The organism is Pseudonocardia sp., assembly GCF_029263155.1.
Classification (GTDB): Bacteria; Actinomycetota; Actinomycetes; order Mycobacteriales; family Pseudonocardiaceae; genus Pseudonocardia.
Map to the genome: position 1 here is coordinate 1 of NZ_JAJCYB010000063.1, position 57,671 is coordinate 57,671.

A 57,671-nucleotide genomic window follows, 5' to 3' on the forward strand; every position below is an offset into this window, starting at 1 on the left:
ACGACGCCGCGATGTTCGACGCCATCGCCACCCTGATCGACGCAGGCGCCAGGCCGCGCACCGCCGACGACGACCGCACCCCCGCCACCCGCCAGGCCGAAGCCCTCGCCGACGCCTGCGGGTTCGTGCTCGACCACGGCAGCGCCGAGCACCTGCCCTCCGGCGGCGGCCGCCGCCCCCACCTCAACATCATCGTCACCCTCGACGACCTGCAGCGCCGCGCCCGCGCCGCCGTCCTCGATTTCGGCGGCACCCTCTCGCCCGAGGCACTGCGGATGCTGTGTTGCGACGCCGCGGTCATCCCCGTCGTCATGGGCAGTGCCGGGCAGCCCCTCGACATCGGCCGCCGCACCCGCGTCATCCCCGAGGGCGTACGCCGCGCCGTGACCGTCCGCGACCGCGGCTGCGCCCGCTGCGGCCGCCCCCCGAGCTGGACCGAGATCCACCACATCGTTCCGTGGGAACACGGCGGCCCCACCCGCGTCGACAACTGCGTGATGATCTGCCGGGCGTGTCACCGCCTGGTCCACCACGCCGGCTGGGACGTCGCGCTCGTCGGCGGGCGCCCCGAGTTCTACCCGCCGCCGTGGATCGACCCGAGGCGCCGGCCCCGCATGCCAGCGGCACCGCCGATGGTCGCGTAGCCACCCGCGTCGTGCATCGGTCCTCCCGGATCGCGGTCGGCGCGCAGGGGACTGCGCCGGACCAGGTAGAGCGACCGCATCAGCCCGCGCACCGTGCGGTTCCAGACGTACCCGCGCGGGAACTCCGGCAGCAGCATCGTCCTCCGTCGACCTGGACCAGGATCGCCATGTCTTCCCCGACATGCTCGTGCTCCCCGATCGTCGGGCCGTCCGGTTCGGACGTCATGAGAGCCCTCAGGAGGCCAGTGTCGTGGGCTCCGTCCGCAGCAACCGGTCGCCCGCCCGCTCCGCCGCGCGCCGCACCTCCTCGTCGAACACCTGCAGGCACGCCGCCGCGCGGTCCGGCCCGTCGCGATCGTCGAGGCCCTGATGGCGCATGTGCACCATGCCGCAGGCCTGCACGGCCCGCACGAGGCGCTCCAGCAGGCACGGGGCCGGCCGGGCGGGGTCGAGGAGCGTGAACTGCGGGTCGTCGGTGGGATCGTCCCTGCGTCCCAGGATCATGCCGCGCGCGGTGAGCGCCGCCGCCTGAACGAGGCACCGGGCGGCGGGCAGCGGTGGGTTCCCCTCGTCGAGCAGATCGACGATCACGGCCGCGGTCTCGACGTCGATCCCCCCGATGTCGGGATCGCTCAGCAGCAGGTCCCGGACGGTGCCCGCACCGGTACGGACCTGCGTGACCTCGACGGCCGCCGCGAGCCAGTGCGCCGCCGCGACCGCGGCCGCGATCGGCTCCACCTCGGTGAACAGCCGCTCGCTGCCCATCGGCACCTCGTGCAGGAGCCGATCGGCCGCGACCACCTGGACCGGGGAGGCGTCGAGCCGGGTCAGTGCGACGGCCTGCCGGGCGCGGCCGGACAGATCCCCGCACCGCGCGCGCTCGACGGCGTCGAGATCGGCGGTCACGTCCTCGACGACGGCCCTGCTCACCCCGGCGCTGCCAACCGCGACGAGCTCGCGCCCGACGTCGTGCGCACCGTCGAGCAACGGGTCGCCCTCCCGGTAGAGCAGCCCCGCGCGAGGCAGGTGCGGCCTGCGCAGCGCGCGCAGGGCCGGCGCGGGCCGGATCTCGACCGCGGCGGGATCGGTGTAGGCCAGCCACGCCGTGTCCGACAGCGCGGTGAGCGCCTTGGCCAGGTGCAGGCCACTCCGCTCGGTCGTACGGGTGTTCAGTCGGGCGACGGTGCGGGCGGTCGCGCCCGCGCCGGTCGGCCAGGTGGCCAGCAGGTGGGAGGTGGTCGGGTCGAAGGCGTAGGTCGTCATGGCGGGAGGATGGCGGGTGCGGGTGGACTCGCGGGGCCGAACGCGAGAACTCGCCGGGCGTCGCGGCAGGGCCTGCCCGGAACTGTCGGTGCCGCCCCCTACTCTCGCCCCCACCGACCGAGGAGGCCCGGATGCCCACGCACAGCGCGTTCACCTACCTCACCGTGGGCAAGTCCGAGCTCTACCGGCAGGTGATGCTCGCGTTCGTCGCCGCCAAGCGCCGCTTCACCGTGCACCTGCGCCCCGAGGACGTGCGCGACGCGCTGGGCCCGGGGGTCGACGTCGATGCCGTGGCCGCGGCGCTGGTGGCGCTGGAGGGCTGGGGCAACGTGGCGTCGGACCCCGACACCAGCCGCGTCACCACCGTGGAGGACTTCCACCGCGCCCGCTACCTCTACCAGCTCACCCGCGAGGGAGAGGCGGCCGAGGAGGCGCTGGCCGTCTACGACGAGGCGCTGGGCCGACGCGGGGCGCTGCAGGCCGTCGCGCTCACCGACATCGCCACCCAGCTCCGCGTCCTGCACGAGCTGGCGCTGTCCGCCGAACCCGATCCGGCGAAGGTGCACCTGTCCCTGCGGGCCCTGGTCGACCGGTTCACCGACCTGGCCGCCAACGCGCAGGCGTTCATGGGATCGCTGCAACGCTCGATCGACCTGCACGACGCCGACGCCGAGGCGTTCCGCGCCTACAAGGAGCGGCTGATCGACTACCTGCAGCGGTTCATCACCGACCTGGTCGCCACCGGCTCGGAGATCGCGGCGCTGGTGGCGCGGATCGAGGAGCTCGGGGTCGATCCGCTGCTCGACGCGGCGGCATGGCGGGAGGCCGCCGACGCCGCTCCCGGTGCCGTGGGCGACGGCGACGATCCGCGCGCGGTGGAGTTCGCCCGGCGCGCGGCGCTGTGGCGGGAGCGGTGGGCGGGGTTCCGCGCCTGGTTCGTCAGCGCCCCGCAGCACCCGAGCCAGGCCAAGCTGCTGCGCTCGCAGGCGCGCGCGGCGATCCCGCAGCTGCTGCACGTCGTGGCCGCGCTCAACGACCGGCGCACCGGGCGCTCCGACCGCTCGGCCGATTTCCGCACGCTCGCCCTGTGGTTCGCCCAGGCCCCCGACGAGGCGTCGATGCACCGGCTGTGGCGCAGCGCGTTCGGCCTGTCCCCATCGCGGCACCTCACGATCGACGCCGACACGCTCGCCGCCCGCGCCGACGACCCGGTGCCCGCGAGCACGCCGTGGGCCGACGCGCCGCCGCTGGAGATCAGCCCGCGGCTGCGCAGGACCGGGAGCTACGAGCGGCGGGGCAAGCCGTCGCGGGTCGCCGACCGGTCCGCGCAGCGGCGCCACCTCGCCGAGGTGGCCGCGCAGGAGGCCGCGGAACTGGCGGCGGCGCGGGCGGCGCTGGCCACCGAGCACCCGGTGCGGCTGTCCGACGTCGGCACGCTCGACGTCGACGCGTTCCGGCTGTTCCTCGGCCTGCTCGGCGACGCCCTCACCGCACTCACGCCGGGCCGCCACGAGGTCACCACGAGCACCTCGGACGGCACGATGGCCGTGCGGCTCACCGTCCTCCCCGGCGCCGCGCCGGTACGGATCCACACGCCCGACGGCGAGTTCCGCGGGCCCGACCATCTCGTGCACATCGTCGACCTCACGGCGCCGGCGCGGGAGCTGACGGCATGACCTCCGCACTGTCGGACGCGCTGGGGCAGACGCGGCGCAGCGAGCTCACCCGGGCGGCGCGGGCCCTGCTGCGCCGCCCGGTGCTGCGGGCACACGGGCCCGACGCCGAGCACGTCGTGCTGGTGCGGCGGCACGCGGGCGCGCTGCGGGAGTGGTTCGACCGCAACACCGGCTGGCGCCTCGTCGTCGACAGCGAGGTGGCGCGGCTGGTCAAGACCGTGCCCGACACCGCCGACCCCACCCATCCCGCCCGCGATCCGCGCAGCCGGGCGCCATTCACCCGGCGCCGCTACGTGCTCACCTGCCTCGCCCTGGCGGTGCTGGAACGGGCCGACGCCCAGGTCACGCTGGGTCGGCTCGCCGAGCAGATCGTGCTCGGGGCCGCCGATCCCGAGTTGGGGATGGCGTTCACCCTGGAACGCCGCGAGGAGCGCACCGACCTGGTGTCGGTGGTGCGGCTGCTGCTCGACCTCGGGGTGCTGGCCCGGGTCGCGGGTGACGAGGACGCCTTCGTGCGCCAGGACGGCGACGCCCTCTACGACGTGGAGCGCCGGGTGCTCGCGGCGCTGCTCGCCACGCCCCGCGGGCCGTCCACCGTCGCCGGGGCGGGTTTCGAGGAGCGCCTCTCGGGCATCACCGAGGAGCTGCCCGCCACCACCGACGACCTGCGCAACCAGCGGATCCGCCACCGGCTCACCCGCCGCCTGCTCGACGAGCCGGTGCTCTACCACGCCGATCTCGACGACGCCGAGCTCGCGTACCTCACGAGCCAGCGCCACGCGATCACCAGCCGGATCACCGAGCTGACCGGGCTGGTGGCGGAGGTGCGGGCCGAGGGCGTCGCGATGGTCGACCCGCTCGACGACCTCACCGACGTCCGCATGCCCGAGAGCGGCACCGAGGGCCACGCCACGCTGCTGCTCGCCGAGCACCTCGCCGCGGCGGCGCAACCCCTCCCGCTCGCCGCGCTGCACGACCACCTGCGCAGCCAGGCGGCCGAGCACGCGTCGTACTGGCGCAAGGACGCCACGGCGCCCGGGGCGGAGGTGGAGCTCACCGAGCTGGCGCTGCGCCGGTTGCAGGCGCTGCGGCTCGTCCACCGCGAGGGCGACGTCGTGCGCCCGCTGCCCGCGCTGGCCCGCTACGCCGTCGGCGCCCCCACGATCCAGGAGCCCAGGAGACGGGAGCCGGACCGATGACGCTCCCCCAGCCCGCCCGTGCCCGCTGGCAGCCGCTGCGCGCCGGGCTCGTCGACCTCTTCTACTACGACGTCGAGGAGTTCTGGTTCCACGACGGGCGGCTGCTGCTGCGCGGCAACAACGGCACCGGGAAGTCGAAGGTGCTGGCGCTGCTGCTGCCGTTCCTGCTCGACGGCGACCTGTCCTCGCACCGGGTCGAGCCCGACGCCGACCACAAGAAGCGCATGGAGTGGAACCTGCTGCTCGGCGGCGAGCACCCGCATCCCGAACGGCTCGGCTACACGTGGTGCGAGTTCGGGCGGCTCACCGAGGACGGCACGGCGCAGTTCCGCACGATCGGGTGCGGGCTCAAGGCGGTCGCCGGGCGGGGCATCGCGCGGCACTGGTTCTTCGTCACCGACCAGCGCGTCGGGGCCGACCTGCAGCTGGTCGACGCCACGCGCACCGCGCTGACCCGCGAACGGCTCACCGACGCACTCGCCGGGCACGGCGTCGTGCACGACCGCGCCCGCGACTACCGCCGGGCCGTCGACGAGGCGCTGTTCGGCCTCGGCGAGCAGCGCTACGGCGCGCTGGTCGACCTGCTCGTGCAGCTGCGCCAACCGCAGCTGTCCAAGCGACCGAGCGAGAGGGCGCTCTCCGACGCGCTCACCGAGGCACTGCCGCCGCTGGACCAGGCCGTCGTCGCCGACGTCGCCGAGGCGTTCCGCAGCCTGGAGGAGGATCGCGACGAGCTGGCCGCCATGACCGAGGCGCACGACAGCGCGCGGGCGTTCCTCGGGCACTACCGGCGCTACGCCTCGGTGGCCGCGCGGCGCCGCGCCGCGCTGCCCCGGCACGCCGAGCAGCGCTACCGGTCCGCTCGGGAGGCGCTCGCCGCCGCGCAGGAGGCGCACCGCGTCGCGGAGGAGGCCGCGGAGGAGGCCGCCGACCGGCTCGCGACGCTGGAGGCCGACGCCGAGCGGCTCCGGGTCCGGGACCGCACCCTGCGCCAGAGCCCCGAGATGCGTAGCGCCGAGCAGCTCGAACGCGCCGCCGACGAGGCCCGCAGGCGCCGCCGCGACGCCGACGACGCGGCCCGGCGACGCACCGACGCCGCCGCCGACCTCGACCGGCGCCGCGCCCGCCACGACGACGCCGGGCGCCGCACCACCGCGCTCGCCGCCGAGCTGGCCGCGGCGCGCGAGTCGGCCACCGATGCCGCCCGGACCGCACTGGTCGCCGATCCGCACGCCACCGAGATCGACGCACGGCTGACCGGGACCGACGCCCCGCCCGACGGGTTCGGGTCCCCGCCCGACGGGATCGGCTCCCGGCCCGACGGGATCGACGCCCCGGCCGACCGCCGGCTGGAGCGGCTGCGCCGCGCGGCGACGGAGATCACCGAACGCCAGGAGCGCGCGATCCGCCACGTCGACACGTTGCTCACGGCGGAGTCCGCCGCGGCCCGGGCCCTCGCCGACGCCCGCGCCACCGTCGACCGGCTGGCCGGCACCGCGGCCGAGCTCGCCGAGCGTCGGGCGGCCGCCGCCGAGGCCGTCGAGGAGCGGGCGACCGAGCTCGTCGCGGCCACCCGGGATCACCTCGACGCCGCGGTCGAGCTGGCCGTACCCGAGCCCGACGCCGTGGCCGCGGCGCTGGAACTGTGGGCCGGCACCCTCGACGGGCCCAACCCGGCCCGCGTCACCGCCGACACGGCAGGGCGCGACGCCACCACCGCGCTGGCCACCGCCGGCGCTGCCCTGGAGCAGCGGTCGGACGCGGCGGCGGCCCACGCGGCCGAACTGGCCGCGGAGATCACCCGGCTGGAGGCGGGCGAGCACGGCGCACCGCCGGCCCCGCACACCCGCGCTCCCGACGCCCGCACCGGCCGGTCCGGGGCCCCGCTGTGGCAGCTCGTCGACTTCGCCGAGGAGGTCGACGACGTCACGTCCGGCGGCACGGCCCGGGCCGGGTTGGAGGCCGCGCTGGAGGCCTCCGGCGTGCTCGACGCCTGGCTCACACCCGACGGTGCGCTCACGGCACCGGGCGGCGACGTCCTGATCGCACCGGAGTCCGGCTCGGTGCCCGGCACTGCGGTGGCCACGGTCCTGCGACCCGCGATCGACCCCGCCGACCCCCGGGCCGCCGCCGTGCCGGAGGAGGCGGTGGAGTCGGTGCTCGCCGCCATCGGGCTGGGGGCCGGTCCGGCATCCACCTGGGTCGGCACCGACGGCCGGTTCCGGATCGGGGTCCTCACCGGGGCGTGGAGCAAGCCCGCGGCGCAGTACATCGGGCGCGGCGCCCGGGAGGCCGCCCGGCGGGCCCGGCTGGTCGTGGTGCGGGCCGAGGCCGACGACGTGGCCGCGGAGCAGGCCGCCATCGCCACCGAGCGGAAGCTCCTCGCCGACCGCCGCGACACCCTCGCCCGCGAGCTCGCCGGGCTGCCCGACGACACACCGCTGCGGGAAGCACACGCCGCGACCGTCGCCCTGAGCGGCGAGCACGCCCGGCTGGAGCGCGAACGCCGGGAGGCGGACGCCCACGTGGACCTCGCCACCGACCGGGCCACCACGGCCACCGAGGAGCTGCACACCGGCGCCACCGACGTCGGGCTGCCCACCGACCGGCCCGCCCTCGACGCCGTCCGCGACGCGCTGGCGGGCTACCGCGTCACGCTCGCCGGGCTGTGGCCCGCCGCGCGCGGCCTCGCCGACGCCCGGAACGCCGAACGCGACACCGCCGCCGAGCTCGCCGCCGCCCGGGACGCGCACGCCGCGGCCGAGGACCACGCCGCCGAGGCCGACCGCGACGCACGCGCGGCGGCCGAGGCGCACGGGACGCTGCGCGACACCGTCGGGGCGGCCGTGGAGGAGCTGCAGCGGCTGCTGGCCGAGGTCACCGAGCTGTCGCTGGCCAACTCGCGCGACCACAGGGACGCCACCGGCGCCCGCGAGCGGGCGGTCGCCGCGAGCGGCCGGGCCGACGGGCTGCGCCAGGGTGCCACCGCCGATCTGGCGACGGCCACCGACGAGCGCACCGCGGCCGCCGACTCCCTGCGCCGCTTCGCCGGCACCGGCCTGCTCACCGTCGCCCTGCCCGAGCTGGCCGTGCCGGACACCTGGGCACCCGATCCGACGGTGCGCCTGGCCCGGCAGATCGACCAGGAGCTGGAGTCGGTCGGCGCCGACGACCCCGCGTGGGACCGCGTGCAGCGCCGCGTCACCGACGAGCTCAAGACGCTCTCCGACACCCTCGCCCGCCAGGGCAGCACCGCCTCGGCGCAGCTGCTCGAGGACGGCATCGTCGTCGAGGTCGTGTTCCGCGGGCGGCCGGCCACGGTCCCGGAGCTCACGGCCGCGCTGGACACCGAGGTCACCGACCGCAGCCGCCTGCTCGACGAGCGCGAGCGGGAGATCCTGGAGAACCACCTGGTCAACGAGGTGGCGAGCACGCTGCAGGAGCTGATCGCGCAGGCCGAGCAGCAGGTCGGGGTGATGAACGCCGAACTGGACGGTCGGCCCACCAGCACCGGGATGCGGCTGCGGCTGGAGTGGCGCCCCCGCGAGGACGGCCCGGCCGGGCTCGTCGAGGCCCGCCGCCGGCTGCTGCGCCAGACCTCGGACGCGTGGTCCGAGGACGACCGGGCCGCCGTCGGCGGGTTCCTGCAGGCCCGCATCGCCGAGGTCCGCGCCCGCGACGAGACCGGCACCTGGTTGGAGCACCTCGACACGGCCCTGGACTACCGCGGCTGGCACCGGTTCGTCATCGAGCGCCACCAGAACGGGCAGTGGCGCCCGGCCACCGGCCCGGCGTCGGGTGGCGAGCGAGTGCTGGCCGCGAGCGTGCCGCTGTTCGCGGCGGCGTCGGCGCACTACGCCTCGGCGGGCAACCCGCACGCCCCGCGGCTGGTCACCCTCGACGAGGCGTTCGCCGGCGTCGACGACCACGCCCGCGCCAAGTACCTCGGCCTGCTCGCCGCGTTCGACCTCGACGTCGTGATGACCAGCGAGCGGGAGTGGGGCTGCTACCCGGAGGTCCCCGGCCTCGCGATCGCGCAGCTGGCCCGCACCGACGGGATCGCGGCCGTGCTCGTCACCAACTGGCGGTGGGACGGGCGGCAGCGCCGCCCGGTGCCACGCCCGGTCGGCGCCGCGGCGGCGCCGGAGCCGGTCGCGGCCACCGGCAGCCTGTTCGATGAGCTCTGACGGGCACGACCGGCTGCGCAGGCTGCTCGGATCCCCGGACCTGGCGTGGCTGCTCGACCGGATGCGCAGGCGGCTGGAGCGCGGCGAGCCCGTCACCGGCACGGTCACGCTGACCGACGCCACCCCCGGACAGCGGGCCGCGGTGGCCCGGCTGCTCGGCCGTCGACCGCGGGCGGGCACCGCGCTGAGCGTGCGGCTCGACGACGTCGCCGACACGGTGGCGCGCTCGGGAGCACACCCCGGCGGGCTGGCGGCGGCGGTGGTCGCGCTCACCGGTCCGGTCACCCCGCGCGCGACGCTGCTCGCCGAGCGCGAGACGGCGTGGGCGGTCGCCTTCGCCCGCCTCGACCCGGCGCTCGACCGCCACCCGGCGCTGCAGCCCTGGATCGACTCGCTGCGCGCCACCGGCACCGTGCGGCGCCTGACCGCCGACCCCGACCGGGCCACGGCGCTGCTCGCCGACGTCGCCGCCGTGCTCACCGCGCTGCCCGCCGAGCCCGAACCGGTGGGCCGCTTCGCCGAGCGCGTGCTGGGTTCGGCACACGCCCTCGACGAGGGGCGCCCCGTCACCGGCCTGGTCTTCGCCGCCGCCCGCGTGCTGGGCGGGGTCGGCGACGGCGACGGCGCCGGGTGGCGCCGCGAGGTGTGGGCGGCGGTCGGCCTGCTGCGCGACGAGCTGTCCAGCACGGTGCTGGCGCTGGGCCTGCCCGGTGACGCCCACGATCCCGAACCGGTGGTGCTCACCCTGCGCAGGCTGTCCCGCCGCCCGCCGCGCCTCGACCTCGCCGGACGGACGCTGTCGGTGTGCGAGAACCCCGTGGTGGTGGCCGAGGCCGCCGACCGGCTCGGCCCGGCCGCCGCGCCGCTGGTCTGCGTCAGCGGGCAGCCGGGAGCGGCGGCGATCACGCTGCTGCGCCTGGCCGTCGACGCCGGGGCCACCCTGCGCTTCCACGGCGACTTCGACTGGGGCGGCGTGCGCATCGGCAACGTGCTGTGCGCCCGCCTGCCGGTCGGCCCGTGGCGGTTCGACGCGGCGTCCTACCGGGCCGCGCTCGAGCGCGGCCCCGGCGGCCCGCTGCGGGGCACCCCCGCCGAGGCGTCCTGGGACCCGCTGCTCGCCGACGCCATGCGCCGCGCCGGGTCCGCGGTGGAGGAGGAGCGGGTGCTCGACGACCTGGTCGGCGACCTCGCGCGGTGACGCTCCCGGGTACACGGTCACGGGGTCTCGCGTGGGGCCGATCGGGAATCCCGTCCCCCCTTCGTGCGAGCGGCTAACGGACCCCCACCACCGTCCCGATGAACCGTGCAGGGCGCCCGACCGGGCACCGGACGGAGGTCGGCGTGATCGGGATCGGGCTGTTCGCGAAGATCGTCGGGGGGATCGTCGCCGCCGGAGCGGTGGGGACGGCGGTCGTCGTCGGTGTGAGCGCCGGCGGGTCCGCAGGCGACGCGGTCGTCACCCGCGTCGTCGACGGCGACACCGTCGACGTCCGCGTCGGCGGGCGCGACGAGCGCGTCCGCCTGCTCAACATCGACACCCCGGAGTCGGTGGACCCGGACCGGCCGGTGCAGTGCCTCGGGCCGGAGGCGACGGCGTTCCTGGAGGCGCTGCTGCCGGCCGGCACCCCGGTGACGCTGGAGTACGACGACGTGCGCACCGACCGCTACGGCCGCACCCTGGCCGGCGTGTTCACCGCCGACGGGACGCTCGTCAACACCGAGATCGCCCGGGCCGGGCTGGCCGCGGTGGTCGTGTTCGACGACAACGTCCGCTTCCTGCCTCCGGTGGAGCGGGCCCGGGCGCAGGCGCAGCAGGCGCAGGCCGGGCTGTACTCGCCCGGCACGGCGTGCACGGTGCCGGCACTGGTCGCTCAGCTCGACGAGACGGTGGCCGCCCATCCGGTGCGCACCCCGCCGGACGGGGCGCCGGCGGCGGAGTTCGAGGCCGCGGCGGCGGCGCCGGACGTCGTCGTGGCCGCCGCGGCGGCCCTCGCCGACCTGCTGACCGGCCAGGCCGACCAGCCACCGGTCGCCGCGATCCCGGAGGCCGAGCGGGCCGTACTCGTCGACGCGGTGCAGGAGATCGGCCGCACTGCGCGGACCCAGGGCACCGACCTGCGGTCGAGCGCCGACGAGATCGTGCGGGCCGAGGCCGCCCGGCGGGCCGAGCAGGAGCGGCTGGCCGAGCAGGAGCGTGTCGCCGAGCAGGAGCGGGTGGCCGAGCGGGAGCGGGCACGCCGGACCGAGCAGGAGCGGGCCGAACGGGAGCGGGAGACCGCGCCCGCACCGGAACGCCGCGCCGATCCCGCACCGTCCGGCGACCCGTACCCGGGCTACACCGGGCCGCGGTGCTACGAGCCGGGCGGGCGCGTCTGGCACCCCTGCCCGTCCTGAGCGCCGCCCGTCACCCGCTCACCCGACCGGGGCGACGAACTCGATCCCGCCGAGCCGGAACTCGCGCTCGTCGTCGCGCAGGTGACACCACGCGGACAGCCAGCGGTCGTAGACGTGGTGCGGGCGGATGTCGCGGGTGGAGTGGTTGCCGGCGGCGTTGCGGTAGCGGATGCGCACGTCGCGGCCGTGGTCCACGGCGTCGGCCAGCAGGGCGAGCTCGCCGTCGTCGAGGTGGGTGGCGACGCGGGCGAGCTCGTGGTGGGTGGCCGACAGCGCCTGTTCCGGCGGGTCGCCGGAGAGCAGGCGCGCGGCGAGGTCGGCGGGCGCGATCCGGCGGCGCGGTGCACGAGGTGCCGGCTCGGGGGCGGGGCCGGCCGCCCGCGGCGCCAGCACCACCGCGCCGTCGGCGTCCTCGGGCATCGGGGAGAACCCGGCGGCACGCAGCTTCGCGACCACGTCGTCGGGCTCGTTCGGGCTGGTCAGCACGGTGGGGGCGAGCTGGGCCAGGCGCAGCGGGCGCAACGCCCGGGTGTGCCGGAGTTCGGCGATCTCGGACTCCGACCCGGTGACGCAGCACCGCACGCCGCGGACCCGCACGGAGCCGTGCCGGCGGGCGACGTCGGAGATCAGGTAGTCCAGCGGCTGCGGCAGCTCCTGCCCGGTGACGGCGGCGAGGTCGGTGCGCAGCTCGTCGGCGCTCCACCCGGCGTCCATCGCCGACCGCACCGACGCCGGGGTGAACCGCCAGATCGCGGCGGCGCCCCGGCTCTCGGCGACGGCACAGGCGGCGAGCAGCCGGGCGGCGGCCGCGGTGGGCTGCCCGGACACCACGGCGGTGAGATCGGACTGCAGCACCAGCAGCCCGCGCGACTCCGGCAGCAGCCCGGCGGCCCGGCGGGCGAGCTCGGCGGCGTCGGTCCCGGCGGTCGCGACGAGCAGCTCACCGAGCGCGGTCAGCCGGTCCCCCGTGACGACGCCGAGCGCGGTGGCCTCGCGCACCGCCGCCACCGCCTCGCGGCCGGCGTACCGGACGTCGACGTGCAGCGGGCAGAACCAGCCCAGGTGCTCCGCCGCCGAGCGCAGCGAGCCGCCACCGGCCGCGGCCCGCAGCAGGGACCGGCGCAGGATCCCGGCGCCGGAGTGCATCGGCAGCGGCGGAGCGACCTCGCCGTCGTCGATCTCGCGGCTGGTCGGGGCCAGATCCAGGGCGTGCCAGGCCTGTACGACGCCCGCCCAGCGCGCCACCGGCTCCTCGTCGCGCCACCGGTCGTAGGCCGCGGTCGGTGCGTAGCCGCCGGGGCCCGCGGCGAGCAGGCCCGCGGCGTGCGCGACGTCGATCCACAGCGCCGGCTCCTCGACCTTCAGCGACTTCGCCAGCCGGGCCCGCTCGCGCGCTCCGACACCGCCCTTCTTCAGCGCGGCGATCGGGCGGGTGCGGGCGTCGTCGAGCAGGGTGACCAGCGCGAGCAGCGCCGCCTCCGCGCCGGCCCGCCCGTCGTCGACCGGCCCGGTCGCCGCATCGACGGCCGGGCGGCCGGTCACCGCGCCGTCGACGAGGAGCATCGCGGCGATCTCGCGGGGCAGCTCCGGCAGGTGACCCACGGCCACCAGCAACCCGGCGTCCACGAGCTCGACGGCCGTCGGGCCCACCCGTCCGGGCAGGGAGAAGCCGCGCGCGTCGAGCAGCAGCCGCAGGTGCCGGTCCGCGGCCGGGGAGAGCCGCTCGGTCGCCGCGACCACGACCGCCGGATCGGTGACGAGCCGCTCCAGCTCCTGCACCAGCGCCGGTTTCGTCCCGCCTGCGGGACCGCCGCCCAGGGCCGCGACGGCGTCGCGCACCTGCTCCACCCGCGCCTGCCCGGCGATCCTGCGGACCGACCGGAAGTCCCCCAGCTCACCCGCGAAGTGCGCCGCGAGCCGCAGCGGCAGCTCGACCCGGCCGCCCTCGCGCCAGGCCAGGCCACGGGCGCACAGCCGATCCACGGCCTCGCCGGCCAGCTCCTCGGAGGCCTGGACCCACCGGGCGAGCGCGGCCCGGTCGGGCGGCTCCAGCAGCGCGACGGCGCGCGCCACGACCGTCTCGTCCCGGTCCATCGACGGCAGCGCGCGGCTCAGCGAGTCGGCCCCGCCCAGGCGCAGCGCCAGCTGGTCCAGGGAGCGGGGCACCGGCTCGACGAGCACGTCGCGGCGCTGCTCCAGCAGGGCGGCGAGCGCCGCGACGTCGAGGCGGGCGAGGTGGTCGGCGAACGTCACGGCACCGATCCCACCATCCCGGTCGCCGGGCCGGGAGGCCACCCGGATTCCGTCGGGGACATCGGGCAGCATGGGTGCCGTGATGTCGCAGCCGAGCTCCGTACCCGACCACGCCGACGCCCCCGAGTGGTGGCGCTCGGCGGTGATCTACCAGGTCTACCCGCGCTCGTTCGCCGACTCCGACGGCGACGGCATCGGCGATCTCCCCGGCATCACCGCCCGGCTGCAGCACCTGGCCGACCTCGGCGTCGACGCGCTGTGGCTGTCCCCCTTCTACGTGTCCCCGATGGCCGACGCCGGATACGACGTGGCCGACTACCGCGACGTCGACCCGATCTTCGGCACGCTCGCCGACGCCGAGAAGATGATCGCCGAGGCGAAGGAGCTCGGCCTGCGGGTGATCGTCGACCTGGTGCCCAACCACACCTCCGACGCCCACGCCTGGTTCCGGGCCGCGCTGGCCGCGGGCCCGGGCAGCCCCGAGCGGGCGCGGTACCTGTTCCGCGACGGGGTCGGCGACGGGCCTCCCAACGGGTGGCGCAGCGTGTTCGGCGGGCCGGCGTGGACCCGGGTGCCCGACGGCCAGTGGTACCTGCACCTGTTCGACTCCGGCCAGCCCGACCTGGACTGGAGCAACCCGGAGGTCCGGGAGGAGTTCCACGACATCCTGCGCACCTGGCTCGACCGGGGCGTCGACGGCTTCCGCGTGGACGTCGCCAACGCGCTGGTCAAGGCCGACGGCCTGCCGGAGTGGGAGCACGAGCACGGCACGGTCGACGCCGAGCACGCCCCGATGTGGGACCAGGACGGCGTGCACGAGATCTACCGCGGGTGGCGGGCGGTCCTCGACACCTACGACGGCGATCGGATGCTGGTCGCGGAGGCCTGGGTCGAGCCGATCGAACGGCTCGCCCGCTACGTCCGCCCCGACGAGATGCACCAGGCGTTCAACTTCGACTTCCTGAAGGCCGCGTGGCGGTCCGCCGACCTGCGCCGGGTCGTCACCACCTCGCTGGCCGCGAACGACGCCGTCGGCGCCCCGACCACCTGGGTGCTGTCCAACCACGACGTCGTGCGGCACGCCACCCGGCTCGCCCTGCCGGCCGGCGAGAACCCCAACGGCATCCGCGCCACCGACCCCCAGCCCGACGCGGCGCTCGGCCTGCGCCGGGCACGCGCCGCCAGCGCGCTGATGCTGGCGCTGCCCGGTTCGGCCTACGTCTACCAGGGCGAGGAGCTGGGACTTCCTGAGCACACCACGCTGCCCGACGAGCTGCGCCAGGACCCGACGTGGTTCCGCACCGGCGGCGTGGTGGCCGGCCGCGACGGTTGCCGCGTCCCGATCCCGTGGAACGCCGCCGCCCCGGCCCACGGCTTCAGCCCCACGGGTGCGACCTGGCTCCCGCAGCCGGACCATTTCGCCCACCACGCCGTCGACGTCCAGTCCGGCGACCCCCATTCCACCCTGGAGCTCTACCGGGCCGCGCTGGCGCTGCGCCGTGACCTGCGGCTGGGCGAGGGCGCCGTCGACTGGGTCGACGGCGAGGCCGACGCGCTGGCCTTCCGCAACGGGCCGCTGCTCGTCGTCACCAACTTCGGGGTCGACCCGATCGCCCTGCCCGACGGCGCCGAGGTGCTGCTGGCCAGCGGTGAGCTCGGCGGAGCCCGGCAGGTGCCCACCGACGTCACGGTCTGGGTGCGGGGGTGAGCGCGCGCGGGTGCCTGCTGGCCGGGGCGGTCGGCGACGCGCTCGGCGCGCCGGTCGAGTTCGAGTCCCTGGCGCAGATCCGGCGGGCCCACGGTGACGCGGGCGTCACGGACCTGCTCCCCTCGGCCTACGGGCGCGCCGGGCTGATCACCGACGACACCCAGATGACGCTGTTCACCGCGGAGGCCCTGCTGGACGGCGGGGAGCTCCCCGCCGCGCTGACGGCCGCCTACCTGCGCTGGCTCGACACCCAGGAGCTCGCCGGCCCGGCCGCCGGCGCCACCGGCCTCGCCGCGCAGGGATGGCTGTACGCGCAGCGGGCGCCGGGCAACGCGTGCCTGTCCGGGCTGCGGTCGCAGCGGCGGCAGCCGGGCGCGCCCGTCAACGTCGACTCGAAGGGGTGCGGCACCGTCATGCGCTCGGCGCCGTTCGGCCTCACGCCGCGCCTGGCCGGTCCCGACGTGATCGCCGACGCCGCGATCGCCGGGTCGGCGCTCACCCACGGCCACCCGACCGCCGGGATCTCCGCGGCGGGGCTGGCCGTGCTGGTGCACCACCTCTCCGCCGGCCTCGACCTGCCCGGCGCGCTGGCGGCCACCCTCCCCCTCCTGGCCGCACGACCGGGGCACGAGGAGACCGTCGACGCCCTGCGCCGGGCCGTCGACGCCGCCGCGGCGCGCGCGGAACTCGGCTCGCTCGGCGAGGGCTGGGTCGCCGAGGAGGCGCTGGCCATGAGCGTCTTCTGCGCGCTGCGCCATCCCGACGACCTGCGCGCGGCGCTGCTGCTCGCGGTCAACCACGACGGCGACACCGACTCGACGGGCGCCATCACCGGCAACCTGCTCGGTGCCCGGCACGGGGAGGCCGCGGTGCCACCCGAGTGGGCCGCGCAGGTGGAGGGCCGGGCGATGATCCTGGACCTGGCCGACCGCCTGGCCGCCGGCCGCTGACCGTGACCGTCCCCGCGTCGTCGTCGACGCGGGGATCAGCCGACGTTGACGCCGAAGTCCCTCGCGATGCCGGCCAGCCCCGACGCGTAGCCCTGCCCGACCGCCCGGAACTTCCACTCGCCCTGGTGGCGGTACAGCTCCCCGAACACCATCGCGGTCTCGGTGGACGCGTCCTCGGTGAGGTCGAAGCGGGTGATCTCGCGCTGGTCTGCCTCGTTGACCACGCGGATGAACGCGTTGGTGACCTGGCCGAAGTTCTGGCGACGGTTGTCGGCGTCGTAGATGCTCACCGGGAAGACGATCTTCTCGACCTCGGGGGCCATCGCCGCGAGGTTCACCTTGAGCGCCTCGTCGTCGCCCTCGCCCTCGCCGGTGAGGTTGTCGCCGGTGTGCTCGACCGTGCCGTCCGGGCTGGTCAGGTTGTTGAAGAAGACGAAGTGCGCGTCGGAGAGCACCTTGCCGTTCTCGCCGAGCAGGATCGCCGACGCGTCGAGGTCGTGGTCGGCACCGGTGGTGGTCCGCACGTCCCACCCCAGGCCGACGATGACGCTGGTCAACCCGGGGGCCTCCTTCGACAGGCTGACGTTGCCGCCCTTGGCCAGGCTCACTGCCACGTGTCGCTCCTGTTAGTCGTTCGTCGAATGCGCTCGTCGTCGGTCCGGCGGCGATCACCCTAGTGCGGTCCGGAGCGGCGTGCACGACACTCGCGCCCGTGACGCGTCCGCTCGCTCGGCTCGCGGCCGGCGGGTTCCGCCGGGCCGCCGATCTGCTGCGGCGCGAGAAGGGTGGGGCCCGCCCGGCACGGCGGACCGGCGGGCCGACACCCCGCGGGTCGGGGGCTCCGGATGGTCACCGGGTCGGGTCGCGGGGACGCCCGCGGACCCGGCGTCCGACGCGTCCGCCGAACGTGACGAGGGAGCGCGATGGGTACTGATCCCGATGCCGCCGAGGCACAGCTGAAGCCGGATGCGATCTCCTTCGTCGACGCGCTGGTGATCGGGCTCGCCTCCACCTCGCCCGCCTACACCCTCGCCGCGATCATCGGACCGGTCGTGGCCCTCGTGGGGGTCAACGCACCGGGCGTGCTGCTGGCCTCGTTCGTGCCGATGCTGTTCATCGCGTCGGCGTTCCACCACCTCAACCGGGTCGACCAGGACTGCGGCACCACGTTCTCCTGGGTCACCCGCGCGATGGGACCGTGGTCCGGCTGGATCGGCGGCTGGGCGATCGCCATGACCGGGGTGCTGGTCATCGGCTCGCTGGCCGACATCGCCGTCCGATTCGGCCTGCTCACGCTCGGCCTCGACGATCTCGCCGCCACCAACGCGCTGGTGATCCCGCTCACCGCCGTCGTCATCGTGGCCGTGACGGCCCTGTGCGTCCTGGGCACGGAGATCTCCGCCCGCTTCCAGAACGTGCTGATCCTCGCCCAGGTGCTGTCGTTGCTGGTGTTCGCGATCGTGGCGATCGCACGCGGGGTCGCGGGCGACAGCCCGCTCGACCCCGTCACCCCGTCGGTCTCCTGGCTCAACCCCTTCGCGGAGGGCGGCGCGGCGCTCACCGCCGGCCTCCTGCTCGGGGTGTTCGCGTTCTGGGGCTGGGAGTCGGCGGTGAACCTCACCGAGGAGACCCGTGACTCCGCGTCCGCCCCGGGCCGGGCCGGCATCGCCTCCACCGTCGTGCTGCTGATGACCTACCTGGCCGTGGCGTACGCGGTGATCACCTTCGCGGGTCCGGCATTCCTCGCCGACAACGACGAGGAGGGCGAGCTGATCTTCGCGCTGCTCGGCGAGCAGGTGCTCGGCGGCTGGGACTGGCTGCTGCTGCTGTCGGTCGCCACCTCCGCGCTCGCGTCCACCCAGACCACGATCATCCCCGCGTCACGGACCGGCCTGTCGATGGCACGCCGGGCCGCGCTGCCCCACCGGCTCGCACACATCCACCCCCGCTACCGCACTCCCGACGTCTCCACCTGGACCGTCGCCGCCATCGCGATCGCCTGGTACGTCCTGATCAGCCTGATCAGCGAGAACGCCCTGTTCGACTCGCTCACAGCGCTGTCGCTGCTGATCGCGTTCTACTACTCGCTCACCGGCATCGCCTGCGCCGTCTACTACCGCAAGCAGCTGCTGCGCAGCGTGTCCAACCTGATCCTGATCGGCCTCGGTCCACTCGTCGGCGCGGCGCTGCTGATCTACCTGCTGGTCCTGTCGGTCACCGACCTCAACGATCCCGGGGCCAGCTCGTCGGGCGTGTCGTGGTTCGGCTTCGGCCCGCCGCTGGTGATCGGCGTGGGCATCTTCCTGATCGGCATCGTGTTCATGATCGCGTGGCGCCTGCGCGACGTGCGGTTCTGGCGGGAACGACCCGGCATCGCCCCGGACACCGAGCAGGTCTGAGGTACCCGCGCCCAGCATGCTGACCCCGCCGGCGGTTCTCACGCTCCTCGCCGGGCTGCTCGTCGTGGTGCTCATCGCCGGTACCGCGCCGCTGCCCGACGCCCGGCCGCCCCCCTGATGCATCGATGAAGATCCGGCTCCCGGTGGACATACCCGGCCGGATCACCGATCCTTGCCAGGCCGACGCCACGCCGTGCCAAGCCGCCAACGACGCCAACACCTGTCCGCCCCGCGGCGGCGTCGCGGAATGGAGAGCGCAGCCATGGAGGATCTGGCTCGGAGGCTCGGGTTGCGAACCAACCCGCACATCTTCTTCTGGTCGGCCGGCTTGATGGTCGCCTTCCTCGTCCTGCTGCTGGCGTTCCCGGGGCCCATCGGGTCGGCCTTCGGCGCAGGTCGCGAGTGGATCGTCACCAACCTGGGCTGGTTCTTCATCCTCGGCGTCACCACCTGGCTGGTGTTCCTCGCCTGGGTCGCGCTGAGCAAGTACGGCCGCCTGCGCCTGGGCCACGAGGGCGACAAACCGGCGTACTCGAACCTGTCGTGGTTCGCGATGCTCTTCGCGGGCGGCATCGGCACGGTGCTGATGTTCTGGGGGGTGGCCGAGCCGATCTCGCACTTCTCCAACCCGCCCTACGCCGGGGTGGAGCCCTACAGCGTGCAGGCGTCGCAGGACGCGATGACGATCTCGCTCTACCACCTGAGCCTGCACACCTGGGCGATCTTCACGCTGCCCGGACTGGCCTTCGGGTACTACATCTACCGCTACGACCTGCCGATGCGGGTCTCCTCGGTGTTCTACCCCTTCCTCAAGGAGAAGATCCACGGACCGATCGGCAAGACGATCGACGTCTTCGCCGTGCTCGGCACCCTGTTCGGGCTGGCCGTCTCCCTGGGCCTGGGCACCTCGCAGATCAACGCCGGGCTGACCGCGCTGACCGGTGTCCCCGACGCCGTGTGGCCCAAGGTGCTCATCATCACCGCCCTGACCCTGGTCGCCACCGCCTCCATCGTGGCCGGGCTGGACAAGGGCGTGCGCCGGCTGTCGAACGTCAACATCCTGATCGCCGTCGGACTGATGATCTTCGTGCTGATCGCCGGTGACACGATCTTCCTGCTGCGCCAGATGATCGAGAGTGCAGGCCTCTACGCGCAGGAGATCGTCCCGCTGTCGTTCTGGAACGACTCCATGGCACAGTTCACCGACGAGGGCGGCTGGGGCTGGCAGGGCGGCTGGACCGTCTTCTACTGGGCGTGGACGGTCACCTGGGCGCCGTTCATGGGCGTGTTCCTCGCCCGGATCTCGCGCGGGCGCACCATCCGCCAGTTCGTCGGCGGCGTGCTCGTCGCCCCGTCGCTGTTCACGCTGGTCTGGTTCGTCACCTTCGGCTGGTCGGCGATGGAGATCGACGGGATCGGCGGGTCGGGCGGGCCCATCTCGGCGGCGGTCGCCGACAGCGTGCCGCTGGCGATGTTCGCCTTCTTCGACAACTTCCCGGCCGCCACGCTGATCTCGGGCATCGCGATCGTCGTGGTCGCCCTGTTCTTCGCCACCTCGTCGGACTCGGCGTCGCTGGTCGTCGACATGCTGTGCTCGGGCACCGGCGAGGCCGGGCCCGTCCGCCAGCGCGTGTTCTGGGGTCTGTCGGAGGGGGCGCTGGCCGCGTCGCTGATCATCATCGGCGGCTCGGCGGGGCTCGAGGCACTCCAGCAGGTCATCACGGTGATCGGCCTGCCGATCTTCCTGCTGGTCTTCGCGATGATGTTCGCGATGATCGCCGGCCTGCGGCAGGAGGTGTTCCCGCCCGCGCCGGTGCCCGATTCGCCTGCCACCAACGGGGCGGCCCCGACGAACCGGGACGGCCCGGCCGAGACCCCCGAATCCGACGACACGCACAAGACGACGCCGGTACCCCGTACCTAGGCGCAACTCCACGTCGGACCCATAGCACTTCGGAGCCATAGCGCTGTTCTGCGACCACTGGAACAGCGTTGTGGCTCCGAAGTGCGTTCGGGTGCGACTCTCGTGACAGGATGAGCCCGTCCAGGTGACGGCGGACGAGGAAGCCGGTGCGAGTCCGGCGCGGTACCGCCACTGTCAGCCCTTCGGGGCGAGCCAGAGACTCACGCCGTCACCCACCTCCAGTTCGGGGCGGATCTCCCCGAGAGAGGCCGGTGGCGCCGTGCGTGCCCTCCCCGTTCTGCTCGTCCTGCTCGCGGTCGCCGGGTGTGCCGCGGCGCCGCCCACGCCTGCCACGGACTGCGCGCCCGCCTCGGGCGGCCGGTCCACCGTCGAGCACGCCGAGAACTTCTCGCTGCAATACGAGGACGGCTACCAGGTGCTCACGGTGCACGAGCCGTCGCCGGGCGCGCCCGCGGAGTCCTACGTGCTGGTGAGCTGCGGGGCCACGCCGGAGGTGCCGCCGGAGCTCGCGGCCGCGCAGCGGATCACCGTGCCCGTGGACAGCCTGTACTCCGGCTCCACCACGCACCTGCCCCTGCTCGTCGACCTCGACCGCGTCGACGTGCTCACCGGCGTCGCGACGGCGGGTTTCGTCAGCTCGCCGCAGGTGCGGGAGGCGATCGAGGCGGGCGCCGTGGCCGAGTACGCGCCCACCGAGCAGGTCGACGTGGAGCGCGTCGTCACCGGGCGCCCCGACGTCCTGATGACCGGTGGCTTCGACGACCCTGCGTACGCGACGCTGCGCGGGGCCGGCGTCCCGGTCGTCGCCAACGCGGAGTACCTGGAGCCCACGCCGCTCGGCCGCGCGGAGTGGATCAAGGTGATGGCCGCGCTGACCGGGGACGAGCTGCGCGCGACCGCGGTGTTCGACCAGGTCGAGGCCTCGTACACCGGTACCGAGGCGCGGGCGGCGGGGGCGGCACCGGTGCCCGTCGTCGCCGGGTCGCTGTTCGAGGGCGTGTGGAGCGTGCCGGCGGGCGGGAGCTACATGGGGCGGCTGCTCGCCGACGCGGGCGGCGCCAACCCGTGGGCGGCAGATCCCTCCGCGAGCAGCCTCACCCTGGACTTCGAGACGGTGTTCGCGAAGGCCGGGCAGGCCCCGGTGTGGCTGGCCACCCAGGACTGGGCGAGCCGCGCCGACGCCCTGGCCGCCGACCCGCGCTACGGCGAGCTGGCCGCGATGCGGGAGGGTCGGACGTTCACCGCGAACAAGGCGATCGGGCCCGGTGGCGGCAACGACTTCTACGAACGCGGAGTCACCCGCCCCGACCTGGTGCTCGCCGACCTGGTCGCGATCCTGCACCCCGAGCTGGCACCCGGCCACGAGTCCACGTTCTACACCGAGCTCCGATGACGCCCACCCCCGCGAGTCGGGGCGTGAGTGCGCGCGAGTCGGGGCCTGAGTGCGACCACCCACCCGCGAGTCGGGGCGTGAATGCGCGCGAGTCGGGGCCTGAGTGCGCGATCCCCACCCCGGCGGCTCGCACGGATCCGGCGACACGCGCGCACCCAGAGCCCGACTCGCGCACACCGAGAGCCCGACTCGCGCGCACGGAGGGCCCGACTCGCGGGGCCGGAGACCCCGACTCGCGGGGGCGGGGGCGGGGGCGGGGGCGGGGGCGGGGGGCCTTCGCCGTGGGGGTGCTCGGTGTGGCCGGCGTGGTCGCGCTCGTGCTGGCCGTCGCCGTCGGGCCCGTCGTCGTGTCGCCGCTGGACACCGTCGCCGTGCTGCTGGGGCTCACCCCGGCCGATCCCGCCGCCCCGGTGCTGATCGGGGCGGTCCGGGTGCCGCGGGCGCTCACCGCGGCGCTGGCCGGGGCCGCGCTCGGCGTCGCCGGGCTGCAGCTGCAGACGCTGTTCCGCAACCCGCTGGCCGAGCCGTACGTGCTCGGCGTCAGCGCGGGGGCGAGCCTGGGTGTCGCGCTGGCCGTGGCGGGCGCGGCGGGCGGCTCGGCGGGCACGTTCACCGCGGGGGTGGTCGGGGCCGGGCGCGCAGGGACGGTGGTCGCCGCGGCCGTGGGTGCCGGGCTCGTGCTGGGCGTGGTGCTGCTGCTGTCGCGGTGGGTGCGCTCCGGGGTCGTGCTGCTGATCGTCGGGGTGATGCTCGGGTCGCTGGCGACGGCCGGGGTCAGCCTGCTGCTCACCGTGATCGACCCGCAGCGCGCGCAGCAGTTCATCGCGTGGGGACTGGGCAGCTTCTCCGGGACGACCGGCGCCGACCTGGCCGTCCTCGCGCCGGTCGTCGCGATCGGGCTGCTCGTCGCGCTGGCCGGCTCGAAGGCGCTCAACGCGCTGCTGCTCGGCGAGGACCACGCCCGCAGCGTCGGCGTGCGGATCGGGCGGGTCCGGCTGCTGGTCCTGGTGTCCTCGGCGGTGCTGGCCGGGGCGGTCACGGCCTTCTGCGGGCCGGTGGCGTTCCTCGGCATGGCCGTGCCGCACCTCGCCCGCCTGGCGGCGGGCACCTCCGACCACCGGGTCCTGCTGCCCGCCGCCCTGCTGACCGGATCGACGGTCGCCCTGGTCTGCGCGCTGGCCGCGCACCTGCCGTGGCTGCCCGGGCCGATCCCGGTCAACGTGATCACGTCGGTGGTCGGTGCGCCGGCCGTCATCGCCGTACTGATCCGCAGCCGGCTGGTGAACCCGTGACGCTCGCGCTCCGCGGCCTGACGGTGGGGCACCGCCGCGCGCCCGCGGTGCTCAGCGGCGTCGACCTCGACGCCGCGCCCGGCGAGCTGACCGTGCTGCTCGGACCGAACGGGGCGGGCAAGTCGACGCTGCTGCGCACGGTCGCCTGCCTGCTCCCCGCGGCCGCCGGGTCGGCCCGGCTGGGTGCCACCGACCTCGCCGCGCTCGCCCCCGCACAGCGGGCCCGCCGGGTCGCCGTGGTGCTCACCGAACGGGTCGACCCCGGCCTGCTGACGGCGCGCGAGCTCGCCGCGCTGGGCCGCCACCCGCACACCGGCGCGCACGGCACGCTGCGCGCCACCGACCACGCCGCCGTCGACGACGCGCTCGCGGCCGTGCGCGCCGAGCACCTGGCCGGCCGCCGCGTCGCCCACCTCTCCGACGGCGAACGCCAGCGGGTGCTGATCGCCCGCGCCCTGGCCCAGGCACCGGACCTGCTGCTGCTCGACGAACCGACCGCGTTCCTCGACGCCCCGTCGCGGGTCGCGGTCACCGGCCTGCTGCGCCGGCTGGCGCGGGAGCGGGGCATCGTCGTCGTCGCCTCCACCCACGACGTGGAGCTCGCCCTGCGCGTCGCGGACCGGGTGTGGCTGCTGGACCGGGACGGCGGGGTGGGCACCGGGACGCCCGCGGAGCTCGTCGCCGCCGGGGCCCTGGGCCGGGCCTTCGACAGCGACGAGCTCCGGTTCGACGCGGACGCCGGCACGTTCGTCATGCGGTGAGCTACCCACCGAGCCCCTCGGGGTTGGTGGTGGCGGCCGGCTCCTGCGCGCAGACCGTGCCCGGCGAGGGCACCTCGCCGTCGATCAGGTAGCGGTCCACCGCACCGTCGACGCACGGGCCACTGGTGCGGTAGGAGCCGTGCCCGACCCCCTCGCGGGTGAGCAGCACCCCGCCCTCCAGCGACTCCGCCATCGCCTGCGCCCACGGGTAGGGGGTCTGCGAGTCCTCCCGGCCCCCGACGACGAGGATCGGCGGGGCACCCGCGGCGGTCAGCGGGCCGGTGAACCGGTCGGGGTTGGACGCCGGCCACTCGGTGCAGGACAGCAGGATCATCCCGGAGAGGTCGCCGAACCGCGGGTTCGCGGCGGCGATCTCGGCGGCGTTGCGCTCGTGCTCGTCGACGTCGGCGGGCACCGCCCGATCCAGGCAGTTGACCGCCATGTTCGCCTCGAGGAAGCCCGCGGGCGTGCCGTCCGGCTCGCGGGACAGCAGCTGCGAGAGCGCGAGCAGCACCGACCCGTCGCCGTTCTGCGCGGACAGCAGGCCCGCGGTCAGCGCGGGCCACAGCGTGCGGGCGAACATCGCGGTCCGGGCGGCCAGCAGGGCGGTCGCGCCGTCGACCCGGCCTCCGGCAACGCCCGGGGCGGACGGCACGTCCAGCGGGGCCGCCTCCAGCTGCGCGACGAGCGCGTCGAACGCCGCCTGCGGGTCGCCGTCCCCGAACGGGCAGGCCGCACCCTCGTCGCGGCAGGTGGCGAACCACAGGTCGAGCATCCGTTCCCCGCCCGCGGCCTGCTCGGCGGTGGCGGCGAGCGGGTCCTGCTGCCACCGGACCGGGTGGACCGGCGCGTCGAGCACCATGTGCCGGACCCGGTCCGGGAACAGCGTGGCGTAGGTGGCCCCCAGCAGCGTGCCGTAGGACGTCCCGAGGTAGCTGATCTGCTCCTCGCCCAGTCCGGTGCGGACCAGGTCCATGTCGCGGGCGACGTCGTCGGTGGCCATGTTCGCCAGCAGCGCCGGGTCGACGCCCTCCGCGCAGCCCTCGGCCAGCTCCCGCGCCTCGGCGTCGAGCACCTCGCGCGGCAGCCCGCCGGTCAGGGTCGGGTCGAGGTCGGCCGCCAGGTCCTCCTCGCGCTGCGCGTCGGACAGGCAGCGGATCCCGTCGCTCTCCCCCACCCCGCGCGGGTCCATGCCGACGATGTCGTAGCGGGCCAGCAGCTCGGGCGACCAGCTGCCCGGGTCCGTCGGCGTGCCGATCATGCGGACGCCCTCGGTGGCCGACCCGCCCGGCCCGCCCGGGTTCACCAGCAGGCTGCCGATCCGCTGCGCAGGCTCGGTGGCGCGGTGGCGCACCAGGCCGAGCTCGACCGTCGGCCCGCCGGGGTCGGCGTGGTCGACGGGTACGTCGTACGTGGCGCAGTCGAGGTTCGTGCCGCACTCCTGCCAGTCGACGGCGGCGACCACGGGTGGGGCGGGCTCCCCGGCCGCCCCACCCGTCGCGCATCCGGCCAGCACGGCGACGGCCAGCGCGGCCGCCGATGCCCTGATCGTTCTCCGACGTGATCGCATGCACCGATCGTCGGCGGCGGCCGGAGCGCCCGGCAGTCGTCGCCGTCACCGGGGCCCGTGACGCCCCGCGCGGGCCCCGATGACAGCTGTCACGACCGTCAGGCCAGCGACTTCTCCAGCTGCGCGGACAGCGCCGCCGCGAACGCCGCGGGCTCGGCCAGCTCGCCGCCCTCGGCCAGCAGCGCCATGCCGTGCAGCAGGCGCGCGACCCCGCGCAGCTCGTCGTCGTCGGGACGTTCGGCCTGGGCCCGGGCCAGTCCGGTGACCAGCGGGCTCGCCGGGTTGAGCTCCAGGATCCGCTTCACCGTCGGCGGCTCCTGCCCCATCGCGCGGTACATCTTCTCCAGTGTCGGCGTGAGGTCCCCGGGGTCACCGACCAGGCACGCCGCCGACGTGGTGAGCCGGTGCGACAGGCGCACCTCCTTCACCTCGTCCTCCAGCGTGGTGCCCAGCCAGGCCAGCAGGGCCTCGAAGCCCTGCTTGGTCTCGTCGTCGAGATCGTCACCGCCGAGGTCGACGTCGCCCTTGGCGATCGAGGTGAGCGGCTTCCCGTCGAACTCGGGGACCATCTCGACCCACACCTCGTCGACGGGGTCGGTCAGCAGCAGCACCTCGTAGCCCTTGGCGCGGAAGGCCTCCATGTGCGGCGAACCCTCCAGCGCCACCCGCGAGTCACCCGTCATGTAGTAGATCGCGTCCTGGCCCTCGGGCATGCGGGACACGTAGTCGCGCAGCGTGGTGGGCTGCTCGGCGTCGTGCGTGGTCGGGAACGAGCAGATCTCCAGGATCGCCTGCCGGTTGTCGCCGTCGGAGATCAGCCCCTCCTTGACCGCGCGGCCCAGCTCCGACCAGAACGTGGCGTACTTCTCGGCGTCGGTGTCGAGCATGGCGCGGACCGTCGAGAGCACCTTCTTGACCAGGCGCTTGCGGATCAGCTGGATCTGGCGGTCCTGCTGGAGGATCTCGCGCGAGACGTTGAGCGAGAGGTCCGCGGCGTCGACGACGCCCTTGACGAAGCGCAGGTACTCGGGGACCAGCGCCTCGCAGTCGTCCATGATGAACACGCGCTTGACGTAGAGCTGCACCCCGCGCCGCGAATCGCGCATGAACAGGTCCATCGGCGCGTGCGAGGGCAGGAACAGCAGCGCCTGGTACTCGAACGTGCCCTCCGCGGAGAGCCGGATCGTCTCCAGCGGCTCCTGCCAGTCGTGGCTGACGTGCCGGTAGAACTCGGTGTACTCCTCGGGCGTCACGTCGCTCTGCGGGCGCGACCACAGCGCCTTGCGCGAGTTGACCGGCTCGCTCTCGGACCCCATGCGGATGGGCCAGGTGATGAAATCCGAGTAGCGCTTGACGATCCGCTTGACCACGTGCTCGTCGGCGTAGTCGTGCAGCCCGTCCTCGGCGTCGACGGCCTTGAGGTGCAGCGTGATCGTGGTCCCCTGCGGCGCGTCCGGGGCGTCGGCGACGTCGTAGGTGCCCTCCCCCGCCGACTCCCAGTGCACCCCGGCCGCCTCCCCGGCCCGCCGGGTGACCATCTCGACCCGCTCGGCGACCATGAAGCTGGAGTAGAAGCCCACCCCGAACTGGCCGATCAGCTCCGCGGACGCCTCCTCCGAGGACCCGCCGTTCTCCTTGGCGGCCCGCAGCTGTGCGAGCATCTCGGCGCTGCCCGAGCGGGCGATGGTGCCGATCAGGCCGACGACGTCGTCGCGGCTCATGCCGATCCCGTTGTCGCGCACCGTGAGCGTGCGCGCCTCGGGGTCGGTCTCGACCGCGATGTGCAGGTCGGAGACGTCGACGTCGAGGTCCTTGTCCTGGTAGGACGCGAGCCGCAGCTTGTCGAGCGCGTCGGAGGAGTTGGAGATCAGCTCGCGCAGGAAGACGTCCTTGTTCGAGTAGATGGAGTGGATCATCAGCTGGAGCAGCTGACGGGCCTCCGCCTGGAACTCGATCGTCTCGGTCGACATGTGGCCGGGGTCCTCTCGTGCTGGTCGGGGGTTGCGCGGTCTGACGATATCCGCGCCGGCGCGTGGCGCCGTGCACACCTCCTGGTCACCGTGCACAGGCCGTGCGGTGTGCACGCCGGCGGTCAGGTGTGCACGGCCGGCCGCGGTGCTGCTGCCCACGACCGTGGTCGGCCGCGCCCGCACCGTGGCCGCCGATGAGTTCCCGGCATCACCGACGTCAACAGGGGCATGGACACCCACACACTGCGCACCCCCGGCGCCGACCTCGTCTACGACGTCCACGGCCCGCTGCCCACCGCCGGCTTCCGCGCGCTGGCCTCGCACCTGCCCGACCGCACCGTGGTCGCCTACGATCCGCGCGGTCCCGGGCGCGGTGTCGCCGCGACCGCTGCCGTCAGCGCAGCCGCGATCCCGCCGAGCAGGAACGGCGCGGTCGCGCCCGCCGCAGCGGCGAGCCCGGCGGCGAGGGGCGAGCTCACGACCGTCGCGCCCAGCAGGACCGTGGCGAACAGGGCCATGACGCGACCGAGTATGTCGGGTCGGGCCCGTTGCAGCTGGGCGAGGACGGTGCTGAGCAGCACGGACCAGCCGAGGCCCGCGACGGCCAGGCCCGCCGGGGCGAGCGCGGGAGCGAGCCCGACGAGCAGTTGCCCGGCGGCCACCACTCCCGTCGCCGCGGCCGCCGTGCGTGGGTCCGGGCGACCGATCACGGCGGCGACGAGGGTCCCGACGAGGGATCCCGCGGTGAACACCGCCAGCGCCGCCCCGATCGCGCCCGCTCCCCCGCCGAGCTGCTCCTGCACGAGGATGGGCACGCTGACCTGGTAGGAGAACGTGGTCGTGGCGACGACGGCGAGCACGACGACGGGCCTGCGCAGTGTCGGGGTGTGCCACACGTGGGCCAGGCCGTCGCGGACCTGCCGCGGCGCGCGGGGCGTGCGCGGGCTGGCCCCGATCGGGAGCGTCGCGAGCACGGCGACGTCGACGAGGAACGACAGCGCGTTGATCCCGAACACCACGGCCGCGCCGAACGCCGGCACGAGCAGCCCGCCGAGCGCCGCGCCCAGCGTCATCCCGGCCAGCATCAGCGTCCCGCTGAGCGCGGCCGCGGCCGGCGCGGCGGCGGCCGGGACGAGCTGCGGGGTCAGCGCGCGCCGGGCCGGGGTGTCGACCGCGTTGACGGTCCCCCAGACCAGGGCGAGCACGCCGATCACCGGCAGGGTCAGCCGGCCGGTGGCGGCCGCGACGGCGAACACCACGGCGACCAGACCCAGCCCGGCCTCGGCCGCCATCAGCAACGTCCGCCGGTCGACGCGGTCGGCGAGCGCGCCGCACCACGGTCCGAGCACCAGCGTCGGGAGGAACTGCAGCATCACCACCCAGCCCAGTGCCCCCGGATCCAGCGCGACCACGACGGCCGACAGGGCCACGACCTGCGCCCACGAGCACGTGATCGACGGCAGCTGGCCGGCCACGTAGCGCCGGAACGCCCGGCTGCGCAGGGGCGCGAGCCCGGTACGCAGCGGGGCGTCGGTTGCGGGTGTCACCACAGCGTGAAGACCGCGGCGACGGCCAGCGCGACGCCGAACAGGTACGTGCCCACGGCCCCGGCCATGCTCGCCGGGCGGTGCTGGGCGAGCGAGCGCGCCGACAGCATCCCGTAGGCGTGCAGCAGCCGCGCCAGCGTGGCGCCTGCGACGAGCGGGACGGCCACCCACGCCGGGCTGCCGAACCCCACCACGAGGAACAGCACGGCGAGGTAGGCCACGTACTCGCTGGCGTTGCCGTGCGCGCGCTGGGCGATGAGCAGCGGGGACGCCGGGTCGGTCGGCATCTGCGACCCGCCGACCTTGGCGGTGACGCCCCGCAGGCGCGAGACGTTGAAGCCGAGCACGAAGAGCATCGCGCCGAGCACGGCGACGCCGACGACGGCGGCGGCCAGCGACACGGACGAGACTGCGGGCAGGCCGGTCATGCCGGTCTCCTCTCGGGAGCGGGTCGGGGTTGCGCCGGCAGCGCGCCGGCGAGTGCGAGGTCGACGACGTCGGCGCAGAGCGTCCAGCCGAGGAGGGCGTCGGCCTTGCGGAGGCCACCGACGCTGGTCACGTTCACCTCGATGAGATGACGGCCGATGACGTCGAGCCCGGCGAGGTGGATGCCGTGGCGTCGCAGGGTCGGTGCCAGGCGGGAGCAGATCTCGCGGTCGCGGTCGGTGACGGGCGCCTCGACCTGCGGGTCGCCGATCCGGAAGTCACCGTCGGCTGCCGGGAAGCGCTGGACGGCGCCGACCGGGTCGCCCGCCACCACGAACACCCGCTTGTTGCCCGCGCTCACCTCGCGCAGGTAGGGCTGCAGCACCGCGGCCCGGGTCCCGGCGCGGGTCACGATCTCGACGAGCGAGGCCAGGTTCGGGTCGTGGCGGTCCAGGCGCAGCACGCCTCGGCCGGCGAACCCGTCGACGGGTTTGACGACGACCACGCGGTGTTCGGCGACGAACGCGAGGACCGTCGCGGGATCGGCGCTGACCACGGTGTCCGGAGCGAGGTCGGGGTAGTGCAGCGGCAGCAGATGCTCGCTGCAGGCCCGCAGCCCGGCCGGGGCGTTGACCAGCGCCGTCCGCGCCGGGTCGACGAGGTCGAGCACCAGGGTCGCGGTGACGAACGCCTCGTCGAGCGGCGGCTCGGTGCGCAGGAAGACGGCGGCGGCCTCGTCGAGCCACAGCCGGGCGGGCTCGCCGGTGCGGTACCACGGATCGGGGACCGACCAGTGACATCCCCGGGCGGGGACGCTCGGTGCGAGCCACACGGGGGTGGCCAGGCACCGGGCCCGCCCGTCGACGGCCTCCAGCGCCACCGCGCCGGCCGTCCACACGCGCGCACCACGCTCCTGCGCCGCGTGCATCATGCCGATGCTGGTGTCCCGCGCCGGATCGAGGCGCTCCAGCGGATCGACGACGAACACCACATCGGCGGTCTCGGGGTGCATGCCCGCAGGTTCGCGCGACCCACCCGTCCGAACGTCAGTACCGCCACGGAGGAGCGGTACGGAACTTGTTCCCACCCCGTCCCGGGCGGTGGAGCACCTCCGCCCTGACCGCTCTGCCCGGTCGGATCACGGCCGCGGGCGGCGCGTCCCCGTCACCCGTACCCGGAAGCCGTCCGTCGGCCCGGGTGTCGGGGCCGCCCGGCGGCGCAGCACGTAGCCGGGCGGGTCGAGGGCCAGGTCGAGCCGGTGGAACAGGCGCGCCGCGGTGAGCGTCATCTGCACGTCGGCGATCCCCTTGCCCAGACAGGTGTGTGGGCCCTTGCCGAAGGGTGCGTACGCCCCGGGGGTGGCGTGCTCACGGCGCCCGGGGCCGTAGCGGTCGATGTCGAACACGTGCGGGTCGGGGAAGAACTCGGGCAGGAAGTGCGGCACGGTGATCGCGCAGTACACGGGCTCGCCCTCCCGGATCCGGTAGCCGGCGTACTCGAAGTCGCGGTCGGCCACCCGCGGCTGCGCGACGGCGATCGGGTAGAGGCGCATCGTCTCCAGCACCGCACCGGTGATCGACGGCAGGTCGGCGAGCGACTCCTCGGTCACCGGCCCGCGCGCGAACAGCGCGTCGGCCTCCGCGCGCACGCGGTGGAGCACCTCGGGATGCTTCAGCACCGCGTAGACGAGGGAGGCGAGGGTGTTGGCCACCGTGTCCAGGCCCGCGACATAGGGGCCGGTCAGGGCCAGCACCAGGTCGTTCTCCGCGACGAGCGCCGGGTCGCGGTCGCGGGCATCCATGATGTCGTCGACCAGCGTGCGCCGGTCCGCACTCGCCGCGGGCCGGGCGCGGTGGTCGCGGATCATCTGCTCGCCGAGTTCCTGGACGCGCGCCTTGGCCCGCCGGTACCTCGGGTGCCGGAGCACGAACTCCGGGCGCTGCTTCGTGACCAGGGCGTTCAGGATGTACAGGATCGTGGTGCGGATGTCGGTGACGTACTCCAGCGGCGCCCGCCCGGTGAGCAGCGTGCCGAGCTGGCTGGTCACCAGGTACTGGATCGCGGTGACGACGGGCACCGCCGCCCCGGGTCGCCAGTCCCGGTCGAGGCAGTCGTCGGTGATCGCGACGAGGTCGTCGAGCCGGCCCCGCAGGGCGTCGCGCGAGTACCCGCGCCGCATCACCTCGCGCAGCCTGCGGTGCTCGGGGCCGTCGACGCCGGTGAGCGTCCGGGTCGCGCCGTACTCGTCGACGAGCCCCTGCCACACCTCCCGCGACCGCAGGCACGCCTGCCCCTCGCGCGAGCCCATCCAGCGCGCCAGCTCCGGCCCGGCCAGCACCGTGAGCGTCTGGTTGAGCACCCGCACCCGGAACACCGGCCCGTGCTCGAGGTAGCCGCGGACGAAGCACGCCGCGGGGTCCCGCGCGAGCGCGGCGACGCTGCCCACCACCGGCAGCCCGCGGACCACGGGGATCCGGTCGTCTGCGACAGCCGATGTGCTCATGTGGTCCTCACCCGCGCCAGCGTGCCGTCCGCTCGACGTCACGTCCAGGAGCGTCCGCTCCGACGGCGTCCAGTGCCCGCGGGCGCGCGGGTCTCCGCTACGCGCCGCAGGATCCGGTGTCGATGTGCAGGTGCCTCGTGGTGGTCCAGCGGCACAGCCGGATGCCGACGACGACACCGGCGATCGAGGCCAGCGCCGGGAGGTAGCCGCTGCCGACCTGGATGATCGGGATGGCCGGGCATCCCCCGGAGATCGCCCAGCCGACGCCGAACAGGGCCGCGCCGGGCACGACCCCGGCGTGGATGCGCGTGGGGGTCCGCCGCACCCGCAGCACCGCGAAGACCACCACGATGATCGCGACGGCGCCCGCGAAGGCGAGGAACATGCGGAGGTCCTGGAAGGTGAACATGCGGTGCAGCTCGGCGTAGTCGCCGAACCCGATGTTGGTGACCGTGAAGCCCAGTGCCAGGCCGGCGACGACGTTGGCGAGCAGGATCCCACCCTGGGTCCGCATCAGATGACCTTCCACAGCAGGAACGACACGACGACGGCCGTGCCGAAGAACACCGCGGTCGCCACGAGGCTCACCGGGTAGAGGCGCCCGCAGCCGTGCAGGCCGTGCCCCGAGCTGCAGCCGCCCGCGAGCCGGGTGCCGAAGCCGACGAGCAGGCCGCCGAGGAACAGGACGACGACCATGACCACCGGGTTGTCGGTGACGATCTCGGCGAAGCCGGGCCCCATGTCGGGGCGGACCTCGAAGCGTCCGGACGTGGCGGCGGCCACGAACCCGCCGAGCAGGATCGAGACCAGGAGGGCGGCCTGGGTGACCAGCGGCGCCGGGCGCGGCGGGCGCCGCGCGGGCGGGTTCGCCGCCGCCCCGTGCCGCGGCCCGGGCGACACCGGGTACGGGTCGCCGGGCGAGTGCCCGGCGAGGGCGTCGACCAGGGCGCGCTGGTCCACCTCGTCCCGGGCCCGGCGCCGTTCGAGATCACGCTCCGCGCGCCAGTGCAGGACGCGGTCCCACGCCCCGGACACGCCGAAGGATCGGTCGGTCGCCAGCGAGTACGCGATCGTGACCAGTGCGAGCCCGATCGCGCCCGCCCACCACGGCCAGTAGCTGCTCATGCGGGGGTCCTCATCCACTCGGCCAGGCGCGTCCACCACGAACGCGTCGGTCTCGGTTCCTGCACGGCTCGTGGTGCAGGCGCCGGAGGGTCGAACAACGAGCCGAGCTGCCGATCCCCGTCCGCCGGGACGGGCTCCCGCGGGGGCGCGTGTTCGAACAGCAGGTCGACGAGGGTGGGCGCGCCGCCCGCGGCCCGCCCGCCCGGCGGGGCTGCGGCTCCCCGGTCGGCCGCGGCACTCTGCAGGTGGTGCGCGTCGTGCCCGTTGGGGAGCAGGCTCAGCGGGACGTACTGCCCCCGCAGCGACTGCTGGTAGCGGGCACACCCGCGCCACCCGTCCGCGCTGTCGCAGTAGCAGCGTCGCCATCCCTCCAGGCTGGAGTTGAGCAGGGGGAACAGCGGGCATGCCGCCGTGTGTGAGCAGGCCATGTCTGTCCGATCCGGTCAGGTCGGGCCCGGGGTCGACCCGAGACGTGGTGGAGGTCGGTGTCGCAGGGGCGTCGGCACCTCGTGACTCATGGCGCGTCCCCGCGTCCCGCCCTGGATCCGATGTCGATCGTCGACGGTCCGACCCGGCCGCGCGGCCGCGTGACGCCGCCGTCGACGACCGCAGCGGAGGCGCGCCGCTGCCGCGGCACGTCCGCCGTTCCGGTCGCCGGGCTGCGGGCGGTGTCCGCGCGGTGCAGGTCGGCGAGGCAGGAGCGGAGCATCTCGGCGTGCTCGACGCCGCTCCGGTCGCAGTCCTGCAGGGCCGCCATGACGACGTCCCGGGCCATGGCCGTGTCGCCGGCCGCGGCGAAGGTGAGCCCGAGCCCGAGACGGGTGGTGAGGGTGTCGGGGTGGGACGGCCCGAGGACGCGGTTGCGCTGGGGCGCGACCCGGGAGTACAGCCACAGGGCCTCGGACAGCCGCCCGGCGAGCCGATGCGTGGTCGCCACCGCGTCACGGGCGGCGAGGGTCCGGGCGTGCTCGTCCCCGAACACCCGCTCGCGGCGGTGCAGGTTATCGATCATGAGGTGCACGCCGGCCTCGTCCCGCCCACCCATCACGAAGGCGACGGCGAGGTTGCCCTCCACGACGAGGGTCGCGGGATGCTCACCTCCGAGCAGCCGCCGGCAGTCGTCGAGCAATCGCTCCAGCGCGATCACCGCCCGGTCCGGCCGCCCGGCCGCCAGGTGCTCGGCCGCTGCGCCGTTCCGGTCGGCCAGCTCGGCCTGGTCGCCGACGCTCCGGCCGCCGTCGGCACCGCCCCCGTGCGGGACGACGGCGGAGCGGCTTCCGGGCCATCGGGTCGACCGGCGGGCTGTCATCCCTCTCCTCACGTGCCGTCGGCATCACTCGACCGGGGGACCCGCACCGGTGATGTCACTGACGGTGTACAAGGTAGGGGCGCACCGTGGCCGCTACGGACTGCGCGGTGCCCGCTGCGCCGGACGGGTCGGCCCGTGCGTTCACCGGGCCGTGCCCGGGCGACGGGCCGCGACCTTGCGCCGGTCGGGTCATCCGATCGTTCGACCGATCGGCCGATGATCGCGACCGGTGGTCGATCCCGGGCGTCGTGCGGCGCGACGGGTGTCGACGAGCGGTTCGACACGGCCGACGACCCGGTGGTCGGGTTCGGACGGCGGGTACGGGTTCCGGCCCGATCCGCGCCGCCCGAGATCGCCGTCAGCGACGAACGCTGCAGGAGACCGCCGAGTACTCGCTCTCCGTCGCCTCCGCGAGGACGACGCCGTCGATGACGATCCGGCAGGAGATCTCGCCCGACGCACCGGCGGCGGAGACCGAGTACTCGGCGGGCTCGGCGACGGCCGGGAGGGTCTGTTCCCAGGGCAGCTCCGCGCCGGACAGCTGCGCGACCGATTCCCCCCGGCTGTAGGTGATCGCGCCCGCCGGGCCGGATCCGGTCACCTCGAAGGTGACCTCGGTGGCCGCGGGACCCGCGGCGGCATCGGTCGCGTCCGGGTCGCCGGCGGGAGCCACCCCCGACCGGCCGCTGTCGGCCGACCTCTCGATCGCGACCGTGCCCCCGGCCGGTCCGGAGACGCCGTCCGGGCCGCCGAGGACGGTCAGCGTGATCGGCACCGCGACCACGACGGCCGCGGCGGCGCCGACCACCCACGGCCATCTCCGCCGCAGGGCCACCCGGATGTCGTTCCGCCGGGTCCGGCCGTCCCCCGACGCGTCCGGGCGACGGCGACCGGCCGGCCGGTCCGCAGCGTCGCGGCGGTCGGGTCCGGGGGTCCGGTCGCGCCGCGGGGCCGGGCGGTCACCGCCGCCGAGCGGACGCCGGTCGTCGGTCCCGGGCCGGTCGTCGGTCCCGGGCCGCCTGCGGGCGTCCCGGTCGGGGTCGGGCCGAGCGGGCTCGTCGCCGGCACGGCGGTGCCCGCCGTGGTAAGCCCGGACATCACCGGGCGGGGTCGCGGCGGCCGGGCGTCGACCACCGGGGTGCGGGCCGTACGAGGAGACGTCGGGTCCGGACGTCTCGGGTACGCGGCGGTGCCCGCGCCGTGGCCCGTGGTCGGTCCGGCCGCCTCCCGGCCGGTCGCCGGCGTGACGGCCGGTGACCGCGCCCGGCATCGGCGGTGCGACGTCCCCGCGGGCCACGAACGGCCGGGCCGCCTGCTCCTGACCCGGCCGGGGGACGGCGCGGCGTCGCGGCGGCGGAGGCGGTTCGTCGTCGAGCATCCAGCGTCCCGCTGCCGGATCCCACCGTGGTCCAGGCACGTCCGTCCCCCTCCGTTGCCGCGAAGAGTCAACGAACGGGCCGGTCGTCGGTGACGGCCGCGCGCCCCGGTCCGCGCCCGACGCGCGGATCACGGATCCCACCGGGCCCGCCCGGCCGGCCGGCCCGGTGGGGACGCCCGGGTCACGGCTTGGCATCGGGGGCGCTCCGGGTCGCGGAGCCGCTGCTACGGTCCGCCGGATCCACGTCGGAGCGCGGCCTCGGGGGGCCCGTTCGGGGGCCGAGGAGCCCTGGTTGAGCGCGCGCCCGACGCCATCGCCCCTGTGCGACCGCTCCACGGACCTCCCCGCCGGTCAGCAGCGACCGGCAGAGGATGCGGGTCGGGCCATCGCCCTCGCCCCCGCGGGCCGACGCCGCCTCGCGGCGAAGGCCGCCACCATCCCGAGACATCCACCCGCGCCGCCCGGCGTCGGGCGATACTGCGCGAACGGAGAACCCCGTGCCCCCCACCCGAACCCGACCTCCCCGGCGCCGGCCGAGGCGAGCCGGCACCGTGCTGGCGATCGTCGGCGTCCTCGCGCTCGGCGGCTGCGGCGGCGAGACGCCCGGCGCCGGGGGCGTCGACGTCACCGAGCACCTCGACGCGCAGCTCGGCAGCGTGGGGATCGTCGCCGACCCGGGCTCGCTGGCCTGTGACGACGTCGACCTCGGCGTCGGTGCCTCCGTCGGCTGCACCTTCACCGCCGGCGGTCAGCCCGTCGGCCTGACCGCCGAGGTGACCTCGGTCGAGGGTTCCGGTGTCGGATTCGACGTCTCCACCCAGGCACGGCCGGTGCCGGCGGAGGTCCTGGGGACCACCGTGGCGACGCGGGCGGGCCAGCAGCTGGGCGCGGCGATCGACTCCGCGGAATGCGCCGGGGAGCTGGCACCGACCGTCGGGGAGTCGACGTCGTGCACGCTGACCAGCGGCGCGGAGACCAGGGACGTCACCGTCACCGTCACCGGGGTCGACGGTGGCCGGCTCGACTACACCCTGGACGCGGCATGACGGCGCACGGTGCGCGGCGCCGGGTGCGCGTGGCGGGTTCGGTCACCGCGCTGCTGGTGGCCCTCGCCCTCGTCCAGGGCGTCGCGGTGACGTCGGCGGCGGCCTCCACGGCGAGCACCCCGGTGGACTACCGGGCGCTGGAGCAGCAGATCGCGCAGGCCGTCAACGACGCGCGGACGGACCCCGCCGCGATGGCCGCGACCCTCGAATCCCTGCAGGCCAGCCCCGACGGCCCCTACAGCGTGAAGCTGCCCGACGGCAGTCGCGTGAGCACCCAGATGCCCGACCTCGTGCAGGCCGCCCGGGAGGCCAGGACGCAGCCGGCCCTGCCTCCGCTCGCCTGGTCCGAACAGCTGGCCGACCTCGGACGCACGTGGGCCGGTCGGGCGTGGAAGGAGCAGCACGGCGACTACGCCGCACGGACGAAGCGGGCGGGCGTCGAGGTGATGGCGATCGAGGCGATCACCGCGGCGGACGCCAACCCGAACTCCTTCGTCTACGCGTTCTGGATCAGCAGCGGCGAGTGGAACCGCTCCTCCGTGTGGGATCCCGCCGCGTACTCGGGCCGGGGCCACCGGGGCATCGTCAACGACAGCCGCATGACCGCGATCGGTGTCGGCTGCGGGCCGCACCGCGACACCTACGACCCGTCCCGGGTGATGGCCATCTGCGTGCTCAACGACGGCGTCGACCCGGCCGACCGGAGCCCGGTCGCCACACCGGCGGCCGGCGGTGCGCCGTCGCTCGCGGACCTGCCGGCCGCCGTCGCAGGCTCGGTGGGCACCACGACCGACCCGGAGCGGTCGACCCTGACCGTGGACACCTCGACCCCGGCCGTCCCGGCCCCCACCGGCGAGGACCCCTTCGCCCCGGTCGTCGGCGACATCGCCGCCACCGACGGCGCCACCGACGCCGGCGCCGCGCCGGCGCCCGACGCCCCACCCGCCGACCTCGCCCACGGCGAGACGTGGGACGTCAACGGTGACGGCAGCTTCCTGATCACCGTGACCGCGCAGGACGAGTTCACGCCGTCGGAACAGGCGACGATCACCGGGTACGGCACGACGGCCACGGCCTACCGCGGCTACGAGATCCGGTACGAGAACAACAGCGACACGTCCTACTCCCTGCCCGACGTCGTCACGCAGTGGACCTGCACCTCGGGGACCGAGCGGCTGCCGTTCGTCCTCCAGCCGCCCGGCCAGGGACTGCCCGCTCCGGGGCAGCTCGGGCGGGGGGCGGCCGTGTTCGCCTTCGGCTGCGGCACCGGTGCGGACGGTCATGCCGAGGTCGGCGCTCAGCTGGGCGGCGAGCTCGGGGGCGGGTCACGGACCTGGGTCCAGCGGTAGCGCCACGGGCCCGACGGGGGCCGGATCCCACGACGTCGACCTGGCGTCGTGGGGTCCGGCCACGTTGCGCAGGCGGGTAGCGGCGCTGCCGCAGGAAGACGTCGGTACCGGCCGACGAACTGCACCTGGTGCCAGACGAGCACTCCGGCACCGAGCTACATCGAGATCATGGCCTCGTCGGCGGTGAGCCCCACGCCCGAGCGGCGTCAGCTCCGGGCCTCGACGTGGAACTGGACGCTCTGCATGGATTCGATCGCCTCGCGGGGCAGCTCGAGATGCGCGGGATGGACGAGGTAGGCGGCGAAGTCCTCGACGGTCTCGAACTCCGTGACGATCGCGTAGTCGGCGTTCGCCGGGCGCTCGCCCAGGTCGTGCCCGTGCCGCGTGCGGATGGGGAAGTCGAGCCGGCCCGGCAGGGCGGCGACCGCCTGCGCGAACGCCTCGATGTCGGTCGAGCTCGCCGACTCTCTGAACCTGAGCGTCAGGCAGTGGATCACCATCGCGACCTCCGCGTCGGATGGACCGTCCCGTGAACGCCGGGCATCTGGTCCATGGTCACCATTTTCGTGACTGATAATAGACATGTTGTGTGAGTCGACCAAGTCTCCCGCCGCAACTGTGAGGGTCAGACCGACTTTCTGCAGCTCATTCGCCATGCGCGGCCTGGACGGCTGACTCACCTGACTCGCAAGTACCTCCGGGGTGGTGATCGATGATTGACTTAACCGCGCCGCCGGATCTAACTTGTGGCCTGTCGCCCCTATCCGAGGGGCCGCGCCCGCCACGACCGGGAGGGGCTTGAAGATGAAGCTGGGTTGCTCGTTCGCCACGTCGCTGGAGACCCCGGAGCACATCCGCATCGCCGAGCAACTCGGCTACGAGCGCGCGCTCTGCTACGACTCGCCCGCGCTCTATCCCGACGTGTGGATGGCGCTGAACCGCGCCGCGGAGCTGACGGAGCGGATCGAGCTCGGACCGGGCGTGCTGATCCCGAGCCTGCGGCACCCGATGGTCACGGCGTCGGCGATCACGACGCTGGTGCACTCCGCGGGCGAGGGGCGGGTGTTCGTCGGTATCGGGAGCGGGTTCACCGGCCGGTTGGCCATGGGGCGGCCGCCGGTGCCGTGGGCGCAGGTCGAGCACTACGCCCGCACCGTCCAGGCCCTCCTGCGCGGCGAGCGAGTGGAGTGGGAGGGGGCGATCATGCAGGTGATCCACCCCGACAGGCGCTTCGGGCCCCGCCTTCCGATCACGGTGCCGTGGGGCGTCGCCGGGGAGGGCCCCAAGGGGACCCGGGTCGCCCGTGACCTCGGCGCCGAGCTGTTGCGGATCACGGCCCCCGAGCCGGGGTTCGACCGGCAGTCGATGGTGTTGGCCGGCACGGTGCTCGACGACGGGGAGGACCCCGGATCCGAACGCGCGATCGACGCGGCCGGCCACGCGGCCGGTCTGTTCCTGCACTGGGCGGTCGAGCACGGCGTGATCGACGAACTGCTGGGCGAGGGCGGCCACGTGTGGGCCGCCGCGTACGACCACATCCCCGAGAACATCCGCCACATCGCCCTGCACGACCGCCACGTCGTCGGCGTCAACGACGTCGACCGGCCCTTCGTCACCACCGAGGTGATGACCGCAGCGGGGGTGGCGCTCACCCGCAAGGAGTGGCGGGCCCGGCTCGACGCCCTCCGCGACAGCGGCTGTGCACACGTGCACTACCAGCCCGCCGGCCCCGACATCCCCCGCGAGCTCGAGGCGTTCGCGGCCGCCTTCACCAGCTGACCGGACCCGACGGAAGGATCGCCGACGGCGATGGAAGACCTGACGTTCATCGAGTGGCAGGAAGACGGCCCGGTGGCCACCGTGTGGCTGAACCGGCCACCGGTCAACGCGACCGACCACGAGCTCTACACCGAGATCCGGCAGTTCTTCGGCCACCTGTCCGCCTACCTGCCCGACGCGAGGGCGGTGGTGCTGGCGGGCCGGGGCAAGCACTTCTGCGCGGGCAACGATCTCGCCGAGTTCCGGACCATGGACCCCGACAACGCCCCGGCACGCCTGGAACTGGCCCGCGAGGCGTTCTGGGCGATCTACGACGCACCGCTGCCGGTCATCGCCGCGGTGCACGGCGTCGCGGTCGGGTCCGGGCTGGCCATCGCGGCGTCGTGCGACCTGGTCGTCGCGGCCGAGGGCGCGCGGTTCGCCACCCCCGAGGTCACCGTCGGGGTGCTCGGCGGGGCCAAGCACCTCTCCCGGCTGGTGCCGCAGGGCGTGGTGCGGTTGATGCACTACACCGGCGATCTCTACCCGGCCGAGAAGCTGCTGCCCTACGGCGGGATCGTGGAGATCGTCCCGCAGGAGCAGCTGCTCGGGTCCGCACGCGCGCTGGCGCGCTCGATCGCCCGGCACAGCCCGGTGACCCTCGAGCTGGCCAAGCGCAGCCTCAACGGCATCGAGTACATGGACCTCAAACCCGGCTACGAGTTCGAGCAGCGCCTCACCCGCGAGCTGTCGGGGTACGCCGACTCGAAAGAGGCGGTCAACGCCTTCCTCGAGCGCCGGGCGCCCGTCTACACGGGGCGGTGACCGTGTCGTCATCGTCGGGGCCGCCGTCATCGGGGTCGCCGTCATCGGGGCCGACGGAGTCGCTCGACGCGTTCCGTGCGCGGGCCAGGGCCTGGCTCGCCGCCGCCGACATCCCCGAGGTGCCCCGCGACATCGACGGCCGGTTCGCGACGCTGCGGCAGTGGCAGAAGACCCTCTTCGCCGCGGGATGGCTCGGCCTCTCCTGGTCACGGGAGGCGGGTGGCCAGGGTCTGACCCATCTCCATCAGCTGGTGTTCGTCGAGGAGCTCGCCCGGGCGGGCGCACCGCAGCCCATCGGCCTGATCGGGCTGGAGGTCGTCGGGCCGTCGATCGACCGGTACGGCAGCGACCGGCAGCGCCGCGAGCTGCTCCCGCGGCTCCTGTCCGGCGACGACATCTGGTGCCAGGGCTTCTCCGAGCCGGACGCGGGCTCGGATCTCGCCTCGCTGCGGACCCGCGCGGTGGCCGACGGCGACGAGTTCGTCGTCTCCGGCCAGAAGATCTGGACGAGCTGGGCGCACCTGTCGCAGTGGTGCGCCCTGCTGGTCCGTACCGACACCTCCGTGCGCAAGCAGGCCGGCATCAGCTACCTGCTCGTCGACATGGCGAGCACGGGCATCACCACCCGGCCGATCACGCAGATGACCGGCGACCGGGAGTTCTGCGAGGTCTTCTTCGACGACGTCCGGGTGCCCCGCGACAACGTGCTGGGTGAGGTCGACGGGGGCTGGGCCATCGCCACGCACACGCTGGGCAGCGAACGTGCCGGTGCCACGCTGCGCCGCCGCGTCGAGTGCGAGGTGGCGCTGGGCGAGGCGCTCGACCACATCCGGGCCGCGCGGGGACCCTCGAGCGACGACCGGGCGGCGGCCGCCATGGGTCGTGCGCACGTCGCGATGCGGGTCCTCGACGCGCAGACCAGGCAGACCACCGCCCGGCTGGTCGCCGACACCGGGCCCACCCCCATGGACTCCGTGGACAAGCTGCTGCTCACCGACGTGGAGCAGATCGTGTTCGCCGAGATCGCCGCCCTGCTCGGGCCGTTGCGGGCGCTGCCGGGCACCCGGGCGCGCGGACTCCTCTCACAGCGATGGGCCTACGAGCACCTCTACTCGCGGGCGGCCTCGATCTACGGCGGCTCGTCGCAGATCCAGCGCACCATCATCGCCGAGCGGCTGCTGGGACTGCCCCGTGGCTGAGCACGAGGAGTACGGCAGCGCCGTCGACGAGTACCTTACCCGCGCCTACGACGGCGACCGGCGTACAGCGTGCCTCACCGCAGGAGGCTGGGACGCGGGTCTGGCCGCCGAGCTGGCCGGGCTCGGCTGGAACGGTCTCGCCGTACCGGAGCGGCACGGCGGGCTCGGCGCTCCGCTCTCCGCGCTGGGGCCGGTCCTCACCGCGCTCGGCAGGCACCTGGTGGTCGGGCCGATGCTGGAGAACACCCTGCTCCCGGCGGTGCTGCACCCGCTCTGGGCGAGCGCGCCCGCGCTCGCGGCGGCCGTCGAGACCGGGGTGCCGGTCGCCCTGGTCGATCCCGGGGTCACCGACGACCGGGCCGCCGCCGTCGGCACGGTGACGCTGCGTGACCAGCGACTCTCCGGGGCGGTGGAGGCCGTCCGCTTCGCCGGGCAGGCGAGCCTGCTCGCGGTGGTCGCCGCGACGGAGGCGGGCGAGGTCGTGTGCCTCGTGGACCCCGCGGCCGCCGGAGTCCGCGTCGACGGCGTCGACAGCGCGGACCCGGCCGCCGCGTTCGGCCGCGTGGCGCTCGACGACGTCCGTGCCGACGCCGCGACGCCCGCCGACGGCGGCGAGCTCGTCGCCCGCATCCGATCGTGGGCGCGGCTCCTGCTCGCCTGCGAGCTCAGCGGGGTGGCCGACCACGCCCTCGACCGCACGGTCACCCACATCGGGCAGCGGGAGCAGTTCGGGCAGCCGATCGGGAGCTTCCAGGCGGTGAAGCACATCGCCGCCGACATGTACGCGCAGGCGACGAGCCTGCGCAACCTGTGCGCCGCGGCCCTGGCCGACTCCGCCGACGCGGGCACCGCCGACCTGGACGTCCTGGCGTGGACCGCGAAGGCGCACGCCGCGCAGGTCGCCGTGCGCGTCTGCGAGGACGCGGTCCAGCTGCACGGCGGGATGGGTTTCACGACGGAGAGTGACGTCAGCGCGTGCTACCTGCGCGCCCTGGCCCTGCGCGGCTGGTACGGCGACGCGACCGAACTGCAGCTGCGCATCGGAGCAGCCTTGTTGGACCGAGCCTGAGAGGGCAGACGTGAGAGCGACGAAGCTCGACGAGGAACAGATCCGCCTGAACACCGAGGCGGGATTCTGGGCGGGCAACCTGATCGACGACCACCTGTCCGCCGCCGCGGCGCGGACGCCCGGCGCCGTCGCGGTCGTGGACCGGACGGGCCCTCGTACTTATCGCGACCTGGACGCCGACGTGAACCGCCTGGCCTCCGCACTGCGCGGACGCGGGCTCGGCCGGGGCGACGTGGTGTCGTGGATGCTCCCGAACCGGGCCGAGGCGATCGTCGTGCACCTCGCCGCGATCCGCCTCGGGGCCGTCAGCAATCCGATCATCCCCATCTACCGGCACCAGGAGACGACGTTCATCCTGCGCCAGGCCGCGTCGAAGGTCGTCGTCGTCCCGCGCGAGTTCCGGGGCTTCGACTACCCGGCGATGATCGACCAGATCCGCGGCGAGGTTCCGGCGCTCGAGACCGTCGTCGTCGTGGACGCTGCGCCCGGCAGCGCCCATGTCGGTTTCGACGCACTGCTCGGCGAGGGCGGCGGCGAGCCCGTCGACCACGCCGGCCGCAGCGCCGACGACGTCGCGCTGCTGCTCTACACGTCGGGCACGACCTCCGCACCGAAGGGCGCGCTGCACAGCCACAACACCCTCGACCACGAGAACCGCAGCATCATCGAGTTCTTCGCGCTCACCCCGTCCGACGTCGTGTTCATGCCCTCGCCCGTCGGGCACATCATCGGCGTCCTCTACGGCATGCAGCTGCCGTTCATGCTCGGCGCTCCCGTCGTGCTGCTCGACGTCTGGGACCCGGAGCGGGCGCTGGAGCTCATCCAGGAGCACCGCTGCACCTTCACCGTGGCCGCGACCCCGTTCCTGCACGGCATCGTCCACCACCCGCGACGGGCGGAGTTCGACACCGGCTCGATGCGGGTCTTCGCCTGCGGTGGCGCAGACGTCCCACCGGAGCTGATCAGGGCGGCGACCAGCGCACTGGGCTGCACGGTGAGCCGCGGCTACGGCTCCACCGAGTACCCCACCGCCACCGCAGGCAACGCCGAGGACCCCGTGGCCAAGCGTGCGCAGACCGACGGACGAGCCATCGGCGCCGCACAGGTGCGGGTGGCTGCCGACGGCGAGCTGCAGGTGCGCGGTCCGGAGATGTTCCTGGGCTATCTCGACAGCTCGCTCAACGCCGACGCCTTCACCGACGACGGCTGGCTGCACACCGGCGACCTCGCCCGCATCGACGACGACGGCTACGTCGAGATCGTCGGCAGGAAGAAGGACATCATCATCCGCGGCGGCGAGAACATCAGCGCCAAGGAGATCGAGGACCAGCTCGTCGAGCACCCCGCGATCGCCGACGCCGCCGTCGTCTCGGCGCCCGACCCGGTACTGGGCGAGCTCGTCTGCGCGGTCGTCGTACCCGCACCCGGCGCGGGCATCACGCTGCCCGAGCTCGTCGAGTGGCTGGCCGCCCGGCAGATGGCCCGCCAGAAGCGCCCCGAACGCCTCCTCCTGGTCGACGAGCTGCCGCGCACCGCCAGCGGCAAGGTCCAGAAGTTCCGGCTCCGCGAGCTCACCCGCGCGGACGCCGAGCCCACCAGTCACCGACCGATCGGAGTCCGACGATGAAGCTGCACCCCCTCACCGAGTTCACCTCGGGCCACCAGTTCCTCGAATGCCTCCGCTGGCACGACGGCGCGCTGTGGGCCAGCGACTTCTTCGCGGGCTCGGTGCTGCGGTTCGCCGCCGACGGGACGTCCACGGCGGTCGCCGAGATCCCCGGCGCACCCGCGGGCCTCGGCTTCCTGGCCGACGGCTCGACGCTGGTCGTCTCGCAGTCCGACGCCACCGTCGTCCGCATCGCCCCGGACGGCACGCTCAGCCCGTACGCCGACCTCGGCGCCCTCGCGGGCGGGCCGGGCAACGACATGCTCGTCACCACGGGCGGGCACGCCTACGTCGGCAACTTCGGGTTCCACATCGGATCCGAGGAACCCAGGCCGACGGCGCTCGCGCACGTCGACCCGAGTGGCACCGTGCACCGTGTCGCCGGTGACGTGGTGTTCCCCAACGGCATGGCCCTCTCGCCCGACGGGGTGCTGCTCCTGGCCGAGAAGTTCGGTCACCGCATCACCGCCTACGACATCGACGCGCACGGCACGCCCACGAACCAGCGGGTCTGGGCGCAGCTCCCGGAGTCGTTGCACCCCGACGGCATCGCGCTGGACGCCGACGGCGGGGTGTGGTTCGGCAACGCTCTCACCACCGGTGACGACAGCGGCTTCTACCGCGTCGTCGCGGGCGGCGAGATCACCGACAAGGTGCCGGTCACCGGGGCCCAGGCCATCGCGTGCGCCTTCGGCGGCGACGATCTCGACACCCTCTACATGGCCTGCAACATCACCACGCTCGAGGAGTTCGTCCAGGGACGGTCGAAGGCGGTCGTCACCACCGCCGTCGTCGGGCGCACCGGGGAGCCGGGCTCGTCCGGCGCCTGACCGCCACCGGATCCCGGCCGATACGATGCGCGGATAGGTGGAGAGGAGGCGACAGCCCGTGGACGCTGCCGCCGCACCGGCACCGCCTGCCCGCAGGTCCCGTCCCGCCAACCGGCGGGCCGAGATCGCCCGGCACGCCGGGGAACTCTTCAGCGTCCGCGGGTTCCACGCCGTGCGGATGGACGACATCGCCGAGGCCAGCGGCATCACCGCCCGGGCCCTGTACCGCCACTACCGGAACAAGCAGGCCCTGCTCGCCCACGTCGTGCGGGAGGACCAGCAGCACGTCATCGACACGCTCACCACCCTCGCCGAGCGGCCGGCACAGACACGCGACTCCGTCGCCGACCTCGCCGCCGTCACCGACGCCGCGCTGGACAGCCGCAGGCTGTCGCTGCTGTGGCAGCGCGAGGCACGCCACCTCGCCGACGAGGACTACCGCCTGGTCCGCCGGCAGACCCGGTGGATCGCCGCGACCCTCGACGAGCTGTTCCTCCGGCACGACCGCCCCGACCTCGGCGACGACATCATCGACATCCGCAGATGGGTCCTCGTCAGCATCGTCTCCGGGCACGGCCTCTACGACAGCCCACTGCCCCGCCCGCGACTGGCCGGAGAGCTCATCGCGGCAGCCCGGCGGGTCATCGACGCGCCCCCAGGGGTGCCCTCCGCGGACCCACCTGCCCCCGTCCAGGTCGACCGGACCCCCATCGCGCGCCGCGAGCAGCTCATCTGGGCCGCGGCACGCGCGTTCCGCGACAAGGGGTTCGGCGGTGTCGGCAACGACGAGGTCGGCAGCCAGCTCGGCATCGTCGGTCCGGCGCTCTACCGCTACTTCGACACGAAGGCCGACCTTCTCGTCGCGGCGGTGAACCGACTCCACGAATGGCTAGCGCTGGAGATGACACGCGCCATACACGCGCCGTGCCCGGACGAGCACGTCCTGGCGGTGCTCGTCCGGGGCCACGTCCGCGTCGCGATCGAGGCGAGCGAACTGCTCGCCGTGTGGCTCACCGAACGGCTGTACCTGCCCGACGCAGCGCGGGAGCGGTTCGACCGGATCGAGGCCGACTACATCGCGGAGTGGCAGCGCTGGCTGTCGATCGCGCGGCCCGACCTTCCGGACGCCGTCGCGGCGTCGCTGGTCACGACGGCCAAGACAGTCATCGACGACTGCGCCCGGATTCAGCGCCTTCAGCACTACCCGACCCTGCACGCCGAGCTCAGCCGGGCAGCGCTGGCGACACTTGGACTCCCAGCCGGCTAGCTGGCTAGGTCACCAGGGCCGAGAACGCCGGCCACCTCGCCGCCTTCGGCGCACGTCGGCACAGGCACGACGCACTCTCACGTCAACGACGTTCCAGCGTGGGACACTCGACGCACGACCAGTCGGGAGGACGTGCACCGACTCCGGATGCCGTCCCCGAGACCCGGCCCCCCGCGTTGGAGCAGATTCTCCGCGCCAGCCTCAACGGGCCCGCGCCACCGAGACATCGAACCCTGTTTGCGCTGGTAGAGGTGGTGGGGCGAGTCGGGTTCGAACCGACGACCCGGCGGCTCCCCGATCAACCACCGTGCGTGTGATCGGCCGAGGTCGTTCATGCTGGCCACTGACCGAGTCGATCATCAACGGAGTTCGGCGCTCAGCCACGGTTCGACGGAGTAAGCGTGGGGATTCCCGTGGGGCTGATCATGACCGCAACGCGGCCACCACCTCATGCACGGCCGCTCGCGCGGCACCCACCATCAGCGGCTGATGACTCTCCCCCGTGGTGCAACACTGATCGCGTGACCAACAGGGAAGACCTGCATCGACTCCACGACGCGGTCCCCGAGACGCGGCTTCCCGCGCTGAAGGAGATCCTCCTCGCCAACCTCGCCGAGCCAGAGCCTCCGGCGCCCCGACAATTCACCAGCACAGGCACTCTCTCGGCGGAGCACGATCTGGCCGAGCGATCCGGAGACATCCTGCGCCGCGACTCCACCGGAGGGTGAACGACAGCGGTCGGACCGAACCGACCCAATCACGCCGGAAGCAGCGTGAACGCCTCGACGTGGCCCGGCCGCACGACACTGAAGCGGCGGCGATCCAGAGTCGCCACCTCGCGCACACCCAGACGCTCCGCGACGGCGATGACCGTCGCGTCCGTGGTGCCCAACGGCATGTCGGCGTACGTCCGCACCAGCTGGGCAGCACGGCGCAGGTCCGCCGTCGTGAGGTCGACCAGCTCGAAGTCCCCGTCGGCCACCGCCGTCAAGAACAGCGCCTCCACCTCCGCGCCGGACTCGCGCGCGAGCATGTACCCGACCTCCGCGACAACGGTCCCCGGGACCAGCAGTGCATGGCCGGCGAGATGAAGCCCGCTGAACAGCTCGACGCACTCGTGGTAGCGATCGTCACCCTGAAGTGCCGCGGCAACGATCGGACCGGTATCGCAAACGATCACGCCGGGCGGCCGAAGCCCTCGCGCAGGATCTCGTCCGTCCGGTCAGCCACGTCGCTGCGCTCCGCGCGACCGGCGCCGAAGAACGCCGGGGGCCACCGACGCTCGCGCGCCGGACGCGCGAGTGGCGTCCATCAGAGTGGTGTACGGCAGGCCCCGCAGGTGAGGGGCGTGGCGTAGACGAGTAGGGCGGCCACCGCGTGATCTTCTTGAAGACCTACCACAGTCCGACAGGAGAACCACGCGATGACCGCTCCGTCCAGTATCGACCCGTCCCGGTTCCTGCACGAGCAGCTGGGGTCCGCGTCGCCGGATCTGCTCCGATCGATGTTGACCACGTTCATGAACACCCTGATGTCCGCGGAGGCCGATGCGGTCTGCGGCGCCCCCTACGGCGAGTCCAGCCCGGAACGCACCAACGTGCGCAACGGCTACCGCCACCGCGAGTTCGATACCCGCGCCGGCACCCTGGACGTGGCGATCCCGAAGCTGCGCGAAGGAAACTACTTCCCGGACTGGCTGCTGGAACGGCGCCGCCGCGCCGAACGTGCACTCACGACCGTGGTCGCGACCTGCTACCTGCTCGGGGTGTCCACCCGACGGATGGAGAAGCTCGTCGACGCCCTCGGGATCACGAGGTTGTCGAAGTCACAGGTCAGTGTGATGGCCGCCGAGCTCGACGCCCAGGTGAGCGAGTTCCGGTCCCGCCCGCTCGATCAGGGCCCCTACACCTTCGTGGCTGCGGACGCGCTCGTGCTCAAGGTCCGTGAGGGCGGGCGGGTGGTCAACGTGCACGCCTTGGTCGCGACCGGGGTGAACGCTGATGGGCACCGGGAGATCCTCGGCCTGCAGGTCACCTCCGGTGAGGACGGCGCCGGCTGGCTGGCGTTCTTCCGCGACCTGACCGCGCGCGGCCTGAGCGGGGTCGCGCTGGTGACCAGCGACGCGCACGCCGGGCTGGTCGCGGCGATCGGGGCCACCCTGCCCGGAGCGGCCTGGCAGCGGTGCCGCACCCACTACGCGGCGAACCTGATGTCTGCGACCCCGAAAGCGTCCTGGCCGTGGGTGCGGGCGCTGCTGCACTCGGTCTATGACCAGCCCGACACCGCGAGCGTGCACGTGCAGTTCGACCGGATGCTCGACACCCTCACCGAGAAGCTGCCGAAGGTGGCCGCCCACCTCGACGCGGCACGGGCGGACGTGCTCGCGTTCACCGGCTTCCCGAAGGAGATCTGGCGCCAGATCTGGTCCAACAACCCCCAGGAGCGACTCAACCGGGAGATCCGCCGCCGGACCGACGTGGTCGGGATCTTCCCCAACCGGGACGCCCTGATCCGCCTCGTCGGTGCTGTGCTCGCCGAGCAGCACGACGAGTGGATCGAGGGCCGCCGCTACCTCGGACTCGAGGTCCTCAAACGCGCCCGCCTCACCACTGTCCCCGACCCCGCCGCGACCCCTGAGGAGGTCCCCACCAGCGACATCCCCGCACTCAGCGCCTGACAACTACAGAAGATCACCCGAACGCCGCTCAAACACCACGCCCCGGGACTTGACCGACGCGCGTGCCGACGGACGTCAGCCAGTGCTGCCGGTAGGTCCTCCTCCGGCAGCTGCTCGACCAGGTCCCGCAGCTCGTCCCGCTCGGCACTCATGACGCCAGCGTAGTGACTACCTCCCACACGACCAGCCTCAACACGACCGCCACCGATCACCGGCAGCTCTCCCGACACCTGCGGGGAGACCGTCGCGGCTGGGTGAACACACGTCCTGCCAGTCCCGGCTGGGATATGAGTCTCGGACGCACAGCAACACGCTGAGCAGCGCAAAGTGGGGCGAGTCGGGTTCGAACCGACGACCTGACGGGTTATGAGGGAACTCGGAGCAGCGCCCTACAGCTCTCACCTGCGTCGATGCTCGCAGGCGATGCTTCAGGAGCGTCGTCGACGTCGCTGGGTGGCCCGATTTCGTGTCACGAACCGTGTCATGTTCGATCTTGGGCCAGTGACGCGACGGAGGGCGTCGTCCCCGACACCGCCGCCTCCGCGAGCGCCTCGCCGAGCACCGGGGCGAACTTCATCAGGTTGTCGCCGTACACGGCGAGGATCGGGCCGTTGCGCCGGAACTCGACACCGTCACCCAGGTTCGGGACGGTCGTGCAGTACAGGCTGTCGACGATCTCCGGCCGCACGGTAAGGAAGCGAGCCGCGTAGTCGGCGATCACTCGCCGGGACGCAGCTACGGCCGACTCACGCCCCCGCTCCCACGCGACCTCGACCGCGTCGACCTGCCCCCCAACGGCCCACCGGCCCGGGCCGGCCTCGTGCTGATACGTGCTCAGCCCATCCGCCGGCTTGTCGATCCACGACTGCCACCCCGACCCGTCGACGGCGAACGTGAACCGGACGTGGTGCGCGAGCAGCGGCGGCGTGTAGATGCCGACCTGTGCCGCGAGATGCGACGTGCTTGCCCCGGCCGCCAGGACGACGGCATCGAACTCCGCCACGCCACCGGCACTCGTGACGACCGCGGTGCCGGCCGCCGAGATCCCGAGCGCGAACACCGGCTCGTGGATGACCGCACGACCGGCCTTGGCGGTGAGGTGATCGCGTAAAGCGTTAATACTGCAACGGCAGTTCGGGTCACGGAGGACGGTGGCCGCGACGGCGGTAGTGACAGACGCGGGCCTCGTATTGGCGGCCTCGGCGCCAGTTCGACCAGTGGATCGCGCTCCTCACGCAGACGACGGGGGCGAGGACGAGTTTGGCGAGCAGGTGGCGGATCTCGTTGCTGCTCAACGGGATCAGGCCGTCGTGACCGGGTCCAGGTCCCCCTTTTTGGCCTCTTGGGCGCGGGTGGCGGCGAGGTAGGCGGCGGCGAGCATCGCCAGGGTGATGTGGGCGTACCAGGCTCGGTAGCCGCGAACCTGGTAGTGATCCAGACCGGCCTCGTTCTTCGCGGTCTGGAAGCACTCCTCGATCGCCCAGCGGGCCGCGGCGACCCGGATCAGCTCCGGCACCGGCGTCGCTGCGGGGCCGGCGCAGCGGTAGAACGCCAGCTCAGGATCCTTGCCTGGTTCCGGGTCGATCTGGCGGCGCACCAGTAGCCAGTGACCCCACCCGTCGGGGAGTCCGTCGGTCTTCGCGGTCGCGGTCAGCGTGAGGACGGCCCAGTCGTAGAGCCGTTCACCGTGCGCACCCGGACCGGCCGAGCGTCGCTCCCACGCGCCTGCCCCGGCCAGCGCGGCGAGGTCGGTGGCGGCGTGGCGGCGCCCGTCGGGGCAGGTCAACAGGTCGTCGCTGCGGGTGGCCAGCACGAACGGCACCCCCCGGGCGGCCAACCAGGCCCGGAAGCTCCGGTTCTGCCCGAACGCCTCGTCCGCGGTAACCCACCCGTGAAGGACCCCGGCATCGTACGCGCGAGCCAACATGTCCAACGCGAGCTGCGGCTTGGTCGCGAACTCCACCTCGGCCGGGACACCGGCGCCCGCGCACCGATCACGGTTCTCGGTCCACGACCTCGGCAGATACAACTCGCGGTCCACCAGCGCCCGACCGCGCGCGGAACCGTAGGCGAGGAACACCCCGAGCTGACAGTTGTCGATCTTCCCGCTGGTGCCGGTGTACTGCCGCTGCACCCCGGCCGACCGCACACCCTTCTTGATGAACCCGGTGTCATCGACGATCCACACCCCGGACGAGTCCCCGAGCTCGTCGAGCACGTATCCGCGCAGGTCATCACGCACCCCGTCGACATCCCACTCCGCAGTACGCAACAGCCGCTGCATCCCGTCCGGGGACACCGCACCGGCATGCTCGGCCAACGTCCAACCGTTCTTGCGCTCCAGACCCGGCGAGCAGCCCACGGAGATACGCACCGACCCGCCGCCGCGGCTCGACCCGACCGAACCGGCCCGCGATCAGCTCTACTACCGCATCCAACGACGCGACCCACCCAGCAAGATCCACCACGCGGTGATCATCACCGCCGGACAGGCATCAGCCTCTCACGACACGCCGAAGTGCCGTTGCAGTATTAACGTTCACGACCCCGCCCCCGACGTCGAGAAGTGTCACCGCGGGTGCGTCGACCACCGGGATGCGCAACTGGTCGGATCCGGCATCGATCAGCTCATAGTCCGCTCCCGCCGCGGCCATCGCCGCGGCTCGATCGGCCACGTCGGTACCCGTGATGACGCATCCCCTGTTGACCAACATCGGGGGGCCGGCGAGGCCGCTCCATCGCTCGAATGCGTCCCGAGCTGTTCGTGCGGCCCGCACCAGCTGCGAGTCAGAATGGGCGACCCGGAAAATGCGCGTCGAGCCTGCCGAACGTTCGCCCATGACCGGCCCGGGCTCGTAGCAGATGGTGGCGTGACCAGCGCCCACCGACGCCGCCAGCGTGGCCATGCCGACGACCCCACCCCCGATCACCGCGATCCGCACATACTCAAGGTTAGCGGCTCGATCAGCGACGGCGCGCTCGATCCGGAGACCGCTCGAGTGTGAAGCTCGCTGCGTCGCCCAGCGTCCCTACCTGCATTGACAGTTCAGGGGAGCCTTCGCGGGATCGGGCAATCGATCGATCGAATGGAGGAACCGGACGAAATGCTGCGTCGGTTTCTACGGCTTATGCACTACACCTCTCGTAGCACTAGTTTCAACTGGGTGTCGCGGACATCATGGATAGACCGTCGGCGAGAAGCCGGCCCCCGTTGACGTAGTGATCACTTATGAGGACAAGATTCATGAACCACAAACTATAGCCGACCCATCGACTCCAACCCCAATCTAACCAGAAGGGGTAGCCGATCAATCGGAGGCGATAGGCTGTCATGAACAGGAATCGAGGCAGAACGCTACGAGGAACCCTGAGTCTTTCCCGCTCGATATTGACATACCACTCCTCACCGGCCTCGTCCATTAGAAACATCTCAGCTACAACTAGACGTCCGCGTTTGCCGCGCATCCGAGTGGGTCGGAAAATGTTTCGCATCTTGAACTGCGACAGCCGATTACGAAATGAATAATAGCTGTCGAATACCAAGTAGAGGAACTTGTCGAAGACTCGCTCGGTAAGTGGGAGATCCTGCCGGGCTCGGTGGCGATCTATCAGGATTTCGACTACTCTACGCTCAGCCTCGCGACGCTCCGCCAGCATGTTTCCTATGCCAGCGTACCTCTGAGTGTGTTGGCGAATACCTCGCAGGACTATGTTGTCTTGAAATCGCCCGAATCTCCTGTCATAGTATCTTAGATCTGCCATATTAAGAGGGGCCTCGGCCGGATTACTTATCACAACGCCAGGTGACGAGTCGGAGGTGCGCCATCGGGTCTCCGAGTCACTCGCCACTAAGTATCGAAGGTTCACGATAGCTACGTGCTCGCGACGCTTCTGAACAACCTGATACCGGAAGGCTTTCCTGCTGTAATACAATGCAAGTACGCTTATCGCAATCGGCGCCCAGGTCACGATATCGGAGAGACTGATTGAGATCTGCATCTCTGCTAACGACATGGTTGGCCAGCCTGCCGCATCCGCCATCTCGCGGTCGCGCTCCTCGCCCCCACTTCGGCAGCGACTACCTGGCCGCTCACGGGCCTCATCCCAACGCGGCGATGATCGCGGGTAGCACCTGCCGTCGACATTCGAGTGTGCCCTCATCCCGCGGGATCTCACTCGTACCGTCACAGAACGCCTTGATGCTGTCTCGGTTGCCGCCAGCGGGGTGCGGCAGATGAACGACCGTGCGGCCCAGCGCCCGGTAGGCGTAGTGGATCGCTGGGCCTGAGTTGAAGGGCTTCCCGTCCAACACCATCATGATATTCCGGACGTTCTCCTTCGCTGAGCCCAGCATGACAACCAGCTTCACCGACTCTGGAAGTCCAGCCTTCAGGTGCCGGGCGACGCATTCGGTTACGAAGGCGGGCGCAGCAGCGATGGTCTGACCAATAACATTTCCACCCGTGCCGATCCAGTCAAGTTGCTTTCGACTATTCTTGCCCCATATTGAAACCGAGCATCGGACCAACGATGCGAAGCCGAAGTGCGGTTCGGTCGACAAGAAGAGGGAGTCGATGTCCAAATTGGAATCGACGAGGCCCGCAGCTGCAAGCAATCTCCGCAGGTCGTTACGCATCTCAGCGAACGGGATGTCCTCGAACCTGGCACCATCGGCGATCTTCTTGTCCTGGTTCGGCCCCTTGGAGAAGCCAAGCACGAGAATATCGGGAGCCGATGAACCCCAGTAGCCGGGGTTTGCCCGCAGACGCCAATGCTTCTTACCGACCACGAACTCCTTCGTCACTTCACTGTTCCAGGGAAGATCCGAATCTCCGAAGCATGCACGACAACCCTGCCGACCGTGCTCAAATGCAGACGACGACTCCGCTGACGAAGACATGAACCATTCAACCACAAGAACTTCGCTCCCGGGAAGTGCCGCTGCTCGATTGCGGCCGCTACGAGAGCGCACCTCGACATGCGTACGTCGCGCTCGTTATTGTGCGGCCAGTCCTCCCCGGCCCCCTCGTCCTGGCCGCTCTGCTCGTCGCGCCGGCGGGGTCAAGGGTGCAAATCGCGGAGCGACGCCGTAGGCGCCCTTGACGCCGCCGGCGCGACGTGGACGATTTCGGCCGAGGGGCCGCCGCAGCTCCCAGCCAGCTCCGGCTGCTCGCCCGGCTCGCGGGCGGAGCCCGCGGCCGGTCGCGCGGACGAATGCTGTCGGTGGTCGGGCGCACACTGGTGCCCATGAGGATGCTGAGCACGGTGCCGGAGTGGGTACGACCGCCGCGACCGGCGGTCGTGCGCATGGAGGGCTTCCTCCTGAGGCTGTACGGGCGGACAAAGTCGCCGGAGGTGTTAGGGGCGTGGGCCTGTCTGGACTGGTTGGGCGGCTGGCTGGGCGAGAAGACGCGTGGACCGCTGATCCTCCGCGGGTTACCCACGGAGGCCGCGGCCCGCGGGGACATGCGGGTCGCCTCGGCGATCGCGGAGGGCGAGACCTATCCGGGCCCAGCGTGGTGGGACGGGCACGCGATCGCCGTCGGCGACCGGATGCCGGTCGAGGAGTGGGCCACGCGGATCGCGAGCGAGTACGAGCGCCACTACTGCCACGGGGTGCGAGTTGCGTTCGGCTGGCTGCTCGGCGTCGTCGACGACCCGGCGCTGCTGGCGCCAGTGCGGGACGGCGAGGGCGCCCGCATCTCGATGGTGGACCGTGAGGCGTACCGCTGTCATCTGCGGGAGATCGCCCAGCTCGCCGCCGGACCCGAGGTCCCGGGCGATCGTCGCCGGGCGATACCTACAGGCTGACCATTAGCCGGTGTACTCCGCCGGCTCGAGCACGGCGGCCTGGTCCTGGTCGATGTGTTCGGCGAGGTCGGCATCATCGACGGCCCATCGGGTCAGCTCGGTGGAGCGTTCGTCCTCGTTGGTATGGGCGTCGAGCACCTGGCGGGCCTCGATCTCGGCGAGCGAGCGGCGGGCACGGGCGATCGAGTCGGCTGTGTCCTGGGCACTCGCCTCACGGACGACGTCCTCGCGGGTCTGACGCGGCTCGGCAGCGGCTACCTCGCGGATGTCGGGCACGGCGGTCGCGACCTGCGACTCCCGGTCGTCGACGCGCACAGCATGACGATCGGGTTCGAGGTCGAGTTCGGTGATGTCCCGGTGCCCGTCCTCAGCGGCGCGGGCAGCGTTGTCAGCCTCCAGCCATTCCTGCGCGGTGACCCGCTGCTCGGGCTCCTCGTCGGCGTGCCGATCGGCGAGGATGAAGGCCGAGATCTCGGCGTTGGCGCGGGTTGCCGCGCTGTGCGCCAGGAATGCGGCGCGGGCGTCGTCAAGACCCTCCAGTTCGATGACTCGGGCGTCGAGGGTCGTGGCGAGCGCGGCGGCTTGGGCGGCTTCGGTCTGCAGCCGGTGCCGCTCGGCCGGGTCGGTAGCGATTTCGGCTTCGGCGGTGCGTAGCGCAGCGGTGCGGCGGTGCTGGTCGGCGGCCTGGTGGGTGCCGGCGAGTTCGTTGCCGACGTAGCGCGGCCCCCACGCCTTCTCGCGTTCCCAGGCGATGATCCGCATGCGGTGCAACCCGTCCGACATCTCGTGCTCGGCACGGTCGATGTCCGGACCGCCAGCAGCGCGCCAGGCGTTGCGGTAGGCGGCGTAGGCCTCGACCTGCCCGGGCGCGGGAGCCGGACCGAGCGCGTCGGCGGGGTCGTCGTGGCCGCGCAGTTCGCGGTAGGCCGCGATCGCTCCGGCGCGCTGCTGCCAGTTCTCGCGCTCGCGCGGGTCGTCGGGCACCGCGCCGAGCGCCTCGACCGCCCACGCGGTCGCGTCCTTCGCTGCGACGCGGCCCAGCTCGGCGGTTCGCTGGTCCGCTGCGGCGGCGAGCGTGTCGAGGTAGGTGTCCCACTCTTGGTCACCGGTGCGTGGCGTCCAGTCCGCCCACGCGGTGCCGACCGGGTCGAAGCGGCGGGTGTTGCCGTCGGTGATCCGGGCGTGCAGGACGTTCGTGGTGTTCTTCGCGCCGGTTAGCGATCGCTCGGCGACGGCGTCGAGGAGCAGCTGGTGCGGGTCCTGCCCGGCGAGCTCGGCGCGGCGCAGGACCCGTGCCAGCGACGGGGCGCCGTCCTCGGCAGCGATCCGGGCCCGCTGGTCGGGTGAGAGGTGCCCGGCTGCGGTGAGCTGGTCGAGCCAGCCGACGGTGCGGGCAGTGGCCGCGATGTGCGCGGCGTCAGCGAGTCGCTCCCCCGCCGTCTGCGCCGAACCGGCGACGGCGGTGGACTCCTCGGCGATCGCCACCGCGGATCGGGTGCTGAGCGGGTCGCGGTCCGAGAGCTGGCCGGCGAGCACAGCGATCGGGTCGCGGTGCAGCTCGTGGCGTTCGTCGCCGCGGGCCGGGTCGTCGACGGTGGAGCGGGTGACGACGTGCGCGGTGTTCGCGTCGCGGCCGCGCGACATCCCGACGTACAGCCCGGCCGGGCCGGTGCGGCCGGAGATGATCGTGTGGGTGGTGTCGACGGTGCCGCCCTGCGCGGCATGGACGGTGGAGGCGTAGCCGAGCGCGAGGTGCCCTGCGACGTAGGCAGGCGGGAGGACGAGCCGCTCGCCGAGCACGTCGCCATTGGGGGTGCGGCCGGTGATGACGGCGACCTCGAGCCCGCCGTCGGGGCGGACCGCCTGCACGCGGTAGTGCTCGCGGTTGATCGCCCCGCGCGGGTTGCCCTCGTACCCGGCGAGGGTCCAGTCGAGCTTGCGGGCCTCGACGAGATCGCCCACGCCGGCGTAGGTGCCCTGCAACCCCAGCTGCACGCCGTACTCCTGGACCTGGCCCAGCCGGACCAGCTCCGCGCGGATCGCGGACGACACGCGCGCGGCCTGCTCGTTGGTGTCGACGACCAGCAGCGAGCGGCGGCCGGCGAGGGTGTCGCCCAGCCACGCGGCCGCGGCGGACGCCTCCGCTTCGTCGCGGGTGCCGGAGTCGAGCAGCCGGCCGTGCTGGTGGTACTCGCGCAGCACCGATTCGTCGCCGTCGCGCAGCCGCAGCGAGGCGCCGCGTTCCCACTCCTGGTTGAACCGGCGGGCTTCGGCGAGTTCGTAGCGGGCGCCGCTCGCGGCGA

45 protein-coding genes, 2 pseudogenes and 1 riboswitch (1 of these 48 running past the window's edge) are annotated in these 57,671 nt (G+C 73.4%); of the genes and pseudogenes, 26 read left to right on the plus strand and 21 right to left on the minus strand.

Translation table 11 applies throughout. From position 1 onward, the window contains the following. On the plus strand, positions 1-644 hold a 644-nt coding region (locus tag Q1K26_RS12265; protein ID WP_300010811.1), incomplete at its 5' end, for an HNH endonuclease signature motif containing protein. 234 nt (positions 645-878) lie between these two features. Here the strand turns inward: Q1K26_RS12265 and Q1K26_RS12270 are convergent. Continuing rightward, positions 879-1,907, minus strand: coding sequence for a hypothetical protein (locus Q1K26_RS12270; RefSeq protein ID WP_300010814.1), 1,029 nt, complete (start codon positions 1,905-1,907; stop codon positions 879-881). Between the two features lie 131 nt (positions 1,908-2,038). Between Q1K26_RS12270 and Q1K26_RS12275 the strand changes: the two genes are divergently transcribed. The 5 genes from Q1K26_RS12275 (at position 2,039) to Q1K26_RS12295 (ending at position 11,363) form a co-directional block, all read left to right on the plus strand. Continuing rightward, positions 2,039-3,583, plus strand: coding sequence for a TIGR02677 family protein (locus Q1K26_RS12275; protein WP_300010817.1), 1,545 nt, complete (start codon positions 2,039-2,041; stop codon positions 3,581-3,583). Next, positions 3,580-4,782, plus strand: a complete 1,203-nt coding sequence (locus Q1K26_RS12280) for a TIGR02678 family protein (protein WP_300010820.1) — start codon at positions 3,580-3,582, stop codon at positions 4,780-4,782. Before Q1K26_RS12275 ends, Q1K26_RS12280 begins: the two co-directional genes overlap by 4 nt. Next, on the plus strand, positions 4,779-8,969 hold the full coding sequence (locus Q1K26_RS12285) for a TIGR02680 family protein (protein ID WP_300010823.1): 4,191 nt from the start codon (positions 4,779-4,781) through the stop codon (positions 8,967-8,969). The genes Q1K26_RS12280 and Q1K26_RS12285 overlap by 4 nt, the downstream gene beginning before the upstream one ends. Next, positions 8,959-10,167 (plus strand): TIGR02679 family protein, encoded by a 1,209-nt coding sequence (locus tag Q1K26_RS12290; protein WP_300010826.1) that lies wholly within the window; start codon positions 8,959-8,961, stop codon positions 10,165-10,167. Before Q1K26_RS12285 ends, Q1K26_RS12290 begins: the two co-directional genes overlap by 11 nt. A 98-nt stretch (positions 10,168-10,265) precedes the next feature. Continuing rightward, positions 10,266-11,363, plus strand: coding sequence for a thermonuclease family protein (locus Q1K26_RS12295; RefSeq protein ID WP_300010829.1), 1,098 nt, complete (start codon positions 10,266-10,268; stop codon positions 11,361-11,363). An 18-nt stretch (positions 11,364-11,381) separates the two neighbouring features. On the opposite strand, the gene Q1K26_RS12300 is transcribed toward Q1K26_RS12295, so the two are convergent. After that, positions 11,382-13,688: a helicase-associated domain-containing protein gene (locus Q1K26_RS12300; protein WP_300010832.1), complete on the minus strand. Its 2,307-nt coding sequence runs from the start codon at positions 13,686-13,688 to the stop codon at positions 11,382-11,384. A 10-nt stretch (positions 13,689-13,698) separates the two neighbouring features. Here Q1K26_RS12300 and Q1K26_RS12305 point away from each other — a divergent pair, with 10 nt between their 5' ends. Further along, entirely contained in the window at positions 13,699-15,324 is a 1,626-nt protein-coding gene (locus Q1K26_RS12305; RefSeq protein ID WP_300011002.1) for an alpha-amylase family glycosyl hydrolase, read from the plus strand. Continuing rightward, entirely contained in the window at positions 15,321-16,274 is a 954-nt protein-coding gene (locus Q1K26_RS12310; RefSeq protein WP_300010835.1) for an ADP-ribosylglycohydrolase family protein, read from the plus strand. The genes Q1K26_RS12305 and Q1K26_RS12310 overlap by 4 nt, the downstream gene beginning before the upstream one ends. Positions 16,275-16,309: 35 nt before the next feature. On the opposite strand, the gene Q1K26_RS12315 is transcribed toward Q1K26_RS12310, so the two are convergent. Next, a complete protein-coding gene (locus Q1K26_RS12315) occupies positions 16,310-16,888 on the minus strand; it encodes a TerD family protein (RefSeq protein ID WP_300010838.1) in 579 nt (192 codons plus the stop codon). Between the two features lie 309 nt (positions 16,889-17,197). On the opposite strand from Q1K26_RS12315, the gene Q1K26_RS12320 reads away from it, so the two are divergent. The 5 genes from Q1K26_RS12320 (at position 17,198) to Q1K26_RS12340 (ending at position 24,043) form a co-directional block, all read left to right on the plus strand. Beyond that, entirely contained in the window at positions 17,198-18,673 is a 1,476-nt protein-coding gene (locus Q1K26_RS12320; protein WP_300010841.1) for an APC family permease, read from the plus strand. A 262-nt stretch (positions 18,674-18,935) separates the two neighbouring features. Then, on the plus strand, positions 18,936-20,597 hold the full coding sequence (locus Q1K26_RS12325) for a BCCT family transporter (RefSeq protein WP_300010844.1): 1,662 nt from the start codon (positions 18,936-18,938) through the stop codon (positions 20,595-20,597). Between the two features lie 95 nt (positions 20,598-20,692). Further along, a riboswitch (cobalamin riboswitch) is annotated at positions 20,693-20,820 on the plus strand. Positions 20,821-20,856: 36 nt separating this feature from the next. After that, positions 20,857-21,990, plus strand: coding sequence for an ABC transporter substrate-binding protein (locus Q1K26_RS12330; protein WP_300010847.1), 1,134 nt, complete (start codon positions 20,857-20,859; stop codon positions 21,988-21,990). A 296-nt stretch (positions 21,991-22,286) separates the two neighbouring features. Then, a complete protein-coding gene (locus Q1K26_RS12335) occupies positions 22,287-23,282 on the plus strand; it encodes an iron ABC transporter permease (RefSeq protein WP_300010849.1) in 996 nt (331 codons plus the stop codon). Then, a complete protein-coding gene (locus tag Q1K26_RS12340; RefSeq protein ID WP_300010852.1) occupies positions 23,279-24,043 on the plus strand; it encodes an ABC transporter ATP-binding protein in 765 nt (254 codons plus the stop codon). The genes Q1K26_RS12335 and Q1K26_RS12340 overlap by 4 nt, the downstream gene beginning before the upstream one ends. Position 24,044: 1 nt before the next feature. Here Q1K26_RS12340 and Q1K26_RS12345 read toward each other — a convergent pair whose 3' ends face one another. Both Q1K26_RS12345 and htpG read right to left on the minus strand, forming a co-directional pair. Then, positions 24,045-25,613 carry an alpha/beta hydrolase gene (locus tag Q1K26_RS12345; RefSeq protein WP_300010855.1) on the minus strand — a complete coding sequence of 523 codons (1,569 nt, stop codon included), beginning with the start codon at positions 25,611-25,613 and terminating at the stop codon, positions 24,045-24,047. A gap of 98 nt (positions 25,614-25,711) precedes the next feature. Further along, complete coding sequence (gene htpG, locus Q1K26_RS12350) at positions 25,712-27,583, minus strand: molecular chaperone HtpG (protein ID WP_300010858.1); 1,872 nt, start codon at positions 27,581-27,583, stop codon at positions 25,712-25,714. Between the two features lie 228 nt (positions 27,584-27,811). On the opposite strand from htpG, the pseudogene Q1K26_RS12355 reads away from it, so the two are divergent. Then, positions 27,812-27,955, plus strand: a pseudogene (locus Q1K26_RS12355) (alpha/beta hydrolase); the annotation flags it as partial. Here the strand turns inward: Q1K26_RS12355 and Q1K26_RS12360 are convergent. The 9 genes from Q1K26_RS12360 to Q1K26_RS12400 form a co-directional block, all read right to left on the minus strand. Continuing rightward, positions 27,931-29,133, minus strand: coding sequence for an MFS transporter (locus Q1K26_RS12360; RefSeq protein WP_363320473.1), 1,203 nt, complete (start codon positions 29,131-29,133; stop codon positions 27,931-27,933). The pseudogene Q1K26_RS12355 and the gene Q1K26_RS12360 sit on opposite strands and share 25 nt — an antisense overlap. Then, a complete protein-coding gene (locus Q1K26_RS12365) occupies positions 29,127-29,558 on the minus strand; it encodes an MAPEG family protein (RefSeq protein ID WP_300010864.1) in 432 nt (143 codons plus the stop codon). Before Q1K26_RS12365 ends, Q1K26_RS12360 begins: the two co-directional genes overlap by 7 nt. Beyond that, a complete protein-coding gene (gshB, locus tag Q1K26_RS12370; RefSeq protein ID WP_300010867.1) occupies positions 29,555-30,568 on the minus strand; it encodes a glutathione synthase in 1,014 nt (337 codons plus the stop codon). The genes Q1K26_RS12365 and gshB overlap by 4 nt, the downstream gene beginning before the upstream one ends. Before the next feature lie 126 nt (positions 30,569-30,694). Continuing rightward, positions 30,695-32,059 (minus strand): cytochrome P450, encoded by a 1,365-nt coding sequence (locus Q1K26_RS12375; protein ID WP_300010870.1) that lies wholly within the window; start codon positions 32,057-32,059, stop codon positions 30,695-30,697. A gap of 97 nt (positions 32,060-32,156) precedes the next feature. After that, the gene (locus Q1K26_RS12380) at positions 32,157-32,573 is read right to left on the minus strand and encodes a YeeE/YedE thiosulfate transporter family protein (protein ID WP_300010873.1); all 417 of its coding nucleotides are present in this window, start codon (positions 32,571-32,573) and stop codon (positions 32,157-32,159) included. Further along, entirely contained in the window at positions 32,573-33,184 is a 612-nt protein-coding gene (locus tag Q1K26_RS12385; protein WP_300010876.1) for a YeeE/YedE thiosulfate transporter family protein, read from the minus strand. The genes Q1K26_RS12380 and Q1K26_RS12385 overlap by 1 nt, the downstream gene beginning before the upstream one ends. Next, the gene (locus Q1K26_RS12390) at positions 33,181-33,612 is read right to left on the minus strand and encodes a hypothetical protein (protein WP_300010879.1); all 432 of its coding nucleotides are present in this window, start codon (positions 33,610-33,612) and stop codon (positions 33,181-33,183) included. The genes Q1K26_RS12385 and Q1K26_RS12390 overlap by 4 nt, the downstream gene beginning before the upstream one ends. Before the next feature lie 86 nt (positions 33,613-33,698). Further along, the gene (locus Q1K26_RS12395) at positions 33,699-34,493 is read right to left on the minus strand and encodes a tetratricopeptide repeat protein (protein ID WP_300010880.1); all 795 of its coding nucleotides are present in this window, start codon (positions 34,491-34,493) and stop codon (positions 33,699-33,701) included. 358 nt (positions 34,494-34,851) lie between these two features. Beyond that, positions 34,852-35,871, minus strand: a complete 1,020-nt coding sequence (locus tag Q1K26_RS12400) for an MmpS family transport accessory protein (RefSeq protein ID WP_300010883.1) — start codon at positions 35,869-35,871, stop codon at positions 34,852-34,854. 551 nt (positions 35,872-36,422) lie between these two features. Between Q1K26_RS12400 and Q1K26_RS12405 the strand changes: the two genes are divergently transcribed. After that, the gene (locus tag Q1K26_RS12405; protein ID WP_300010886.1) at positions 36,423-36,917 is read left to right on the plus strand and encodes a DUF4333 domain-containing protein; all 495 of its coding nucleotides are present in this window, start codon (positions 36,423-36,425) and stop codon (positions 36,915-36,917) included. Continuing rightward, complete coding sequence (locus tag Q1K26_RS12410) at positions 36,914-38,266, plus strand: CAP domain-containing protein (RefSeq protein ID WP_300010889.1); 1,353 nt, start codon at positions 36,914-36,916, stop codon at positions 38,264-38,266. The genes Q1K26_RS12405 and Q1K26_RS12410 overlap by 4 nt, the downstream gene beginning before the upstream one ends. Before the next feature lie 206 nt (positions 38,267-38,472). Here the strand turns inward: Q1K26_RS12410 and Q1K26_RS12415 are convergent, their stop codons facing one another. Beyond that, complete coding sequence (locus Q1K26_RS12415; protein WP_300010892.1) at positions 38,473-38,766, minus strand: Dabb family protein; 294 nt, start codon at positions 38,764-38,766, stop codon at positions 38,473-38,475. A gap of 304 nt (positions 38,767-39,070) precedes the next feature. On the opposite strand from Q1K26_RS12415, the gene Q1K26_RS12420 reads away from it, so the two are divergent. The 8 genes from Q1K26_RS12420 to Q1K26_RS12455 all read left to right on the plus strand — a co-directional run bounded on the left by Q1K26_RS12420 (position 39,071) and on the right by Q1K26_RS12455 (position 47,608). Beyond that, positions 39,071-40,045, plus strand: coding sequence for an LLM class flavin-dependent oxidoreductase (locus Q1K26_RS12420; RefSeq protein WP_300010895.1), 975 nt, complete (start codon positions 39,071-39,073; stop codon positions 40,043-40,045). A 30-nt stretch (positions 40,046-40,075) separates the two neighbouring features. After that, on the plus strand, positions 40,076-40,849 hold the full coding sequence (locus Q1K26_RS12425; RefSeq protein WP_300010898.1) for an enoyl-CoA hydratase-related protein: 774 nt from the start codon (positions 40,076-40,078) through the stop codon (positions 40,847-40,849). Beyond that, positions 40,846-42,048 carry an acyl-CoA dehydrogenase family protein gene (locus Q1K26_RS12430; RefSeq protein WP_300010901.1) on the plus strand — a complete coding sequence of 401 codons (1,203 nt, stop codon included), beginning with the start codon at positions 40,846-40,848 and terminating at the stop codon, positions 42,046-42,048. The genes Q1K26_RS12425 and Q1K26_RS12430 overlap by 4 nt, the downstream gene beginning before the upstream one ends. Beyond that, on the plus strand, positions 42,041-43,117 hold the full coding sequence (locus tag Q1K26_RS12435) for an acyl-CoA dehydrogenase family protein (RefSeq protein ID WP_300010904.1): 1,077 nt from the start codon (positions 42,041-42,043) through the stop codon (positions 43,115-43,117). Before Q1K26_RS12430 ends, Q1K26_RS12435 begins: the two co-directional genes overlap by 8 nt. Before the next feature lie 10 nt (positions 43,118-43,127). Then, positions 43,128-44,744 (plus strand): AMP-binding protein, encoded by a 1,617-nt coding sequence (locus tag Q1K26_RS12440; RefSeq protein WP_300010907.1) that lies wholly within the window; start codon positions 43,128-43,130, stop codon positions 44,742-44,744. After that, positions 44,741-45,613 carry an SMP-30/gluconolactonase/LRE family protein gene (locus tag Q1K26_RS12445; RefSeq protein ID WP_300010910.1) on the plus strand — a complete coding sequence of 291 codons (873 nt, stop codon included), beginning with the start codon at positions 44,741-44,743 and terminating at the stop codon, positions 45,611-45,613. The genes Q1K26_RS12440 and Q1K26_RS12445 overlap by 4 nt, the downstream gene beginning before the upstream one ends. A gap of 58 nt (positions 45,614-45,671) precedes the next feature. Continuing rightward, entirely contained in the window at positions 45,672-46,880 is a 1,209-nt protein-coding gene (locus Q1K26_RS12450; RefSeq protein ID WP_300010913.1) for a TetR/AcrR family transcriptional regulator, read from the plus strand. A gap of 521 nt (positions 46,881-47,401) precedes the next feature. Further along, positions 47,402-47,608: a hypothetical protein gene (locus Q1K26_RS12455; protein WP_300010916.1), complete on the plus strand. Its 207-nt coding sequence runs from the start codon at positions 47,402-47,404 to the stop codon at positions 47,606-47,608. A gap of 29 nt (positions 47,609-47,637) precedes the next feature. Here Q1K26_RS12455 and Q1K26_RS12460 read toward each other — a convergent pair whose 3' ends face one another. Next, a complete protein-coding gene (locus tag Q1K26_RS12460; protein ID WP_300010919.1) occupies positions 47,638-48,060 on the minus strand; it encodes a PIN domain-containing protein in 423 nt (140 codons plus the stop codon). Positions 48,061-48,303: 243 nt separating this feature from the next. Here Q1K26_RS12460 and Q1K26_RS12465 point away from each other — a divergent pair, with 243 nt between their 5' ends. Then, positions 48,304-49,557, plus strand: coding sequence for an IS256 family transposase (locus Q1K26_RS12465; protein ID WP_300010922.1), 1,254 nt, complete (start codon positions 48,304-48,306; stop codon positions 49,555-49,557). A gap of 481 nt (positions 49,558-50,038) precedes the next feature. Here the strand turns inward: Q1K26_RS12465 and Q1K26_RS12470 are convergent, their stop codons facing one another. From Q1K26_RS12470 to Q1K26_RS12485, 4 genes and pseudogenes are all read right to left on the minus strand, one after another. After that, positions 50,039-50,617 carry a hypothetical protein gene (locus Q1K26_RS12470; RefSeq protein ID WP_300010926.1) on the minus strand — a complete coding sequence of 193 codons (579 nt, stop codon included), beginning with the start codon at positions 50,615-50,617 and terminating at the stop codon, positions 50,039-50,041. Positions 50,618-50,857: 240 nt separating this feature from the next. After that, a pseudogene (locus Q1K26_RS12475) lies at positions 50,858-52,022 on the minus strand (IS701 family transposase). Positions 52,023-52,052: 30 nt separating this feature from the next. Continuing rightward, positions 52,053-52,499: an FAD-dependent oxidoreductase gene (locus Q1K26_RS12480; RefSeq protein WP_300010929.1), complete on the minus strand. Its 447-nt coding sequence runs from the start codon at positions 52,497-52,499 to the stop codon at positions 52,053-52,055. A 1,157-nt stretch (positions 52,500-53,656) separates the two neighbouring features. After that, positions 53,657-54,361, minus strand: coding sequence for a hypothetical protein (locus Q1K26_RS12485; protein WP_300010932.1), 705 nt, complete (start codon positions 54,359-54,361; stop codon positions 53,657-53,659). Positions 54,362-54,804: 443 nt separating this feature from the next. On the opposite strand from Q1K26_RS12485, the gene Q1K26_RS12490 reads away from it, so the two are divergent. Continuing rightward, complete coding sequence (locus Q1K26_RS12490; protein ID WP_300010935.1) at positions 54,805-55,368, plus strand: hypothetical protein; 564 nt, start codon at positions 54,805-54,807, stop codon at positions 55,366-55,368. A gap of 3 nt (positions 55,369-55,371) precedes the next feature. On the opposite strand, the gene mobF is transcribed toward Q1K26_RS12490, so the two are convergent. Next, on the minus strand, positions 55,372-57,671 hold the 3' portion of the coding sequence (gene mobF / locus Q1K26_RS12495; protein ID WP_300010938.1) for a MobF family relaxase. Its footprint extends 2,071 nt past the window's final position; only the last 2,300 of its 4,371 coding nucleotides appear in the window; the start codon falls outside the window, past its right edge; it ends in the stop codon at positions 55,372-55,374.

Excerpts from the sequence above, each read along its gene's own strand:
- Q1K26_RS12400 (WP_300010883.1), bottom strand. The coding sequence starts at position 35,871 with ATGCTCGACGACGAACCGCCTCCGCCGCCGCGACGCCGCGCCGTCCCC.
- Q1K26_RS12280 (WP_300010820.1), top strand. The coding sequence starts at position 3,580 with ATGACCTCCGCACTGTCGGACGCGCTGGGGCAGACGCGGCGCAGCGAG.
- Q1K26_RS12425 (WP_300010898.1), top strand. The coding sequence starts at position 40,076 with ATGGAAGACCTGACGTTCATCGAGTGGCAGGAAGACGGCCCGGTGGCC.
- Q1K26_RS12375 (WP_300010870.1), bottom strand. The coding sequence starts at position 32,059 with ATGAGCACATCGGCTGTCGCAGACGACCGGATCCCCGTGGTCCGCGGG.
- Q1K26_RS12365 (WP_300010864.1), bottom strand. The coding sequence starts at position 29,558 with ATGACCGGCCTGCCCGCAGTCTCGTCCGTGTCGCTGGCCGCCGCCGTC.
- Q1K26_RS12490 (WP_300010935.1), top strand. The coding sequence starts at position 54,805 with ATGAGGATGCTGAGCACGGTGCCGGAGTGGGTACGACCGCCGCGACCG.
- Q1K26_RS12305 (WP_300011002.1), top strand. The coding sequence starts at position 13,699 with ATGTCGCAGCCGAGCTCCGTACCCGACCACGCCGACGCCCCCGAGTGG.
- Q1K26_RS12290 (WP_300010826.1), top strand. The coding sequence starts at position 8,959 with ATGAGCTCTGACGGGCACGACCGGCTGCGCAGGCTGCTCGGATCCCCG.
- gshB (WP_300010867.1), bottom strand. The coding sequence starts at position 30,568 with ATGCACCCCGAGACCGCCGATGTGGTGTTCGTCGTCGATCCGCTGGAG.
- Q1K26_RS12465 (WP_300010922.1), top strand. The coding sequence starts at position 48,304 with ATGACCGCTCCGTCCAGTATCGACCCGTCCCGGTTCCTGCACGAGCAG.
- Q1K26_RS12300 (WP_300010832.1), bottom strand. The coding sequence starts at position 13,688 with ATGCTGCCCGATGTCCCCGACGGAATCCGGGTGGCCTCCCGGCCCGGC.
- Q1K26_RS12295 (WP_300010829.1), top strand. The coding sequence starts at position 10,266 with ATGAACCGTGCAGGGCGCCCGACCGGGCACCGGACGGAGGTCGGCGTG.
- Q1K26_RS12325 (WP_300010844.1), top strand. The coding sequence starts at position 18,936 with ATGGAGGATCTGGCTCGGAGGCTCGGGTTGCGAACCAACCCGCACATC.
- htpG (WP_300010858.1), bottom strand. The coding sequence starts at position 27,583 with ATGTCGACCGAGACGATCGAGTTCCAGGCGGAGGCCCGTCAGCTGCTC.
- Q1K26_RS12395 (WP_300010880.1), bottom strand. The coding sequence starts at position 34,493 with ATGACAGCCCGCCGGTCGACCCGATGGCCCGGAAGCCGCTCCGCCGTC.
- Q1K26_RS12320 (WP_300010841.1), top strand. The coding sequence starts at position 17,198 with ATGGGTACTGATCCCGATGCCGCCGAGGCACAGCTGAAGCCGGATGCG.
- Q1K26_RS12275 (WP_300010817.1), top strand. The coding sequence starts at position 2,039 with ATGCCCACGCACAGCGCGTTCACCTACCTCACCGTGGGCAAGTCCGAG.
- Q1K26_RS12445 (WP_300010910.1), top strand. The coding sequence starts at position 44,741 with ATGAAGCTGCACCCCCTCACCGAGTTCACCTCGGGCCACCAGTTCCTC.
- Q1K26_RS12380 (WP_300010873.1), bottom strand. The coding sequence starts at position 32,573 with ATGCGGACCCAGGGTGGGATCCTGCTCGCCAACGTCGTCGCCGGCCTG.
- Q1K26_RS12345 (WP_300010855.1), bottom strand. The coding sequence starts at position 25,613 with ATGCGATCACGTCGGAGAACGATCAGGGCATCGGCGGCCGCGCTGGCC.
- Q1K26_RS12415 (WP_300010892.1), bottom strand. The coding sequence starts at position 38,766 with ATGGTGATCCACTGCCTGACGCTCAGGTTCAGAGAGTCGGCGAGCTCG.
- Q1K26_RS12390 (WP_300010879.1), bottom strand. The coding sequence starts at position 33,612 with ATGGCCTGCTCACACACGGCGGCATGCCCGCTGTTCCCCCTGCTCAAC.
- Q1K26_RS12285 (WP_300010823.1), top strand. The coding sequence starts at position 4,779 with ATGACGCTCCCCCAGCCCGCCCGTGCCCGCTGGCAGCCGCTGCGCGCC.
- Q1K26_RS12270 (WP_300010814.1), bottom strand. The coding sequence starts at position 1,907 with ATGACGACCTACGCCTTCGACCCGACCACCTCCCACCTGCTGGCCACC.
- Q1K26_RS12385 (WP_300010876.1), bottom strand. The coding sequence starts at position 33,184 with ATGAGCAGCTACTGGCCGTGGTGGGCGGGCGCGATCGGGCTCGCACTG.
- Q1K26_RS12420 (WP_300010895.1), top strand. The coding sequence starts at position 39,071 with ATGAAGCTGGGTTGCTCGTTCGCCACGTCGCTGGAGACCCCGGAGCAC.
- Q1K26_RS12410 (WP_300010889.1), top strand. The coding sequence starts at position 36,914 with ATGACGGCGCACGGTGCGCGGCGCCGGGTGCGCGTGGCGGGTTCGGTC.